Source organism: Saccharospirillum sp. MSK14-1, from assembly GCF_003054965.1.
Taxonomy (GTDB): domain Bacteria; phylum Pseudomonadota; class Gammaproteobacteria; order Pseudomonadales; family Natronospirillaceae; genus Saccharospirillum.
Genome location: NZ_MIES01000033.1, coordinates 1548160 through 1604047, shown reverse-complemented (window position 1 = coordinate 1604047; position 55888 = coordinate 1548160). Strand labels below are relative to the sequence as shown.

General features: G+C 54.9%; 63 protein-coding genes and 4 tRNA genes (2 of these 67 running past the window's edge). 44 read left to right on the top strand and 23 right to left on the bottom strand.

Features of this window, described 5'->3' with window-relative positions:
* Together BGP77_RS16645 and nudC are read left to right on the top strand one after the other, a co-directional pair.
* Positions 1 to 785, top strand: the end of a protein-coding gene (locus tag BGP77_RS16645) for a GNAT family N-acetyltransferase (RefSeq protein ID WP_108165823.1). 1864 nt of this gene lie to the left of the window's left edge; the window shows 785 of its 2649 coding nt (coding positions 1865–2649); its start codon lies off the left edge, out of view; its stop codon occupies positions 783 to 785.
* Positions 786 to 796: 11 nt separating this feature from the next.
* Positions 797 to 1627 carry an NAD(+) diphosphatase gene (gene nudC, locus BGP77_RS16640; RefSeq protein WP_108165822.1) on the top strand — a complete coding sequence of 277 codons (831 nt, stop codon included), beginning with the start codon at positions 797 to 799 and terminating at the stop codon, positions 1625 to 1627.
* Here the strand turns inward: nudC and ccoM are convergent.
* The 14 genes from ccoM to ccoN form a co-directional block, all read right to left on the bottom strand.
* Positions 1582 to 1728: a cytochrome c oxidase subunit CcoM gene (gene ccoM, locus BGP77_RS18150; RefSeq protein ID WP_199224294.1), complete on the bottom strand. Its 147-nt coding sequence runs from the start codon at positions 1726 to 1728 to the stop codon at positions 1582 to 1584. The genes nudC and ccoM overlap by 46 nt on opposite strands.
* A 107-nt stretch (positions 1729 to 1835) precedes the next feature.
* Positions 1836 to 2576: a fumarate/nitrate reduction transcriptional regulator Fnr gene (fnr, locus tag BGP77_RS16635; protein WP_108165821.1), complete on the bottom strand. Its 741-nt coding sequence runs from the start codon at positions 2574 to 2576 to the stop codon at positions 1836 to 1838.
* Positions 2577 to 2690: 114 nt separating this feature from the next.
* The gene (gene ttcA, locus BGP77_RS16630; protein WP_199224293.1) at positions 2691 to 3587 is read right to left on the bottom strand and encodes a tRNA 2-thiocytidine(32) synthetase TtcA; all 897 of its coding nucleotides are present in this window, start codon (positions 3585 to 3587) and stop codon (positions 2691 to 2693) included.
* 74 nt (positions 3588 to 3661) lie between these two features.
* On the bottom strand, positions 3662 to 4129 hold the full coding sequence (locus tag BGP77_RS16625; RefSeq protein ID WP_108165820.1) for a hypothetical protein: 468 nt from the start codon (positions 4127 to 4129) through the stop codon (positions 3662 to 3664).
* 79 nt (positions 4130 to 4208) lie between these two features.
* On the bottom strand, positions 4209 to 4817 hold the full coding sequence (locus BGP77_RS16620) for a gamma-glutamylcyclotransferase family protein (protein WP_108165819.1): 609 nt from the start codon (positions 4815 to 4817) through the stop codon (positions 4209 to 4211).
* A 3-nt stretch (positions 4818 to 4820) separates the two neighbouring features.
* On the bottom strand, positions 4821 to 5471 hold the full coding sequence (locus BGP77_RS16615) for a sulfite exporter TauE/SafE family protein (protein ID WP_108165818.1): 651 nt from the start codon (positions 5469 to 5471) through the stop codon (positions 4821 to 4823).
* Positions 5461 to 5643, bottom strand: a complete 183-nt coding sequence (ccoS, locus tag BGP77_RS16610; RefSeq protein ID WP_108165817.1) for a cbb3-type cytochrome oxidase assembly protein CcoS — start codon at positions 5641 to 5643, stop codon at positions 5461 to 5463. The genes BGP77_RS16615 and ccoS overlap by 11 nt, the downstream gene beginning before the upstream one ends.
* 4 nt (positions 5644 to 5647) lie before the next feature.
* Positions 5648 to 8044: a heavy metal translocating P-type ATPase gene (locus tag BGP77_RS16605; protein ID WP_108165816.1), complete on the bottom strand. Its 2397-nt coding sequence runs from the start codon at positions 8042 to 8044 to the stop codon at positions 5648 to 5650.
* Positions 8044 to 8550 carry a FixH family protein gene (locus BGP77_RS16600; RefSeq protein ID WP_158269414.1) on the bottom strand — a complete coding sequence of 169 codons (507 nt, stop codon included), beginning with the start codon at positions 8548 to 8550 and terminating at the stop codon, positions 8044 to 8046. The genes BGP77_RS16605 and BGP77_RS16600 overlap by 1 nt, the downstream gene beginning before the upstream one ends.
* Before the next feature lie 24 nt (positions 8551 to 8574).
* Entirely contained in the window at positions 8575 to 9984 is a 1410-nt protein-coding gene (gene ccoG / locus BGP77_RS16595; RefSeq protein WP_108165814.1) for a cytochrome c oxidase accessory protein CcoG, read from the bottom strand.
* Between the two features lie 98 nt (positions 9985 to 10082).
* Positions 10083 to 11000 (bottom strand): cytochrome-c oxidase, cbb3-type subunit III, encoded by a 918-nt coding sequence (ccoP, locus tag BGP77_RS16590; RefSeq protein WP_108165813.1) that lies wholly within the window; start codon positions 10998 to 11000, stop codon positions 10083 to 10085.
* Positions 10993 to 11181 carry a cbb3-type cytochrome oxidase subunit 3 gene (locus tag BGP77_RS16585; protein WP_370446848.1) on the bottom strand — a complete coding sequence of 63 codons (189 nt, stop codon included), beginning with the start codon at positions 11179 to 11181 and terminating at the stop codon, positions 10993 to 10995. The genes ccoP and BGP77_RS16585 overlap by 8 nt, the downstream gene beginning before the upstream one ends.
* A gap of 6 nt (positions 11182 to 11187) precedes the next feature.
* Positions 11188 to 11793, bottom strand: a complete 606-nt coding sequence (gene ccoO, locus BGP77_RS16580; RefSeq protein ID WP_108165812.1) for a cytochrome-c oxidase, cbb3-type subunit II — start codon at positions 11791 to 11793, stop codon at positions 11188 to 11190.
* A gap of 15 nt (positions 11794 to 11808) precedes the next feature.
* Positions 11809 to 13245 carry a cytochrome-c oxidase, cbb3-type subunit I gene (ccoN, locus tag BGP77_RS16575; RefSeq protein ID WP_108165811.1) on the bottom strand — a complete coding sequence of 479 codons (1437 nt, stop codon included), beginning with the start codon at positions 13243 to 13245 and terminating at the stop codon, positions 11809 to 11811.
* A 352-nt stretch (positions 13246 to 13597) separates the two neighbouring features.
* On the opposite strand from ccoN, the gene BGP77_RS16570 reads away from it, so the two are divergent.
* The 16 genes from BGP77_RS16570 (at position 13598) to nadA (ending at position 25831) form a co-directional block, all read left to right on the top strand.
* Positions 13598 to 13864: an acylphosphatase gene (locus BGP77_RS16570; RefSeq protein WP_233252381.1), complete on the top strand. Its 267-nt coding sequence runs from the start codon at positions 13598 to 13600 to the stop codon at positions 13862 to 13864.
* 110 nt (positions 13865 to 13974) lie between these two features.
* Positions 13975 to 15747 carry an aspartate--tRNA ligase gene (gene aspS / locus BGP77_RS16565; protein WP_108165809.1) on the top strand — a complete coding sequence of 591 codons (1773 nt, stop codon included), beginning with the start codon at positions 13975 to 13977 and terminating at the stop codon, positions 15745 to 15747.
* Between the two features lie 39 nt (positions 15748 to 15786).
* A complete protein-coding gene (locus BGP77_RS16560) occupies positions 15787 to 16518 on the top strand; it encodes a YebC/PmpR family DNA-binding transcriptional regulator (protein ID WP_108165808.1) in 732 nt (243 codons plus the stop codon).
* Between the two features lie 19 nt (positions 16519 to 16537).
* Positions 16538 to 17062, top strand: coding sequence for a crossover junction endodeoxyribonuclease RuvC (gene ruvC / locus BGP77_RS16555; RefSeq protein ID WP_108165807.1), 525 nt, complete (start codon positions 16538 to 16540; stop codon positions 17060 to 17062).
* Positions 17063 to 17091: 29 nt separating this feature from the next.
* On the top strand, positions 17092 to 17697 hold the full coding sequence (gene ruvA / locus BGP77_RS16550) for a Holliday junction branch migration protein RuvA (protein ID WP_108165806.1): 606 nt from the start codon (positions 17092 to 17094) through the stop codon (positions 17695 to 17697).
* Positions 17698 to 17725: 28 nt separating this feature from the next.
* On the top strand, positions 17726 to 18733 hold the full coding sequence (gene ruvB, locus BGP77_RS16545; RefSeq protein ID WP_108165805.1) for a Holliday junction branch migration DNA helicase RuvB: 1008 nt from the start codon (positions 17726 to 17728) through the stop codon (positions 18731 to 18733).
* Positions 18734 to 18861: 128 nt separating this feature from the next.
* Positions 18862 to 19572: a protein TolQ gene (tolQ, locus tag BGP77_RS16540; protein WP_233252380.1), complete on the top strand. Its 711-nt coding sequence runs from the start codon at positions 18862 to 18864 to the stop codon at positions 19570 to 19572.
* Complete coding sequence (gene tolR / locus BGP77_RS16535; RefSeq protein ID WP_108165803.1) at positions 19569 to 20000, top strand: protein TolR; 432 nt, start codon at positions 19569 to 19571, stop codon at positions 19998 to 20000. Before tolQ ends, tolR begins: the two co-directional genes overlap by 4 nt.
* Positions 19990 to 20847 (top strand): cell envelope integrity protein TolA, encoded by an 858-nt coding sequence (gene tolA, locus BGP77_RS16530; protein WP_108165802.1) that lies wholly within the window; start codon positions 19990 to 19992, stop codon positions 20845 to 20847. The genes tolR and tolA overlap by 11 nt, the downstream gene beginning before the upstream one ends.
* A gap of 47 nt (positions 20848 to 20894) precedes the next feature.
* Positions 20895 to 22154 carry a Tol-Pal system beta propeller repeat protein TolB gene (tolB, locus tag BGP77_RS16525; protein WP_158269413.1) on the top strand — a complete coding sequence of 420 codons (1260 nt, stop codon included), beginning with the start codon at positions 20895 to 20897 and terminating at the stop codon, positions 22152 to 22154.
* An 87-nt stretch (positions 22155 to 22241) separates the two neighbouring features.
* Positions 22242 to 22766 carry a peptidoglycan-associated lipoprotein Pal gene (pal, locus tag BGP77_RS16520; protein WP_108165800.1) on the top strand — a complete coding sequence of 175 codons (525 nt, stop codon included), beginning with the start codon at positions 22242 to 22244 and terminating at the stop codon, positions 22764 to 22766.
* 6 nt (positions 22767 to 22772) lie between these two features.
* Entirely contained in the window at positions 22773 to 23561 is a 789-nt protein-coding gene (gene ybgF, locus BGP77_RS16515; RefSeq protein WP_108165799.1) for a tol-pal system protein YbgF, read from the top strand.
* Positions 23562 to 23612: 51 nt separating this feature from the next.
* Positions 23613 to 24287, top strand: a complete 675-nt coding sequence (gene queC, locus BGP77_RS16510; protein WP_108165798.1) for a 7-cyano-7-deazaguanine synthase QueC — start codon at positions 23613 to 23615, stop codon at positions 24285 to 24287.
* Positions 24288 to 24399: 112 nt separating this feature from the next.
* Positions 24400 to 24475, top strand: a tRNA-Lys gene (locus BGP77_RS16505).
* Between the two features lie 79 nt (positions 24476 to 24554).
* Positions 24555 to 24630, top strand: a tRNA-Lys gene (locus BGP77_RS16500).
* Between the two features lie 214 nt (positions 24631 to 24844).
* Positions 24845 to 25831: a quinolinate synthase NadA gene (nadA, locus tag BGP77_RS16495; protein ID WP_233252404.1), complete on the top strand. Its 987-nt coding sequence runs from the start codon at positions 24845 to 24847 to the stop codon at positions 25829 to 25831.
* A gap of 11 nt (positions 25832 to 25842) precedes the next feature.
* On the opposite strand, the gene BGP77_RS16490 is transcribed toward nadA, so the two are convergent.
* Positions 25843 to 27216, bottom strand: a complete 1374-nt coding sequence (locus BGP77_RS16490) for a M48 family metallopeptidase (RefSeq protein ID WP_158269412.1) — start codon at positions 27214 to 27216, stop codon at positions 25843 to 25845.
* A 73-nt stretch (positions 27217 to 27289) separates the two neighbouring features.
* Here BGP77_RS16490 and BGP77_RS16485 point away from each other — a divergent pair, with 73 nt between their 5' ends.
* Both BGP77_RS16485 and BGP77_RS16480 read left to right on the top strand, forming a co-directional pair.
* Positions 27290 to 27538 (top strand): sulfurtransferase TusA family protein, encoded by a 249-nt coding sequence (locus tag BGP77_RS16485; RefSeq protein WP_199224292.1) that lies wholly within the window; start codon positions 27290 to 27292, stop codon positions 27536 to 27538.
* Complete coding sequence (locus BGP77_RS16480) at positions 27531 to 28652, top strand: AI-2E family transporter (RefSeq protein WP_370446847.1); 1122 nt, start codon at positions 27531 to 27533, stop codon at positions 28650 to 28652. The genes BGP77_RS16485 and BGP77_RS16480 overlap by 8 nt, the downstream gene beginning before the upstream one ends.
* Here BGP77_RS16480 and BGP77_RS16475 read toward each other — a convergent pair.
* Positions 28649 to 29134, bottom strand: coding sequence for a peroxiredoxin (locus BGP77_RS16475; RefSeq protein ID WP_233252379.1), 486 nt, complete (start codon positions 29132 to 29134; stop codon positions 28649 to 28651). The genes BGP77_RS16480 and BGP77_RS16475 overlap by 4 nt on opposite strands.
* A 211-nt stretch (positions 29135 to 29345) precedes the next feature.
* Between BGP77_RS16475 and dapA the strand changes: the two genes are divergently transcribed.
* The 5 genes from dapA to BGP77_RS16450 are packed head-to-tail and all read left to right on the top strand — an operon-like array spanning position 29346 to position 33165.
* On the top strand, positions 29346 to 30221 hold the full coding sequence (dapA, locus tag BGP77_RS16470; RefSeq protein WP_108165795.1) for a 4-hydroxy-tetrahydrodipicolinate synthase: 876 nt from the start codon (positions 29346 to 29348) through the stop codon (positions 30219 to 30221).
* The gene (locus BGP77_RS16465) at positions 30214 to 30807 is read left to right on the top strand and encodes a hypothetical protein (protein WP_158269411.1); all 594 of its coding nucleotides are present in this window, start codon (positions 30214 to 30216) and stop codon (positions 30805 to 30807) included. The genes dapA and BGP77_RS16465 overlap by 8 nt, the downstream gene beginning before the upstream one ends.
* Before the next feature lies 1 nt (position 30808).
* Positions 30809 to 31573, top strand: a complete 765-nt coding sequence (locus BGP77_RS16460; protein ID WP_108165793.1) for an MBL fold metallo-hydrolase — start codon at positions 30809 to 30811, stop codon at positions 31571 to 31573.
* Between the two features lie 16 nt (positions 31574 to 31589).
* Positions 31590 to 32303: a phosphoribosylaminoimidazolesuccinocarboxamide synthase gene (purC, locus tag BGP77_RS16455; RefSeq protein WP_108165792.1), complete on the top strand. Its 714-nt coding sequence runs from the start codon at positions 31590 to 31592 to the stop codon at positions 32301 to 32303.
* Positions 32304 to 32358: 55 nt separating this feature from the next.
* Positions 32359 to 33165: a hypothetical protein gene (locus BGP77_RS16450; protein WP_108165791.1), complete on the top strand. Its 807-nt coding sequence runs from the start codon at positions 32359 to 32361 to the stop codon at positions 33163 to 33165.
* Positions 33166 to 33340: 175 nt separating this feature from the next.
* Here the strand turns inward: BGP77_RS16450 and BGP77_RS16445 are convergent, their stop codons facing one another.
* Complete coding sequence (locus BGP77_RS16445; RefSeq protein ID WP_108165790.1) at positions 33341 to 33967, bottom strand: TetR family transcriptional regulator; 627 nt, start codon at positions 33965 to 33967, stop codon at positions 33341 to 33343.
* A 119-nt stretch (positions 33968 to 34086) separates the two neighbouring features.
* On the opposite strand from BGP77_RS16445, the gene BGP77_RS16440 reads away from it, so the two are divergent.
* Positions 34087 to 35505, top strand: coding sequence for an NAD(P)H-hydrate dehydratase (locus BGP77_RS16440; protein WP_108165789.1), 1419 nt, complete (start codon positions 34087 to 34089; stop codon positions 35503 to 35505).
* On the opposite strand, the gene BGP77_RS16435 is transcribed toward BGP77_RS16440, so the two are convergent.
* A complete protein-coding gene (locus tag BGP77_RS16435; RefSeq protein ID WP_108165788.1) occupies positions 35496 to 36899 on the bottom strand; it encodes a hypothetical protein in 1404 nt (467 codons plus the stop codon). The genes BGP77_RS16440 and BGP77_RS16435 overlap by 10 nt on opposite strands.
* 152 nt (positions 36900 to 37051) lie before the next feature.
* Here BGP77_RS16435 and BGP77_RS16430 point away from each other — a divergent pair, with 152 nt between their 5' ends.
* From BGP77_RS16430 to BGP77_RS16420, 3 genes are all read left to right on the top strand, one after another.
* Positions 37052 to 38506, top strand: a complete 1455-nt coding sequence (locus BGP77_RS16430; protein WP_108165787.1) for a hypothetical protein — start codon at positions 37052 to 37054, stop codon at positions 38504 to 38506.
* A gap of 177 nt (positions 38507 to 38683) precedes the next feature.
* Positions 38684 to 38995 carry an FKBP-type peptidyl-prolyl cis-trans isomerase N-terminal domain-containing protein gene (locus tag BGP77_RS16425; RefSeq protein WP_108165786.1) on the top strand — a complete coding sequence of 104 codons (312 nt, stop codon included), beginning with the start codon at positions 38684 to 38686 and terminating at the stop codon, positions 38993 to 38995.
* 1 nt (position 38996) lies between these two features.
* A complete protein-coding gene (locus tag BGP77_RS16420) occupies positions 38997 to 39719 on the top strand; it encodes an FKBP-type peptidyl-prolyl cis-trans isomerase (protein WP_108165785.1) in 723 nt (240 codons plus the stop codon).
* 143 nt (positions 39720 to 39862) lie between these two features.
* Here the strand turns inward: BGP77_RS16420 and BGP77_RS16415 are convergent.
* Together BGP77_RS16415 and BGP77_RS16410 are read right to left on the bottom strand one after the other, a co-directional pair.
* Positions 39863 to 39938, bottom strand: a tRNA-Asn gene (locus BGP77_RS16415).
* 11 nt (positions 39939 to 39949) lie between these two features.
* Positions 39950 to 40025: transfer RNA gene (locus BGP77_RS16410), tRNA-Asn, on the bottom strand.
* Between the two features lie 235 nt (positions 40026 to 40260).
* Between BGP77_RS16410 and BGP77_RS16405 the strand changes: the two genes are divergently transcribed.
* The 4 genes from BGP77_RS16405 to tusA all read left to right on the top strand — a co-directional run bounded on the left by BGP77_RS16405 (position 40261) and on the right by tusA (position 43323).
* Complete coding sequence (locus BGP77_RS16405) at positions 40261 to 40803, top strand: energy transducer TonB (RefSeq protein ID WP_108165784.1); 543 nt, start codon at positions 40261 to 40263, stop codon at positions 40801 to 40803.
* Between the two features lie 248 nt (positions 40804 to 41051).
* Positions 41052 to 42017 carry a YheT family hydrolase gene (locus BGP77_RS16400; RefSeq protein ID WP_199224291.1) on the top strand — a complete coding sequence of 322 codons (966 nt, stop codon included), beginning with the start codon at positions 41052 to 41054 and terminating at the stop codon, positions 42015 to 42017.
* Positions 42017 to 43084 carry a 23S rRNA (cytidine(2498)-2'-O)-methyltransferase RlmM gene (gene rlmM / locus BGP77_RS16395; protein WP_108165783.1) on the top strand — a complete coding sequence of 356 codons (1068 nt, stop codon included), beginning with the start codon at positions 42017 to 42019 and terminating at the stop codon, positions 43082 to 43084. The genes BGP77_RS16400 and rlmM overlap by 1 nt, the downstream gene beginning before the upstream one ends.
* Entirely contained in the window at positions 43081 to 43323 is a 243-nt protein-coding gene (tusA, locus tag BGP77_RS16390) for a sulfurtransferase TusA (protein WP_108165782.1), read from the top strand. Before rlmM ends, tusA begins: the two co-directional genes overlap by 4 nt.
* Here the strand turns inward: tusA and BGP77_RS16385 are convergent.
* On the bottom strand, positions 43296 to 44708 hold the full coding sequence (locus tag BGP77_RS16385; protein WP_108165781.1) for an MATE family efflux transporter: 1413 nt from the start codon (positions 44706 to 44708) through the stop codon (positions 43296 to 43298). The two genes, tusA and BGP77_RS16385, sit on opposite strands and share 28 nt — an antisense overlap.
* 118 nt (positions 44709 to 44826) lie before the next feature.
* Here BGP77_RS16385 and BGP77_RS16380 point away from each other — a divergent pair, with 118 nt between their 5' ends.
* Complete coding sequence (locus BGP77_RS16380) at positions 44827 to 45384, top strand: elongation factor P hydroxylase (protein ID WP_108165780.1); 558 nt, start codon at positions 44827 to 44829, stop codon at positions 45382 to 45384.
* Between the two features lie 4 nt (positions 45385 to 45388).
* Here the strand turns inward: BGP77_RS16380 and BGP77_RS16375 are convergent, their stop codons facing one another.
* The gene (locus tag BGP77_RS16375; protein WP_108165779.1) at positions 45389 to 47998 is read right to left on the bottom strand and encodes an EAL domain-containing protein; all 2610 of its coding nucleotides are present in this window, start codon (positions 47996 to 47998) and stop codon (positions 45389 to 45391) included.
* A 480-nt stretch (positions 47999 to 48478) separates the two neighbouring features.
* Here BGP77_RS16375 and rhlB point away from each other — a divergent pair, with 480 nt between their 5' ends.
* The 4 genes from rhlB to BGP77_RS16355 all read left to right on the top strand — a co-directional run bounded on the left by rhlB (position 48479) and on the right by BGP77_RS16355 (position 52249).
* Positions 48479 to 49858 carry an ATP-dependent RNA helicase RhlB gene (rhlB, locus tag BGP77_RS16370; protein WP_108165778.1) on the top strand — a complete coding sequence of 460 codons (1380 nt, stop codon included), beginning with the start codon at positions 48479 to 48481 and terminating at the stop codon, positions 49856 to 49858.
* A 3-nt stretch (positions 49859 to 49861) separates the two neighbouring features.
* Positions 49862 to 51001 carry a 4-phosphoerythronate dehydrogenase gene (locus BGP77_RS16365; protein WP_108165777.1) on the top strand — a complete coding sequence of 380 codons (1140 nt, stop codon included), beginning with the start codon at positions 49862 to 49864 and terminating at the stop codon, positions 50999 to 51001.
* Positions 51002 to 51129: 128 nt separating this feature from the next.
* On the top strand, positions 51130 to 51801 hold the full coding sequence (locus BGP77_RS16360) for a hypothetical protein (protein WP_108165776.1): 672 nt from the start codon (positions 51130 to 51132) through the stop codon (positions 51799 to 51801).
* A 67-nt stretch (positions 51802 to 51868) separates the two neighbouring features.
* The gene (locus tag BGP77_RS16355) at positions 51869 to 52249 is read left to right on the top strand and encodes a VOC family protein (protein WP_108165775.1); all 381 of its coding nucleotides are present in this window, start codon (positions 51869 to 51871) and stop codon (positions 52247 to 52249) included.
* 79 nt (positions 52250 to 52328) lie between these two features.
* On the opposite strand, the gene BGP77_RS16350 is transcribed toward BGP77_RS16355, so the two are convergent.
* Positions 52329 to 52487, bottom strand: coding sequence for a YqaE/Pmp3 family membrane protein (locus BGP77_RS16350; protein WP_108165774.1), 159 nt, complete (start codon positions 52485 to 52487; stop codon positions 52329 to 52331).
* A gap of 266 nt (positions 52488 to 52753) precedes the next feature.
* On the opposite strand from BGP77_RS16350, the gene BGP77_RS16345 reads away from it, so the two are divergent.
* The 6 genes from BGP77_RS16345 to nudK all read left to right on the top strand — a co-directional run.
* Complete coding sequence (locus BGP77_RS16345; RefSeq protein WP_108165773.1) at positions 52754 to 53164, top strand: hypothetical protein; 411 nt, start codon at positions 52754 to 52756, stop codon at positions 53162 to 53164.
* 126 nt (positions 53165 to 53290) lie between these two features.
* Positions 53291 to 53515, top strand: a complete 225-nt coding sequence (locus tag BGP77_RS16340; protein ID WP_146171277.1) for a hypothetical protein — start codon at positions 53291 to 53293, stop codon at positions 53513 to 53515.
* 23 nt (positions 53516 to 53538) lie between these two features.
* Entirely contained in the window at positions 53539 to 54099 is a 561-nt protein-coding gene (locus tag BGP77_RS16335) for a cysteine hydrolase family protein (protein WP_199224290.1), read from the top strand.
* Between the two features lie 212 nt (positions 54100 to 54311).
* Positions 54312 to 55178, top strand: coding sequence for an aldo/keto reductase (locus BGP77_RS16330; RefSeq protein ID WP_199224289.1), 867 nt, complete (start codon positions 54312 to 54314; stop codon positions 55176 to 55178).
* A 273-nt stretch (positions 55179 to 55451) separates the two neighbouring features.
* Positions 55452 to 55772 (top strand): DUF2834 domain-containing protein, encoded by a 321-nt coding sequence (locus tag BGP77_RS16325; RefSeq protein ID WP_108165770.1) that lies wholly within the window; start codon positions 55452 to 55454, stop codon positions 55770 to 55772.
* Positions 55773 to 55819: 47 nt separating this feature from the next.
* Positions 55820 to 55888, top strand: partial view of a GDP-mannose pyrophosphatase NudK gene (gene nudK / locus BGP77_RS16320; protein ID WP_108165769.1) — the 5' portion only. Its footprint extends 510 nt past the window's final position; the window shows 69 of its 579 coding nt (coding positions 1–69); its start codon is at positions 55820 to 55822; its stop codon lies off the right edge, out of view.

Below are 55888 nucleotides of genomic sequence, written 5' to 3'. Positions count from 1 at the left end.
ATCGCCAGGTCGCCTTGCCGCCGTTGAATGCCAGTCTGGCCCGACAAATGATTTTGCGGTCGCATGGTTATCAAGTGCTGGCGGAACGCTCCGATCATCTGGAAAAAGATTTGGCGCGTCTGACGCGTGCGCTGAAAACCTTGTCGCAGATGGTGATTGACCTGCCTGAACTGGCAGGGTTGGAAGTGAATATCTTGCTGCAACCGGGTGAAGAGTTGTTGGTGCTGGGCGTTGCCGCGTGTCGTGGTCCGGCGCAGCGGCCAGCGCTGAATCCGTATCCGAGTGAGTTGGTGGAGCGTCTGCGGCTGAAAGACGAGCGCTCGGTATTGATTCGTCCCATTCGCGGTGAAGACGAACCACTGTTGAAAACCTTCTACGCGGGTTTTGATCGAGAAGCACTGCGGCTGCGCTTTTTTGGCAGCCGATTGCACTTTGAACATCGAGAGCTGGCGACTCTGTGTCAGATCGACTATCGGCGAGAAATGGTCTTTGTGGCGTTATCCGAAGGGGCCATTGTCGGAGAGATGCGGCTTTGGACGGATGTGAACACCAACGAACTGGAGTTCGCCATCATGGTATTGCCGGCATTTCAGGGCACGGGCTTGGCGGGTCAACTGATGCGTAAAACGCTGGAATATGGCCGTGATCAGGGCGTTACTAAGATTGTGGCTGACGTCTTGGTTGAGAACCAGCCTATGCTGGGTTTGGGACGACACTATGGTTTTAGTATTGAACCCGACGAAGACGGTGTCGTTCGGTTAGTCTTGCCGCTGGAAACAGAATAAGGAGTGCGATTGTGTTGTATGAATTGGGCCAGCATCGGATTGAACTACCTGGCTCGGCACCCGCACCCAGTGCCGACGACCGGTTGTTGTTGTGGCAAGGCGGTGAATTGGTCAGCCCGGACGAGAACTGGGTGCAACGACGCAGTGACTGGCCCTCAGCGCAGCTCATTCATGAAGAATTTGTGGGGTTGCTGGATGGGCATCCTTATTACACCGCGCAACTGGACCATGCCGGTGACTGGCCTCGGCTGGGCTTAAGAGACATTGGTCTGCGCAGTGAAACCGCCTTTATGTTGGCAGCACGTGCACGTGGCTTGCTGGATTGGCGCCGGCAGCATCGGTTTTGCGGCCAGTGCGGCCAGCCGACGATGCGCTTGCCGGGTGAATCGGCCATGGTCTGCGAACCGTGCCAGTTGCGCTTTTACCCACGTGTTAGCCCCTGCGTCATCGTGTTAATTACGCGCGGGCCCGAAGTGCTGTTAGCCCAGGGCGTGCGTCACCGCAGTTCGGGCTGGTACAGCACGTTGGCCGGTTTTGTTGAGACCGGTGAATCGTTGGAACAGGCCGTGCATCGTGAAATACGCGAGGAAGTCGGCGTGGAAGTGACCCATCTGCGCTATCAAGGCAGTCAGACTTGGCCGTTTCCACACCAACTGATGCTCGGTTTCTGGGCCGATTATGCGGGCGGTGAAATCACACCAGAACCGGGCGAAATCGCCGACGCTCAGTGGTTCCACGTCGACCACTTACCGCAGTTCCCACCGGGTTTTTCCATCGCTGGTTACATGATTGAAGCTTACCGGCGTTCCTGGGCGTCTTCCGACGGACCATTCTCCGGATGAGTGCGTAAATCTTTACGGACCACCCAGGCAATGCCGCCGAAAAAGGCGAACATCAGACCGACAGTCAGTAAGCCAGCAATCACTACAGTGTCTACATACATGGTTGGAGTCCCCTTGGACTGGAGGATGTGCTCAGTCTAGGGGAGCTTGGGCGAGGTCAATTGATATGGATCAAGGCCGCGCTGGCGGCCAGTTGATCCATATCAATTCAGGCGCTGATGCCCAGTTCGAGGCGCTCGCAATCGGCCAGAGAAGCCATTTGTGTCAGCGCTGTCAGGTCGACGATTTCGATATCGCGGGCGCTGCTGCTGTCGGCCAGGATGCCCTGGCGCTGAAAGCGAGTGAACACGCGACTGACGGTTTCGACGGCCATGCCCAGGTAGTTGGCGATGTCGCTGCGGGCCATGGTCAGACGAAACTGAGTGCCGGAATAGCCACGGCGCCGGAAGCGAGCGGCCAGATTCAGCAGGAAGGAGGCAATGCGCTCTTCCGCGCTTTTCTTGCTCAGCAGCAACATCATCTGCTGGTCTTCACGCAGTTCGCGGCCCATCAGACGCAGCAATTGGCGTCGCAATTCCGGCAGTTGACCGGAAAGCGCATCAAGGCGGTCCACCGGAATTTCGCAGACATTGGTGGTTTCCAAGGCGCGTGCCGAAGCGGGATAAACCGGCGAGTCGTAAGCATCCAGACCCACCAGCTCACTGGCCAGGTGGAAGCCGGTGATTTGTTCATCGCCTTCCTGGGTCAGGGTATAGGTTTTAACGGTGCCAGTACGTACGGCAAAGACCGAGTCGAAAGGTTCTCCCTGCGCGAACAGCAATTCCCCTTTTTTGATCGGCCGGCCACGACGAATGATCGCATCCAGCTTGTCCATTTCACTGGTTTTCAGTGACAAAGGCAGGCACAACGGATGCAGACTGCAATTGCTGCAGTGAGTGGTCAGCGACATCGCTTATCTCCCGTCCAAGGGTTTGATCTCCGGCTTCCTCCAACCAAGGTAGAACGCCGGCAATCGGTTGTTCGCCATCTTAGCCGAAACCGCCGTGCTGTACAGGGTTGAGACTCAATCGTCGGTTGACGGATCCCAGGTATTCACACGGGTTTGTGCCATTGGGCTGTACTCGCTGCCCTCATTAACCGGCGCCAGCGGGATACCGGTCGCCCGCAAAGACAGAAAATCGAACTGTTCACGGTCTGCCAATTGGGACGGTGCGATGTTCTGGATGGACCGGAAAATGTTCTCCACACGCCCTGGATGCTGTTTTTCCCAGTCGCGCAACATGGCTTTGATCGATTGGCGCTGCAGGTTGTCCTGTGAGCCGCACAGGTTGCAGGGAATGATGGGGAACTCGCGTTCGATGGCGTATTGCTCAATATCGTCTTCGCGGCAGTAAGCCAGTGGCCGGATCAGAACATTGGTACCACTGTCGGACAGCAGTTTCGGTGGCATGGCTTTGAGTTTGCCGCCATGAAACATGTTCAAAAACAGCGTTTCGAGAATGTCATCGCGATGATGACCCAGGGCCACTTTGGTGGCGCCAATCTGGTCGGCAAAGGCGTAGAGCGTGCTGCGACGCAGGCGCGAACAGATACCACAGGTGGTTTTCCCCTCCGGCACCATTTCCTGGACCACGCTGTAGGTGTCGCGTTCGAGGATGTGATAAGGCACGCCCAGGTTTTTCAGGTATTGCGGCAGAATGTGCTCTGGGAAACCGGGTTGTTTTTGATCCAGGTTGACCGCCACCAGCTTGAAGTCGACTGGGGCGCTGCGCTGCAGGCTGATCAGGATGTCCAGCAGGGTGTAGGAATCTTTACCACCGGACAGGCAAACCATAATGGTGTCGCCGTCTTCGATCATGTTGAAGTCGGCGATGGCGCGGCCGGTTTCCCGGCGCAGGCGTTTTTGCAGCTTGTTGAATTCGGTGCGCGATTTTTTCTCAGCGATGGTCACGGCAGTCATGGGCAATCGGGTGGCTCGGGGTCGGGCGCGTGTTCTACCACCTCAGGCGCTGCGGAACAAGTTTTGCGGCCCAATCAGGCCGCTCGGGTCGATAGATCGGACGCGTAAGTGCGCCGAAACAGCGAGTCATCGACACGCCGACCACGATGGCAGGCCTGGCGCCACAATTCGATGGCTTGGTCGGTGCTCAGTTGATCGACGGAACCACCCGCGTGGAAGCGAGCATTCAGTGCCGCCAAAGCGGTGGCGTAGCCCCAGTTCAGGCACAGCTCTTGGTGTGGATCGGTGAGGAAACGGCGTTGGCTGGCCAGCCCGCGAACCTGACAGGCCAGTTCTGGCCATTGCGCAATGTACTCATCCCAGACGCGTTTATGCTGCCAGGCCGTCATTCCAAAGGGGCCGAAGCGATAAAGGCGGCTGTGTTGGCACTGTGCGCTGGCTACCGCTTCAAGCCAGGCGGGTAAACCCGGGTCGCTCAGTTGAGCCTGGTGCAAGGCAGGCTCGATCACGGCGCTTCGTAGATCCAGACAATAGGGAGTCATAGCGGACACCTCCTGAGGTTCGTGGTCAGCCTGCAAAATCAGGACTGAACTCGACCTGAACTGTCTATCTATGACTGGGTTAACGGCCGGAGCTTGGAAGGCTGTAGCGTGTGCGCTGCTGAAACAACTCGGGCAATTCTTCGTGCAGCAAGGCGTCAATACGCGGTGGCAGAGAGTCGTCGTTCATGGCACGAGGGTATTGCGGCGCGAGACGATCGTCGCTCAGATGCTGCCAGGGGCCGGTGGAGTGCAGAAAGCGACGAGCAAAATCATCGCCATAGCCCAGGCAGCCGTTGAGGATGACATCCACATAGGTTTGCATGATCGGGCGATGGGGCTGCGGTGTTTCACTGGAATAGCCGACGTAGGCCCACAGGGGGACCTCGGTTGGCAACGTTTGTTGCGCGAGCGAACGAACATTGGACCAGTCGACACGATGCCGGTCGTAGCCTTGTTCACGCTTGTCAAAGCGCGCCAGATTGTCATCGTCGACGATAAATATAACACCATTGCAGCAACTGTCCGGGTTCAGATGCGCACCGACGGCAGTTGCGCCGTAGTCCGGTACTGGGACCGACCAGCGGCGTTCAATACCCTCAATTTCAACCGCCAGTGCAGGTCCGCCGATACCGGTGCGCCGTCGGCTGTCGGCACAAATCAAACTGCCATATCCGAAAATGGCCTGCATCGATTACATCCCCCCGAGCATGTGCGTGGCATTAAAGATGAGCCAGCCTGCGAAACACAGTAAGACGGCTCCGATAACCGTTCGTGTAACCGGGCGTCGCAACCACCCATTCAACTGCTGACTGAAGGCGCCCGTGGCGAGCATAGCGGGCAATGTACCCAGACCAAAAGCCAGCATCAATGCGGCGCTGCCGATGGCATTCGCTTGGGTCGCGGCGTAGCCAAGGGCGGTATAAACCAACCCGCAAGGCAGCAGCCCCCAGATCATTCCGACCGGAAAGGCTTGCAGCGGATGACGCAATGGCAACCAGCGCCGAGCCAAAGGCTGTAAGCCGCGCCAGAGAGGCAGGGCCAGTTTTTCCAGCTGAGTAATCCAGGGTTTGATGTTCAGGTAGTAAAGCGCAATCAGCACCAGCAGTAAGGCGGCGATTAACCGTAAAACAGGGGTAACCGAAGGCGGCAGCCAATGCAGACCGGCTCCGATCAATAAACCGAGCAGCGCATAGGTGGCAATGCGCCCGAGGTTGTAAAACAGCAAGGTGCCTTGGCCCTGGCTGTGCAGCCCCAGCGCCACGGTAATGCCGCCGCACATGCCCAGGCAGTGGCCGGCGGAAATTAATCCAATCAGGGCGGCGGAGATGAGGTCAGCGGTCACGAGGCGGCTTGTGATCGTCGGGAATCATGTCGTCGTCATCGTCGAAGAGGATGCGTTGCGCGGGGCTGTCGAGGTCGTCGTATTGCCCGGAGCGAACCGTCCACCAGAACAGGCCACCACCGATCAGCAGCAGCAAACCGGTGATGGGTAACAGCAACAGCAGAATATCCATGGGGTTAACTCAGTCGTCTCAGTCGCAATGCATTGAGTACGACCAGCAAAGAACTGGCCGACATGCCGATGGCCGCTTGCCAGGGGGTGACCCAGCCAAACGCTGCCAGCGGTAAGGCGACGCCATTGTACACCAGAGCCCACAGCAAATTCTGGCGAATGATGCGCCGGGTTTTACGCGCGGCTCTGACGGCTGAGGCCAAGACAGTGAGTTGATCGTTGAGTAAGAGCGCGTCTGACGATTGTTTGGCAAGGTCGGTTCCTGACGCCAGTGCAATTGAAACCGGAGCGCCTGCCAAGACCGGCGCATCGTTAATACCATCGCCCACCATGGCCAGTTGTAAGCCATGTTTCTGTTGCTGGTTCAACCAGTTCAGTTTATCTGCAGGGCTGAGTCCTGCGTGGTAATCGCCATTCAGCGACAGCGCCGCTAAACGGATGTCCGGCGTTGGATTGGGGTCGCCAGTGAGGACGTGGCAGCGCAGACCCAGTTCTGTGAGTTGTTGCAGAGCGGGCGCGGCCGTAGCGCGCAGTTCATCGGCCAGCTGGAATTGCGCCAGCGCTGTGCCGTTGTAGCTGAGCCACAATAAACCAGGGCGTTCGATGTCATCGTGACGTTCGGTCAGTGCGAAAGCGGCATTACCCAGGCGGTATTCGCCATCGTTATCGCAGCCAGACACGCCTTGTGACGGATGCAGGATGCGTTTGCTCAACGCCGGTAAGGGTGTGCCCATCGCGGCATCGCGGAAGGCACGGGCAAGCGGATGATCGCTGTCGGCTTCGAGTGCCGCGGCGAGGGCGATCAATTCGGTGGCATCGAATTGAGTGGTCGGCAGCACCTCGGTGTGAATCAGTCGGAAGCGACCTTCGGTCAGGGTGCCGGTTTTGTCGAAAGCCAGGTCGGTGATATCGGCCAGGCGTTCCAGGGTGTGACCGCGGGTCACAATCAGGCCTTCGGCCGCCAGGCTCTGAGTTGCCTGTGCCAGCACCGTCGGCGTTGCCAGGCTGAGTGCGCAAGGGCAGGTGACGACCAGAACACTGATGACAATCCAGAAAGCTCGATCGGGATCAATCCACAGCCAGACCAGACCAATAAAGGTGGTGATGACTAAGGTGGTCCAGACAAAATGTCGGGCGCCGCGATCGGCCAGTTCGGCTAAGCGCGGCTTTTCGCTCGCGGCTTGTTCCAGCAGTTGGCTCAATGCCGAGGCGGAGCTGTCAGCGCCCAGTCGTGTTACTTCAATTTCCACGGCCTGACTGAGGTTGGTGGTACCTGCCAGTACGGAATCGCCGCTGGATTTGGCTTGAGGGGCAACTTCACCGGTTAAACGTGCCTCATCGAATTCGCTCTCGCCGTCTACGACTCGACCATCGACGGGGCAGAGTTCGCCCGCCCGCACTTGAATGCGATCACCGTGCGCCAGATCGCGCACCGCGGTCTGCACAAAATCTTCACCGTCGCGTACCCGGCAGGTCGGCGGCAGTTGTCGCGCTAAGGCGTTGCTGGAGGCATGAACGGAGGTGCGAGCGCGGAATTCCAAAAACCGACCCAACACCAGAAAAAAGGTGAACATGGAGACGGATTCGAAATAGACCTCACCCTGGCGGCTCAGGGTGGCCCAGACGCTGGCACCAAAGGCACCACCGATGGCCAGCGATACTGAGACATCCATGCTCAGGCTGCGCGCACGGATGGATCGCCAGGCCGCTGTGAAAAACGGGCCAGCACCAATGGACACGACCGGCAGCGTTATAAACAGCGAGGTCCAGCGCAGCCAGTGCACGTAGGTGGCTTCGATGCTGCCACTGTAGAGCGCGACGGCATTCATCATCGCTTGCATCATGCCAATGCCAGCAACCCCCAGACGCAGCAAATAGCGGCGGCCGGTGCGTTGACGTAATGCTTCTTCCGCGTCGGCCTGGTAGGGCTGAGCGCGATACCCGAGTGAATGCAGGGCAATAAAGAGGTTGGAAAGGGCCGCTTCGTCACGTTGCCAACGCAACAACAGACGATGGGTGGTTTGATTAAAGCGAGCTTCAATAACGCCATCTTGCTGATGCAGTCGCTTTTCAATCAGCCAACTGCAAGCAGCGCAGCTGACACCGTCGATCATCAAGGTGGCTTCGCATTGGCCGGAATCGAGTGGGCGTACGAAATCGGCTTGAACGTCGTCGCGGTCGTAGAGCGCCAGTTGTTCGCGGTCGCGCTGATTGACAGGCGGGGCTGCGGGCGTCTGGTCCGGATCGTGAAAACGGTAGTATTCGCCCAGACCGCTGTCGAGAATGGTCTGAGCGGCGGCGAGACAGCCAACGCAGCAAAATGTCTTGGCGTCGCCGCCTACCTCGAGCTGGAAGCGCTCATCGAAAGCCGGCAGACCGCAATGAAAGCAGGCCTGCGTCATTAGAGTTTCGGGCTTAGCCTGATGATGCTGCGATCGGGCATGGTGACTTCACCGTGCAGGCGCCAGCTTGCCTCTTCGCCATCGGCCGGTTCCAGAATCAGTTGACGCCGTTCCGTGATCGCTTCTGGCAAGACACCCAGATAGCGACCATCGGCCTGACGTGTTAACTGAACGCTGACATCCCAGGCTTCCCGGGTTGGGAATACATAGGTGAGTTGAAGCGCTTCTGGCATGGCATCCAGGTTGCCCTCCAGGCGCAGCTGAACGCGTTCATCCAGGGTTTGCAGCTGCGCACTGAGATTGTGCTCCAACGCCCACTCGGCCTGAGTAGTACGTTCGATAATACCCAGACCGTCTTCGTAGTAATTGTCGAGAATCGCGCCATCGTTGGTTTTGATGGCAAAGGGAATCAACCAGGCCCAGAAACTGACCACCGCAATGATGGGCGCCAGGATGAACCAGATCCAGAATTCGCGGTACCAGGGTTTGCGGGTACTCGTGTTCACGTCAATGATCTCCTAAACCGTTTATCAGAATCGAGCCGGGCCAAAGAAGCGACTTTCTGTTTCGACACTTTGTTCCGGGTCATCAACAGCGACGGCGGTGAAATGAATTTCGTTGTTGGGCAAGGGGAGTTGACCTGGCTCGATCAACAGACGCACCGGCAATTCTACTGAGCCGCCAGCCGTGACATGGATGACATCCGGTGCCAGCAGTTGTAAACCGTCCAGTCCTTCAACACTGAGGCGATAACCCTGATCGCGCTCGGTCATGTTCATCAGATTGATCCGGTAAGAGTTCTCCACCAAACCCATCGGCGTTATACGATGCAATGCGCCTCGGCCGCGTTCAATCGATAAATCCATTGGCACTCGAGTGGCAATCACCCAGCTGAATAAACCGATCATCACCGCCAACGCCAGAGCATAACCGATCAGGCGGGGCCGCAAGATGTGACTGGGTTTGCCTTCCAGACTGTTTTCGGTGGTGTAGCGAATCAGGCCCGGGTCGTAACCCATTTTGTCCATGACGGAATCGCAGGCATCGATGCAGGCGGCACAGCCGATGCACTCGTATTGAAGGCCATCGCGGATATCGATGCCGGTGGGGCAGACCTGAACGCATAACTCACAATCGATGCAATCGCCCAGTCCCGCATCGGCAGGCGAGATACCGCGCTTACGTGCCCCTCGGGGTTCGCCGCGCTTTTCATCGTAGCTGACGATCAGGGTGTCCTGGTCGAACATCACCGCCTGGAAGCGGGCGTAGGGGCACATATAGATGCACACTTGCTCGCGCAACCAGCCCGCGTTGCCATAGGTGGCCAGTGTGAAAAAAGCGATCCAGAAAATGGCCCAGCCGCTGGCGTGGAAATTCACCAATTGCGGCAGCAAGTCTTTGACCGGTACGAAGTAGCCAACAAAGGTAATGGCAGTTGCCAAAGCGACGGCTAGCCACAACAGATGCTTGGCCGTCTTACGGGCAAATTTCTGCGCGGTCATCGGTTGATCATCGAGTTTGATCCGGGCATTGCGTTTGCCCTCGGTTTTTTCCTCGATGAACATGAAGATCCATGTCCAGGCGCTCTGTGGGCAGGTGTAGCCACACCAGACCCGACCGGCATAGACGGTGACCAAAAACAGCGCAAACGCACAGATGATTAATGCCCAGGACAGCAGCATAAAGTCCTGTGGCCAGAAGGTGATGCCGAAGATATGGAACTGACGAGCGGGCAGGTCAAACAACACCGCCTGTCGGCCGTTCCAATCCAGCCAGAGAGTGCCGAAATACAACGCAAACAGGGCAGCGCCGCCGTAGACTCGCAAGTTGCGATAAAAGCCTTTGATGCGGCGGACGTAAATCTTTTCCCTATCTTGGTACAGGTCGACGGTCGTTACGGCGTCGTCCGTGACGTCTTTGACCTCTATTTTATCGGTCATGTTTTTTGGGGGATCAGGATTGGTTTGGGAAGAGCAGGCACGCCCGACCTTTCCAAGCCAGTCCGGGGCGCGTGGTCACGCGCCCCGTTGGTCTGCAATTACTGCGGATCTTGCGCTTGTTCCTGACTCAGGCTGTAGACGTAGCCGGCCAGAATGTGCACGCGTTCTTCACCGAGAACACCACTCCAGGCGGGCATCCGTCCGGAACGACCTTGTTCAAGGGTGTGTTGAACCGAAGCGCGCAATGTTTCACCTGGGATGTGGTAAAGCCAGATGTTATCGGTCAGGTTGGGAGCGCCCAGAGCCTGATTACCGGTACCATCCTGGCTGTGGCAGGCAACGCAGCTGGCGTTGAACAGCGCTTGGCCCTGACTGGCCAGACTGGTGTTGACGTCGTCCTGGCCAGACAGCTGCATAACGTACTCCGTCACGGCACGTACACCAGCAGCGCCGAGCGCATCGCCCCAGGCGGGCATCTGCCCACTGCGACCAGCCATCAGCGTGGTTTTAATGGTGTCGCCAGAGCCGCCGTACAACCAATCGTCGTCGGTCAGGTTCGGGAAACCGTAACTGCCGGTTGCGGCCTGGCCATGACACAGTGCGCAGTTGTCTTCAAACAGACGGGCGCCCACACGCATCGCTTGAGGGTTATCTTTCAGCTCTTCGACCGGAATGGACGCCAGACGCTGATAGATTTCGCCGTAACGACGTTCGTGTTCAACCTGGTCTTCGGTCAGCTGACCGACCGATGACCAGCCCAACAGACCTTTCCAATTGCCTACTGGCATGGCGATGAGGTAACCCACGGCAAAGATGATGGTCGCCCAGAACAGGTTCAGCCACCATTTAGGCAGAGGGTTGTTGTATTCCTCAATGCCGTCGAATTGATGTCCCGTCGTCTGCGCACCTTCACCACCTGGGTCCGGCATGCGACGAGTAAAGTGAATCAATGCGACGATGCCCACCAAAAAGATGGTGGTGATTGCAATAATGTAGAAACTCCAAAAGCTACTCATCGTCATTCCTCTTCTTGTCCGAGGCAGCGTCCATCTGTTCGTCGCGATCGGCGAACGGCAAATTGGCCGCATCGTCAAAACGTGCTTTGCGCTTGCTGGAGTAGGCCCAGTACACCACGCCAAAGAAGGCAATCATGGTGAATACGGTGGCCAGGCCGCGCAGCGTATTTATATCCATCATCGTCCCCTAACGTCCGGTTACGACCGTACCGAGGTGCTGCAGGTAAGCAACGAGTGCATCGATCTCGGTGGTTCCGGCGACCGCTTCCTGAGCGCCAGCGATCTGTTCATCGGTATAAGGCACACCGACAGCACGCAAGGCGCGCATCTTGGTGGCGGTATCTTCGCCATCGAGGGTGCGCTCAAACAACCAGGGGAACGCCGGCATGTTGGACTCAGGAACAACAGAGCGAGGGTTATAGAGGTGAGCTTTGTGCCACTCATCACTGTAACGTTCGCCGACGCGAGCCAGGTCCGGACCGGTACGCTTAGAGCCCCACAGGAAGGGGTGCTCGTAAACCATTTCACCGGCCTGAGAGTACGGGCCATAACGCTCAACTTCAGCACGCAGCGGACGCACCATCTGGGTATGGCAGACGTGGCAGCCTTCGCGGATATAAATATCGCGGCCTTCTAATTGCACAGCGGTGTAGGGCTCAAGGCCTTCGACCGGTTCAGTAGTGTCATTGATAAAGAAGAGCGGCACGATTTCGACCAGACCGCCAAAGCTGATGGCAATGACGACCAGAAAGGCCATCAAGCCAACGTTCTTTTCAACCTTTTCGTGTTGCATCGTAATTCCTACCTATCAAGCGGCCTGGGGTGCGGGTTCAGCCTGAGTGGCCTGGTCATTGCGCACGGTGCGCCAGACGTTGTAGGCCATGATCAACATGCCGGACAGGAAGACGAGGCCTCCGATCAAACGCACCACGTAGCCTCCCCAGCTGGCATCCACACCTTGGATAAAGCTGTACATCAGTGAACCGTCGGTGTTGACCGCACGCCACATCATGCCCTGCATGATGCCGTTGACCCACATGGCAGCGATGTACAGAACAGTACCAATGGTCGCGAGCCAGAAGTGCACATTGATCAGTGAGATGCTGTACATCTGAGTCTGACCAAAGAGGCGTGGAATGGTGTGATACATCGCACCGATGGAAATCATCGCCACCCAGCCCAAAGCGCCGGAGTGAACGTGACCAATGGTCCAGTCGGTGTTATGTGACAAGGCGTTGACCATCTTGATGGCCATCATTGGCCCTTCGAAAGTGGCCATGCCGTAGAACGACAGAGACACCACCAGGAAGCGCAGAATTGGGTCAGTCCGCAGTTTGTGCCAGGCACCACTGAGCGTCATCATGCCGTTGATCATGCCACCCCAGGATGGGACCAGCAGAATAACCGACATCACCATGCCCAGGTTCTGAGCCCAGTCCGGCAGAGCTGAATAATGCAGATGGTGACCACCGGCCCACATGTAGATGGCGATCAACGCCCAGAAGTGAACGATGGACAGGCGGTAAGAATAAACCGGGCGCTCGGCTTGCTTAGGCACGTAGTAATACATCATGCCGAGGAAGCCCGCGGTCAGGAAGAAACCGACCGCATTGTGGCCGTACCACCATTGCACCATCGCATCCATCGTGCCCGGATAAACCGAATAGGCTTTAAACAAGCTGACTGGGATGGAAATGTTGTTGACGACGTGCAACACGGCGACGGTGATGATGAATGCTAAATAGAACCAGTTGCCCACGTAGATATGCGAGGTACGACGTCGATGAATGGTCCCGACGAAGACCGCAAGATAAGACAGCCAGACCATCGCGATCAGAATATCGATGGGCCATTCCAGCTCAGCGTATTCTTTGGCGGAGGTCATACCCAGTGGCAGGGTAATCACGGCAGCGACGATAACCGCCTGCCATCCCCAGAAGGTGAATTTGGCAAGACCTTCAAAGGCTAAACGAGCCTGAGTGGTACGCTGGACAACGTAATACGAGGTCGCAAACAAGGCGCAACCACCAAAGGCAAAAATAACCGCATTGGTGTGCAGTGGGCGCAGGCGACCAAAATGAAAATAAGGACCGAAATTCAATTCAGGGAAGGCTAACTGGGCAGCGATAATAACTCCGACCAGCATGCCGATAATTCCCCATACGACTGTCATGATGGAGAACTGTCGAACAACGGTATAGTTGTACGTTTCGTTCACCTCATTAACGGGGCTAGCATGGCTCATGGATCAGCTTCCGAGGGGCAAAGGGTTAGAAACAAAAGGCGGCGCAAGTATGCTCAGCCGCTTATGGTTTTGCAAATGACCCAGGTCAATTTCCAAGGTAATAACAAGGCGCACACGCCATTATTACCCGCGTTGGGACAGAGCCTAGCAAAGGAAATGATAGTTCGCTGATTGATTGGCGTGTTGGAAAAAACGCAGCGTTTCCGGAGGTTATTTCTGCCGTCATGTTTTATTAAAAATAATGATAATTATTATCAATAAGTATCTGGCTGAGATATCTTTGAATGCATTATGACCACCGCTAAACTGGCTGGCCTATCAAAGTCGGACTGAGAGGTTTGCGATGCAATGCATGAAGGCCTGGGTATATGGCAAAGTGCAGGGCGTGGGATATCGCCTTTTTTGTCGTCGTCGTGCCCGTGAGCTGGGTATCACGGGCCATGCGATTAATCTGCCGGATGGTCGAGTGGAAGTGATGCTGTGCGGCAGTGAGCAGGCACTGTCCGATATGGTCGATGCATTGCACGAAGGATCTCACTTTGCTCAGGTTGCCGGTGTTGATGTGGAACGCATCGAGTTGGATAAGAGCAACCTGCCGGGCGACTTTGTGACCGGCTAAATGCTGGGGCTGCGCTGTTTTGCCACAGATCACCGGTAGTTAAACGACTGACACCTAGGTATAATGCCGGCCCTTTGCGAACTCCCTAAGCACCAGATTCAGGAACTCCTATGCGAAGCCATTACTGCGGGGAACTCAACGCTTCCCTGATTGACGAAACCGTGACCATCAGCGGCTGGGTCCACCGTCGCCGCGACCACGGCGGCGTGATCTTCCTCGATGTGCGTGACCGCGCCGGCATCACCCAGGTGGTCTTCGACCCCGACGCACCGGACAGCTTCAACATTGCCGACCGGGTCCGTTCGGAATACGTCATCGAAGTGACTGGTCGAGTGCGCGCCCGTCCTGAAGGCACCATCAATCCGAATATGGCCACCGGCGAAATTGAATTGCTGGGCAAGGAAATTACCGTTCTGAACGCGGCCAAAACGCCGCCGTTCCCGCTGGACGAATACTCCGATGTCGGCGAAGACGTCCGCCTGCGTTACCGTTTTATGGACCTGCGTCGTCCGGAAATGCAGCAGAAACTGGTCTTGCGCTCGCGCATTACCTCCAGCATTCGTCGGCATCTGGAAGATCAGGGTTTTCTGGATATCGAAACACCGATTCTGACTCGCGCGACTCCGGAAGGTGCGCGTGACTATCTGGTGCCCAGCCGGACTCACCCGGGCGAATTCTTTGCATTGCCGCAATCGCCGCAGCTGTTTAAGCAGTTGCTGATGGTGTCTGGTTTCGATCGCTATTATCAGATCGCCAAGTGTTTCCGTGATGAAGACTTGCGCGCTGACCGTCAGCCGGAATTCACTCAGATCGACATCGAAACCTCCTTCACCGATGAAGCGGGCATCATGTCGCTGACCGAGACCATGATCAGCAACCTGTTTAAGGATGTGCTGGACGTCGAATTTGGTACCTTCCCGCGCATGCCTTACGCCGAGGCGATGGAAAAATACGGCAGTGATAAGCCGGACTTGCGCATTCCGCTGGAGCTGACCACCGTCAGTGACTTAATGACCGAGGTCGATTTCAAAGTCTTCTCGGGCCCGGCGACAGATCCGAAAGGCCGGGTTGCTGCATTGAAAGTACCTGGTGGCAGTGAGCTGACTCGTAAGCAGATTGACGATTACACCAAGTATGTCGGCATCTATGGCGCTAAAGGTCTGGCTTATATCAAGGTCAACGACAAGAGCAACCTGCCGGACGGTCTGCAATCGCCCATCGTGAAATTCATGCCTGAAAACGTTCTGGCACAGTTGATTGAGCGTCTGGATGCCAACGACGGTGACCTGATTTTCTTCGGCGCGGATAAAGCCACCATCGTGAACGATGCGCTCGGTGCCTTGCGCTGCAAGATCGGCGAAGACATGAATCTGTATACCCAGGACTGGGCGCCGTTATGGGTCGTCGACTTCCCGATGTTTGAAGAAACGGGTGAAGGTCGCTTGGCTGCGCTGCACCATCCGTTTACGGCACCGTCGTGCAGTCCGGAAGCGCTGAAAGCTAACCCGGAAACCGCTCTGTCGCGTGCTTACGACATGGTTCTAAACGGCGTCGAACTGGGTGGCGGTTCCATCCGTATTCACGACGAAGCCATGCAGCATGCGGTCTTTGAAGTGCTCGGCATCAGCGAAGAGGAACAGGAAGAGAAGTTTGGCTTCCTGCTGTCGGCACTGCGCTACGGTGCGCCGCCGCACGGTGGTCTGGCTTTCGGTCTGGATCGTCTGGTTATGTTGATGACCGGTGCGGAATCCATCCGTGAAGTGATCGCCTTCCCGAAAACTCAGACGGCTGCTTGCCTGCTGACACAAGCCCCGGGCGACGTCAGCCAGGAACAATTGCGCGATCTGAACCTTCGCATTCGCAAGCCGGTGGCCGAATCCTGATTCGCGCCGCCCAAGGAAAGAGCACGAGGTAACAAAGCTATGGCAGGTCATAGTAAGTGGGCCAACATCAAGCACCGCAAGGCGGCTCAGGACGCCAAGCGTGGCAAGGTCTTCACTAAAATCATCCGTGAGCTGGTAGTTGCTGCGAAAAACGGCGGTCCCAATCCGGAAGACAACCCGACGTTGCGCTCGGTCATGGACAAAGCCCTGACCGCCAACATGAAAAAAGACACCATCGAAAAAGCCATTGCCCGCGGTGCGGGTAATGCCGATGGTGACGACTACGAGGCCATGACCTACGAAGGTTACGGCGCCAGCGGCGTGGCAATTTATGTGCGTTGTTTGTCCGATAACCGCAACCGCACCGTCTCGGAAGTGCGTCATGCCTTCACCAAATGCGGCGGAAATCTGGGTACCGATGGTTCCGTTGCGTATTTGTTCAGCAATGCGGGTCAGCTGTTTATCGAAAGCGGCGACGAAGACGCCATCATGGAAGTGGCGCTGGAAGCCGGTGCTGAAGATGTCATCAGTAACGACGATGGCAGCTTCGAAATCCGGACCAGTCCGGAAGACTTTCTCGATGTTAAGAACGCTCTGGTTGAGGCCGGTTACGAAGTGGAAGGCGAAGTCACCATGATTCCGTCTACTGAGACCGAGCTGGATGTCGAGACCGCCGAGAAAGTACAGCGCTTGATCGATATGCTCGAAGACCTGGATGACGTGCAGAACGTCTACACCAACGCAGCCTTTCCTGAGGAAGCGGAAGCCTAGTGATGGTGGCGGTGCGCCCATGACATTGATACTGGGAATTGACCCGGGCTCGCGTAAAACCGGGTTTGGCATTATCAATGTGGTGGGCAGCCGACAGGATTACGTCACCTCTGGCGTGATTCGCTTGGAATCCTTCGACACGTTCGCAGAAAGACTCGACAACCTGTTCCGCTTTTTGCGTGAAGTCATCGAACAGTATTCCCCGGCCGAAGCGGCCATTGAACAAGTTTTTATGGGTCGTAGCGCTGCCTCAGCATTAAAGCTGGGCCAGGCGCGTGGCGTCGCCATTCTTGCGGCGACGCAATCCGGTCTGGCGGTCAGTGAATACGCTGCTCGTAAGGTTAAGCAGGCCGTGGTCGGTAATGGTGGCGCGGACAAAGTCCAGATCCAGCATATGGTGCAACGCATGCTGAAATTGCCCGGGTTGCCGCAGGAAGATGCCGCCGATGCCTTGGCCATCGCGTTGTGCCACGCTCACACCAGCGCCGGTTTGGTCCGGGTTGCTGGCAGTCGCCATTCGCGGCGCGGTCGCTGGCTCGACTGATCTCCAATAACACGATAAGGAAGCACGCCATGATTGGTCGTCTGCAAGGTACTTTGCTGGAAAATCGGGCACCGGAACTGCTGGTCGATGTAGGTGGCGTGGGATATGACGTTCAGGCACCGTTGTCGACCGCCTTCAAATTGCCTGCTGTCGGTGAAACGGTGGTGCTGCACACGCATTTAGCCATTCGTGAAGATGCGCATGTGTTGTTCGGTTTCGGCACACGTGAAGAGCGCAGCCTGTTCCGCGCACTGATCAAGACCAGTGGTGTTGGGCCCAAGCTCGCACTGGCGATTCTCAGTGGCATGGAACCGGATCACTTTGTGCGCTCGGTGCAGCAGAAAGACCCGAGCATGTTGGTGAAGGTGCCTGGCGTGGGTAAGAAAACGGCAGAGCGCCTGATTGTGGAGATGCATGATCGCATCGCCGACCTCGGTGGTGCCGAGCGATTGCTCGCCATGCCGATGGTGCCTGAAGCCACACCGCGACCCGCCAGTGCTGAAGAAGATGCTGAAAGCGCTTTGATCGCTCTGGGTTACAAACCGCAGCAAGCTGCGCGTGCGATCGCGCAAGTGGCCCAAGCCGGTATGGATTCCGAAACCTTGATCCGCGCTGCGCTCAAGCAGATGATGTAACCCACTTTCTGGCTGAACCGACTGACCGATGATCGAAACCGACCGCTTTATCGCGCCTGAGCCACAAGACATTCGCGAAGAACAGTTTGACCGCGCGATCCGGCCGCTGTCATTGGCTGAGTACATCGGTCAGGCGGTGGTGCGTGAGAAGATGGAAATCTTCATCAGCGCCGCCCGCAAGCGCGAAGAGCCCCTTGATCATACTTTGGTATTCGGGCCGCCCGGCCTGGGTAAAACAACGCTGGCCAATATTATCGCCAATGAGATGGGCGTTAATATTAAGACCACCTCGGGCCCGGTGTTGGAAAAGGCCGGTGATCTGGCTGCGATGCTGACCAATCTGGAATCCGGTGACGTTCTTTTTATTGATGAGATTCATCGCCTGTCGCCGCAGGTAGAGGAAGTACTGTACCCGGCGATGGAAGATTATCAGCTCGACATCATGATCGGCGAAGGGCCGGCGGCACGTTCCATCAAACTCGATTTGCCGCCGTTCACATTAGTGGGGGCCACTACACGAGCGGGTTTGCTGACCTCTCCTTTGCGTGATCGTTTCGGCATCGTCGAGCGACTGGAGTTTTATTCGGTCGCTGAGCTGACCGAGATCGTGCTGCGCTCTGCCAATAAGTTAGGTGTGGAGATAGATCGCGATGGCGCTGGCGAAGTGGCGCATCGCTCGCGCGGCACGCCCCGTATTGCCAATCGTTTGCTGCGACGTGTGCGCGACTATGCCGAAGTGAAACACGAAGGCAGTGTGAATCAGACCATCGCCGATGGCGCGCTGAACTTGCTCAACGTTGATAAGGCGGGTTTCGATCACCTCGACCGTCGGATGCTGATGACGTTAATTGAGAAGTTCGGCGGAGGCCCGGTCGGAGTCGAGAGTTTAGCCGCAGCCTTGAGTGAAGAGCGCGACACCCTTGAAGATGTGGTCGAGCCTTATTTGATTCAGCAGGGCTTTTTGACCCGGACGCCTCGTGGTCGAATGGTCACTGATTTAGCCTATCAGCACTTCGATCTGCCCCAGCCCAAATAAACACTTCAACGTCGATCACGGCCCTGTGCAAAGGGATTGAAAACCGTGATTGGCGAAATCGCGCTGTCTAGTATTTGCCAAAAAACTTCTTTAGTCTGGCCCGCTGAAAGTCTCTGAGGATGACGGTAGTGGGCAGTCAATTATCAATATGGGAATTGGTCAGCGAAGCGACACTGTTAGTGCAGTTTGTCATGCTGACGTTGTTAGTAGCCTCGGTTGCAACCTGGGTGTTTATCTTCGAGCGCCGTAAGGTGCTGACGACCGCCTATCATCGATTTGCCAGTTTTGAAGAACGTTTCTGGTCCGGCATGGACCTGTCTCAGTTGTATCGCCAGATCAACGCTAACCCGGATGCCGACAACGGCGGTGAACATATTTTCCGAGCCGGGTTTAAAGAATTCAGTCGTTTGCGCCAGCAGCAGGTCACTGACGCCGATGCCATCATGGCTGGTTGTCAGCGTGCGATGCGTGTGGCCGTCAGCAAAGAGATGGAAAAGCTTGATCAGCATCTGCCGTTTTTGGCGACCGTCGGTTCAACCAGTCCGTATGTGGGTTTGTTTGGTACCGTCTGGGGCATCATGAATTCCTTCCGCGGTTTGGCGTCGGTCACGCAGGTAACCTTGTCGACCGTCGCACCGGGTATTTCTGAAGCCTTGATTGCAACCGCCATGGGCTTGTTCGCAGCCATTCCGGCGGTGATTGCCTACAACCGGTTCTCTGCTCGCTCAGATAAATTGGTTGCCAATTATGAAACCTTTGCTGAAGAGTTTGCGGCCATCCTGCATCGTCAGGCGCATTTGCTGGCGGGGCAGGGTCGCAAACAGGAAGTCGCTGAATGAGCCTGGTTCGTAAGCGGCGAAAGCCGATGTCCGAGATCAACGTGGTGCCTTATATCGACGTCATGTTGGTCTTATTGATCATCTTTATGGTGACCGCACCGATGATGATGCAGGGCGTTGAAGTTGATGTGCCGCAAGTTGAATCTGGGCCGTTGGAGCGCGATGAGAATCAGGAATATTTGATTGTTGCGGTGGATGCTCAAGGTCAGGTTTTTGTCGAACGTGGTGAAGAGGAACCTGAGCCCGTTGAGCCGAGTGGTGTGGGTCAGTACGTTGCCCGGGTGCTGGGCCAGCAACCGACGTTGCAGGTCTACATCCGGGGTGACACGAGCATCTCGTATGGTCGAGTAATGCAAGTTATGTCGAATCTACAGACCGCAGGTATTGAATCGGTGGGCCTGATTACCGAGGCGCCGAATGAAGAGTGAGTGGCGCTTCAGTCGTCGCCATTTGGCGTTGCCGGCCGTGCAAGCTGTTGGTTTGCATGTGTTGCTGGCGGCGTTGTTTTTGGTTGGCTTCAGCGTGACTCACCCTTCACCGGATCGGTTTGAGTTGCCACCGACCTTGACCGCTAATTTGATGCTGGAACCGCAGCCGCAACCGGTCCGTGAGCAACCGCCAACAGCGCAACCAGCGCCGGAGCCAGCGCCACAACCCAAGCCAGAACCGCGACCACAGCCGCAGCCAGAGCCGTCGCCTCCGGCACCCAAACCGGAGCCTCAGCCCGAACCTGAGCCAGCGCCACAACCACAACCAACGCCAGAGCCCGCGCCTCAGCAACCTAAAGCGCAACCGGAGCCAGAGCCAACGCCACCGGCGGAAACGGCAGCGCCCCAGAATCCCGCGCCGCCGGTGAACAGTGAAGACGCGTTCAGCGATTTATTGGCCGGTTTGGACAGCGAAGACTCTCAGTTGGAGCGTCAGCAGGAAGAGCTGGCGGCTGCGCAGGCGCAACGCGAGCGCGATGCAGAGGTAACGTCGACCTATACTGATCGCATTTATCAGCAGATTACACGAGCTTGGTCGCGGCCCATGGAATTGCAAATAATGGATCTGACTGGGCGGGAAACCGTTGTCCAGGTGTCCTTATTGCCAACCGGTGAATTGCTCTCAGCTGAAATTGTTTCCAGCAGCGGCATCGCTGCGCTGGATCAATCGGCGATCAGAGCGGTTCAGCGCGTGCGTCGCTATCAAGTACCGGACGATATCAACGTGTTTAATCGTAACTTTCGAACCTTTCGTTTTCGTTTTAAACCAGAGGACCTGATGCAGTGAGAGTTCAACGACGTCTGGCCATTCTGGCTGTTGCATGGATGTCTGCCTTGGCCGCAATACTGGTTCAGGCAGAAGATTTAGAAATCGTCGTGACCCGTGGTTACGACGCCCGTACCAAAGTATCCGTTGTGCCGTTTTTCTGGGGGGGATCTGAAGCATTACCCGAGCAAGTTGATGGCATTATTCGAGCGAATTTGGGGCGAACAGGCCGTTTTGATCTGTTGCCTGCCAGGGAGATGCTCAGTCAACCGACCTCTCAGGAAGGTGTGTTTTATCGCGACTGGCGATTGCTGGAGCAGGAATACCTGGTCATCGGTCGAATGGAGCCTGTTGCTGGTGGGCGAATCCGAGTGAGCTTTTCCTTGTTTGATATAGTGCAAGGTCGACGGATGGTGGGTGGCAGTCAGACAGTGGCAGTTTCTCAGTTAAGGGACTTGGGCCACTCAATATCCGATCTTATTCATGAACGTATTACCGGTATTAAAGGTATCTTCTCTACCAAGATTGCTTTTGTAACTCGCCAGCCAACCAGTGTGGGTAATTTCGAATACCGGCTGCAAGTGGCCGATGCGGACGGTCAACGCGCCCGTACTGTTTACCAGTCCGATGAACCTATTATTTCTCCATCTTGGTCTGGTGATGGCCGGCGCATCGCATTTGCCAATAAAGTGGGCGATCGTTGGAAGGTGTTTGTTCAGGAACTGGCATCGGGTCAGTCGGATACCTTGTCCGGCCGGCGCGGTTATACCAGCTCGCCAGCATTTTCACCTGATGGTCGATATTTGGCTTATGTATCCAGTACGGAGGGAAATCCAGAATTATATCTGTACGATTTTTCCAGTGGACGAAGTACCCGATTAACGAGGAATAGTTATATAGATACTGAGCCGAGTTTTTCTCCGGACTCTCAGTCTTTGATCTATACCTCGGAAAGAGGAGGTAGACCACAAATTTATCAAATGGACCTTGCCACTAAGCGTATAGAGCGCTTAACCTTTGAAGGCAGTCAAAACCTGAAAGCCCAATTCAGCAGCGACGGGCAATACCTAGTCTTTATTCACCAAACAGAAGGCAGGTTCCACGTTGCAGCAATGGATCTGGCATCACGTAACGTAAGAGTGCTGACAGAAACCAACCTGGATGAGTCTCCCAGTATTGCGCCTAACGGCACGATGCTGGTTTATGCGACTAAGAGAGGGGGTGAGGGGGTTTTGGCCTGGGTGTCCCTGGATGGGCAGGTCACAAGCCAGATGCCGTCGATATACGGAGACGTAATTGAACCGGCCTGGTCTCCCTACTTGAACTAGGGTCATTTGCAGGGCAATATGCCATTAAGGGCAAATTGGTCTGTAAATAACCAATAAAACGACATATAACCGATGGGATAAAGGAAAATGGCTAAATCCAAACTGATTCAAGCTGCTGCTATTACTTTTGCTGTATTCCTGGCTGGCTGCGCCACGACAGAAGATACAGGTTCTTCCGGCGAAGCCACCAGCACAACGGGTACTGGCACAACAGACGAAGAGCTGACTCTCGATACTGACACCACTGAAGGCGAACAAAGCGTCACCAGCGAGTTCCAAGCTCTGCTGGATCAGACCATCGTTTACTTCGACTTCGACAAGTCTGAAATCCGCACCGAGTTCCGCACTGTGCTGAACGCGCATGCTATGAACCTGGTTGCTAACCCGAACATGAGCATTGTCCTGGAAGGTCATGCTGATGAGCGTGGTACTCGTGAATACAACTTGGCACTGGGTGAGCGTCGCGCGCAAGCCGTTGCTGACTACCTGATGCTGAAAGGTGCCGCTGCCAGCCAGATCGACACCGTTAGCTATGGCGAAGAGCGTCCGGTTGCTCTGGGTAGCACCGAAGCTGACTACGCTGAAAACCGTCGTGTAGAGATTGTTTACTAATCGGCCATGCTGAATAAACAAGCTCTTATCTATAGTGCTGCCCTTTTGGGCAGCACTTTTGTTTTTGTAGGATCGCTTTCTGCTGAACCTGCGATTGTCGAATCTCAACCCGACGGTGCTTCATCAAGTTTGGGTACCTTGGGCGGTCCAGATAGTTCAGCGCGCACAAACCCCAACGGCCCTTCGGCAGCCTTTGTTGAAAACCTGATGTTTCAGGTTCAAGACTTGCAACAGCAGGTGGCTGAGCAACGCGGCCTGATTGAAGAGCTCACCTATCAGCTTGATGTGATGCGCGAAGAGCAGCGTGAACGTTACATTGACCTGGACCAGCGCATACTGGCGCTGCAGCAGAATCCGGGCAATGGTTCTTCGTCTGTCGAGACGGCGCCCGCCGAATCGATCGACTTCGAAGCGGTCAGTGATGAAGATATTCTGGCAGAATACAATGCGGCCCGAGATCACATCAGGGCGCGTGAGTTTCCAGAAGCCATTGCCGCCTTGCAAGCGTTTGCTGATGCCCATCCCGATCATTCTTTGACTCCCAATGCCTGGTATTGGCTTGGAGAAGTGCAGTTGGCCAGTCGTAACGTTGATGAAGCCCGGACGGCGTTTCAAACCGTTATTGATCAGTTTCCAACGAATGCCAAGGTCCCTGACTCGCTCTATAAGTTAGGTATTATTGCTCAGCAGGGCGGTAATTCTGATCAGGCACGTCAACTGTTTCAGCGTGTGATTGTGGACTATCCCGATAGCCAGAGTGCACAGCTGGCGCAGGCGAGACTCAATTCTAATTAAGCAATGGCAGCCTGCCGGCTGCCATTTCATGATCACTCACGAGATACACCCATGACCAAAAAAGCCGTGGTTCTTCTGTCCGGAGGCCTCGATTCGACGACAGTATTGGCTCAGGCCAAAGCGGACGGGTACGAGCTTTATGCGCTCAGCTTCGATTATGGACAGCGGCACGATGCCGAATTGGATGCCGCTAAGCGCATCGCTCAAGCAATGGATGTGGTAGAACACAAAGTCATTCCCATTGATCTGGCAAGTTTGGGTGGATCGGCCTTGACCGACCATAGCCTTGAGGTTCCCACGGAGGAAACAGACGGCATCCCGGTGACCTATGTTCCAGCCCGAAACACGGTTTTTCTGTCCATCGCACTGGGGTGGGCTGAGGTATTGGAAGCACAAAACCTCTTTATCGGTGTTAGCGCTGTCGACTACTCTGGCTACCCAGACTGCCGCCCTGAGTACATCGAAGCATATGAGCGCCTTGCCAATCTGGCGACTCGGATGGGCGTTGAAGGTCGAATGATTACCATCCACACGCCGCTCATCAATCTGAGTAAGGCTCAAACCGTGGCGCTGGGTAGTCGTCTAGGTGTGGACTATGGTTTGACGATTAGTTGTTATCAGGCCAACGAATCCGGTGAGGCATGCGGTCAGTGCGACTCTTGTCGACTGCGCCAAAAAGGCTTTGCAGAGGCAGGTTTGCCGGACCCGACGCGATATCAGGCCTGAAGGCTTCAGGACTGTGTTGGCAAAGCCCTTTTAGATCAAAGGCTTGGCATCAAAAAAAGACAAGCCCGGGGTTGCGTCCGGGATAAAAATACATATTATATGCGCCTCCTTTGGGTCGTTAGCTCAGTTGGTAGAGCAGTTGGCTTTTAACCAATTGGTCGCAGGTTCGAATCCTGCACGACCCACCACCTTTACTCTGTTCACGGTCCTGAGGCGGAGTAGCGAGCAAAACGACTCAGGTTGAAGGATGATCAGGCCAGCTACCAAGGGTCGTTAGCTCAGTTGGTAGAGCAGTTGGCTTTTAACCAATTGGTCGCAGGTTCGAATCCTGCACGACCCACCATATTCCAAAAAAGGAGAGTTTAGCTCTCCTTTTTTTATGCCTATGCAATCCCCTATTGTGCCATCTGCTAACCGTCCCCATCATGAGGGCCATAGGGCTCCGCTATGTTTCGGAGTACAATGACAGGCTGTAAAGAGGCCGTTGAGTAACCATGACCGATTCTGCTGTGTTGTCCGATCTGACCATTAATTTTGATGTTCCCATTGCTGAGCGCATGACCAGTCTTAGCAGTGCGGAAGTCAGTGCATTGAACGAAGAAATTATCGAGTTGATGCGCGCTCAAAAAGCCGTTTTGGTGGCCCATTACTATACCGATCCATTGGTGCAGGCTTTGGCAGAAGCGTCAGGCGGTTTTATTGGTGACTCTCTGGAAATGGCGCGTTTCGGTCGCGATGTGGACGCTCAAACGGTGCTTGTTGCAGGCGTTCGTTTTATGGGCGAAACCACCAAGATCTTAAGTCCGGATAAGCGCGTGTTGATGCCAACACTGGAGGCCACCTGCTCACTCGATCTGGGTTGCCCGCCGGACGAATTTGCAGCTTTCTGTGATCAGCATCCAGATCGCACGGTTGTGGTCTACGCGAATACCTCTGCTGCGGTCAAAGCGCGAGCTGATTGGGTGGTGACTTCCAGTATTGCGTTGGATGTCGTGGATCATCTTGACCGCCAGGGTAAAAAAATTCTGTGGGCGCCAGATCAACATCTGGGGCGGTATATCCAGCGCGAAACCGGTGCTGACATGTTGTTGTGGAACGGTTCCTGTATTGTCCATGAAGAATTTCGGGCGAAAGGCCTGACAGACTTGAAAGCCTTGTATCCCGAAGCGGCGATTCTGGTGCACCCGGAATCGCCAGAGGCGGTTGTCGAGTTAGCGGATGTGGTGGGGTCAACTACTCAACTGTTGAATGCATCAGAGCAACTGCCCAACCAACAGTTTATTGTCGCCACTGATAGAGGCATCTTTTACAAGATGCAGCAACGCTCGCCGAATAAAACCTTTATTGAGGCTCCGACAGCCGGGCAGGGTGGTAATTGCCGTTCCTGTGCGCACTGTCCTTGGATGGCAATGAACGATCTGGAGCGGATCAAGTCCGTGCTACTAAATCCGACCGAAGAGATTCAGGTGGATGCCGACTTAATTGAGCGAGCGCGGCTTCCTTTGGATCGGATGTTGAACTTCTCGTCCCAGCGCGCGGCTTAATCACCGCGCTTTCAACTGGGCAGCAGGTTCCGCTGGCGTTCAAAGTCCGTCAACCGTTGGCGCAGACGTGCCAGCTGACTGGTGTTAGCGGGTTGTTCGATGGCCTGACGTAACAGATTAAACGCAGCCCCTTCTTCCCCGTTGTGCCACAACCAAAGTGCTCTGGCTTCAGTTTCGCGTTCCGGCTGGCATCGTGCAGCCAGTTGCTGTGAGAGCGCTAAAACATCGATGTAAGTTGCATCGATCTTATCGAGGTAGGTGCGTGCTTCGCGGCAAGCGCCATGACCTTGCTGCTGCGCTGTGTTATGAGCCAGCCAGTACCAGCCTGGATCAAAGTCTGGGAATAGCTGGGTCAGTGTTGCCAGTTGTTCCCGGATTTGCGCGCGCTCAAACTGATCTTCTTGATGCAGTATCCAACCCAATATCAAATCAGGGCTTGCTTGATCGATCAATTCATCAGGCAGCGCAGAACTGTCCGGCTGCGATGAAAGCAGGGACTGATAGCGGTTCGGCCAATGTGCGAAATCATCATTCGGTAGCTGAGTGTGCGCTATATGCCAACGCAGCACGTCGTATTGATGATCGGGTGAGTTTTCCATCGTCCCATTATCCATCGACTCCAGTCGCGCAACACGGGATGTGGGCAGCGGATGCGACTGCCAGTAATCAGAGGCCGATGACTGGTAGGTAATTTGATTCTGCATGCGCCGAAATACCTGTGCACCGGCTTGGGCGTTATAACCAATTTCAGCCAGGGTTTTGCTGGATAAGTCATCCGCTTCCGTTTCCATACTGCGACTGAAGGCCAGGCTTTGCTGGATGGCGCTGGCTTGTGCGCCAGTGAAGGTGGCTGCCCCTAGTTCTGAGTTACTGCTCATCAAGGCGATTCCAAGCAACGCGCCGCTGATAGCCAGCCAGCTTTGTTGACGATTAGCATTTTGCAGTCGGCTGAAATGACGCAGTCGAAGGTGTGCAAGTTCATGGCCCATCACCGATATAAACTCGGCTTCGGTTTCAGCCGTACGCCACAGCCCCAGGTTAAAGCCCATCACATTACCGGGCAGGGCAAAAGCATTAAAGCTGCGTTCGTCAATCGTTAAAGTAGAGACTTTGTGCAGAGGAATATTGGATGCTTGCCTTAACCGTTCAGCGCGCTCATTCAGCCAATACTCAACCCAGACATCATTGATGACCTGACCCTGTCGCTGTAATCTGCGCTGCAGATAACCGGCGACCGCCGCTTCTTGGTCACGTGTCCAACCCAGTGATTGGTCACCAAAGCCTTCGGCATTGAGTTGGCTGGGGCCGGTGCTTGTGAAGACCAGTGCCAGCGCGGTGACTAAGGCTGAGCAACGACGTCGTAAGTGGCCTTTGCAAAATCGCACAATGACTCCATTGAGTTGGGTGGTTGCGCCTATCATAAGGGGGCGGACTGCCGCTGACACCAGGAGGGTGTAATTGAGTTGTAAAACCAAAGCGACACACTGTCTGGATGTGCGAGGTTTGCGTTGTCCGTTGCCACTGCTGCGCACCAAGCAGCAGTTGTTAAAGCTTCTGCCGGGTGAGGTACTGGAAGTCTGGGCGACCGATGCAGGGTCCTGGCGCGATATTCCTGCTTATTTAAGCCAAAGTAACCATCGTTTGCTGGATCGGCAAGAGGCCGCAGACGGCGAATTTCATTATTGCATTGAACGGGGAGTTGACTGACTTGAAGCTGTATCGGGTTATACAAGGATTTTTCCAGCGTTATTTCTCCGATGAAGAAGCCGTCATCCTCTTCATTTTCTTAGTGCTTTTTGGGCTGCTTGTCTACGCACTGGGCCAGGCTTTGGCGCCGGTTTTTACGGCGGTTATTCTGGCGTATCTGTTGTCGCCCATTGTCGATCGGCTGAACGATTTACGCGTTCCGCACCTGCTGTCGGTCATTCTGGTTTGTTTATTGTTTTTTGGCGTTTTGTTTGTAGCAACGCTGATCATTGTGCCGTCGCTGGTGCGTCAGGTAACCAGTTTGGTCACCGAGCTTCCCGCCATGCTTCGGCTTTTCCAGGACCAAATTCAAGGGTTGCCGGCACGCTATCCGGAATTGATTTCCAGTGACCTGGCTCAGCAGTGGTTGCGTGGTTTGGATTTGCGCGGCATTGGTCAGCAGTTATCCAGTTGGCTGCCACGTATGCTGACGATCTCGTTGAACACGTTACCTAACGTTGTCGGCGTACTGATTTATTTGATCGTCGTTCCGTTGATGGTGTTTTTCATGCTTAAAGACCGGACGAAGCTGTGGAACAGTGTTAAGTCACGGTTGCTGCCAGCCCGTCGTGGTCTGATGACGCAAATTGCGCTGGAAATGAACCAGCAGATTGCGAATTACTTGCGCGGCAAGGCGATTGAAATTCTTATAGTGGGCCTGGTTTCTTTTGTCACTTTTGAATTGTTCGGGCTCCAGTATTCAGCGCTGTTGGCAACACTGGTCGGTTTGTCCGTTCTTATTCCGTACATCGGTGCCACTGTGGTGACAATACCGGTCTTCTTAATCGGCGCGTTTCAATGGGGTTTCACGAACGAGCTTTATTACGTCATGTTGGCGTATCTGATCATTCAGATGCTCGACGGTAATGTGTTGGTACCGCTGCTGTTTTCAGAAGCCGTTAATTTGAACCCGGTATCGATCATTATTGCAGTGCTGGTCTTTGGTGGGTTGTGGGGCTTCTGGGGTGTCTTTTTCGCCATACCGCTGGCGACCTTCGTTAAGGCCATTTTTAATGCCTGGCCACAACACCCCACCAGCCCCGAGCCGGAGTCCGGCTCTTCTACTGACGGCTAACCGGTTCGGCGCGAATTGTATCCCGCGTTCAGTTCATCCAGTAGTCGATGAACGTGTTCGCGGGCGTCGACATCGCGCCACGCTCGTATTAACTGACCATCTTCGTCAATCAAAAACGTCGATCGAACCAGACTGTGAATCTTCCGACCGAACATTTCCTTTTCACGAAGAACACCGAACATTCGGCACAGTGCTTCGTTGCTATCGGAAATCAGTTCGAAAGGCAGACTTTGGTCGCGTTTGAATTGCTCCTGGCTGCTTAGGTCATCGCGACTGACACCGAAAACCAAAATACCTTGGCTGCGAAAACGCTGATAATTAGCGCCAAAATTTTGGGTCTCGATGGTACAGGCTGGGGTGTGGTTTTTAGGGTAGAAGTAGAGCAACACCTTATAACCGCGTAAGGCGCGCAAATGGACGTTCTTATTGTTTGTCGCGGGAACGACAAAATCGGGCACGATCTGGCCCACTTCAAGCATCATGGCAGTAGCCTCCCTGAATCCCTCCAGAGTTGAATCTCTCAGTATGGTCGATATTTGAGCAAACGCCAGTGGCTCAGCCTTGTGTCAAAGCAAGGCGCCCAGTACCATTGCGCCGGTAATCAGGCTCGCTTGTCGGGCGTCCTTTAGTCGACGATTCAATCGTTTCGAACCACCCATCCGATTCCGGAAACAGCGGGGAGACGCAACATTCATGATCACTGGCAGTATTGTGGCCTTGGTGACACCCATGAACACAGACGGTTCTGTGTCCTGGGAACATCTGGAGCAGCTGATCGAGTTCCATATCGATAATGGTACAGCGGCTATTGGCGCCGTTGGTACAACCGGCGAAGCCTCTACGCTGGACATGAAGGAACACGAGGAAGTGATCCGCTTCACCGTCGATAAATGCGCGGGTCGTATCCCTGTGATTGCGGGAACCGGTGGTAATTCGACGCGAGAAGCCATGCATCTTACTCAGGCTGCGAAAATGGCCGGTGCCGACGCCTGTTTGCTGGTGACCCCCTATTACAACAAGCCGACGCAAGAAGGCTTGTATCAGCACTACCGCACCATCGCTGAAAACGTCGATGTGCCACAGATTCTATACAACGTACCAGGCCGTACTGCCTGTGATATGCAGCCCGAAACGGCACTGCGTCTGGCCGAAGTGCCTAATATCATCGGCATCAAAGAAGCGACCGGTAACCTGGAACGAGCCCGTTTTCTGGTTGAGAACGCACCGAAAGACTTCGCTATTTATAGCGGTGATGACGCGACCGCCATGGAACTTATGTTGTTGGGTGGTCACGGTGATATTTCAGTGACGGCCAATGTTTCACCTAAGGCGATGTCCAGTTTGTGTGCGGCCGCCATTGCCGGTGACCGTGAGCTGGCGACGCGCCTGAATGATTTGCTGATGCCGTTGCACACCAAGCTGTTTGTCGAGTCGAACCCGATTCCGGCTAAGTGGGCTTTGCATACGATGGGTCTGATCCCCGATGGCATTCGTCTGCCACTTACCTGGCTGTCCCAAGGTCATCACGACACGGTTCGTCAGGCACTGATGGAAGCGGGTGTTGTCTAAGGTGTATAAATACATATCGCTCTGTCTGACTGTCTTGGTGGTAGCCGGTTGCGGCAGCCGCACGGTCAATGTCACCTATCAACCGTCCGCTCAACCCCGTCAGGGAGATTGGTTTCCTGTCCCGGCGGAATCTGAGCGGACCGTTACGAACGCTGAGCGCATCTTGGCACGGCCGCCAGTCATATTGGCTGAGGCCGGGCCGATCAATGATTTGAATACGCCGCTGACCGTGACTGAAACCACCGACAGCTTTGGTAACGTCAGTCTGGCCGTTAATCGCGGTGCAAGCCTGACCTGGGAGTTACTGGATAGCAGTGTCACTCGGCTTGGCTGGCCAGTCTCTGACCGCAACCGTTCCGAATATCGTCTGCAGCTGAGAGATTCCGATGTTGCCGCTGCCGAGGGTTTCTTTGCGCGGGTTGGTCGCTTTTTTGACGATGAGGCTCAACCGGTTCATCTGATCCTGGTCCCCCGGATTGGTGAGACCACGATTTCTGCCGAGTTCGAAGATGGCACTGTTTTGCCGCAGGATGAAAATCAGCGGCTGATGGCACAAATACGGGAACAAATGCGTCAGGGAGGCTGAAATGCGTTTCACCTCTTTGGGCAGCGGCAGCAAGGGTAATGCCACCCTGATTGAGTCAGGGGATACCCGGATTTTAGTCGACTGTGGGTTTGGCCTGCGCGATGTTGAATCAAGATTGAAACGTCGGGGTGTCGACCCACAGTCGTTGACCGCGATATTGGTTACGCACGAGCATGGCGATCACCTGAAAGGGGCGCCAATGCTGGCCAATCGTTACCGGCTCCCACTCTACACGACGCCCGGCACGTCCCGATCTTTTAAAACAGCGGTAGCAACCTATCAGCCGATCAATGTCCATCAGTCCTTTCGTTTGGGTGATATCGACATCGAGCCAGTGACGGTACCGCACGACGCGCGTGAGCCGAGTCAGTTTGTCTTTCAGGCGGGCGACTATCGTCTTGGGTTATTGACCGACCTGGGCAGCGTAACGCCCCTGGTGCGTGACCGATACCGTCATTGCCAGGCGCTATTACTCGAATGCAACCACGATCCGCGTATGCTCGCTGAAGGCCCGTATCCGCCCAGCCTGAAGCGGCGAGTGGGTGGCGACTGGGGTCATTTAAGCAATCAACAGGCGGCTGACTTACTCGCCAGTCTGGATTTGAATACCTTGAAACACCTGATGATCTCGCACATCAGTGAACAAAATAATCATCCCGACCTGGCTCGTGCTGCGCTCGATCCGGTGTTGGATGGCGCCGCCGCCGTTGTTCAGACACTCAGTCAGGACGAAGGTTGCGACTGGATTGATTTGGAAACCGTCTAACCACGAGGCTGAACCCATGAACAAGACGGGCGTGCTGTACGCAGGCAAGGCAAAAACTGTCCATACCACTGAAGACCCTGACCTCCTGGTACTGGAGTTCCGCAATGACACCTCGGCTTTTGATGGTGAGAAAGTGGAGCAACTGGAACGCAAAGGTCAGGTTAATAACGAGTTCAACGCCTTTATCATGCAGGCTCTGCAGCAGGCCGGAATTGACACCCATTTTGTCAAAGCGTTGTCGCCGACCGAATCCTTAGTGCGCAATATGCAGATGATTCCTGTGGAATGTGTGGTGCGTAACCGTGCCGCGGGCAGCCTCTGCCGTCGCCTGGGAATCACTGAAGGTGAGGTTCTCGATCCGCCGGTGTTCGAATTCTTCCTAAAAGACGATGCCCGTCATGATCCGATGATCAATGAGTCGCACATCGAAACCTTTGGCTGGGCCACCGCCGCAGAAGTCACCCGAATGAAAGCGTTGACCATGGCCGTTAATAACGTGCTGAAAAAACTCTTCGCCGACGGCAACTTACTGCTGGTTGATTACAAGCTGGAGTTTGGTCGATTTAATGGCGATATTGTCTTGGGCGATGAGTTTTCACCCGATGGTTGCCGCCTGTGGGATGCCCAAAGCCTGGAAAAAATGGATAAAGATCGCTTCCGGCAGGACCTGGGTCACGTTATTGAAAGCTATGAAGAGGTTGGGCGCCGTATTGGTGTGCAATTCAGCTGACAGAAACTACACTTATCGTCTGAGTTCCTAAAGCCGTAGTAAAAGGGGAAGAACTGTGAAAATTTGGATTGCGACCGCTGCCGTCACGCTGGCAGCACCCATGGCCTGGTCGGCGCCGCTGATCGATCTGACTGGTAGTGTTGGGTACAGCTTTAACGGTCTTGACGAAGGCACCTTGGCTAACAATTCGATGGACCTGACGAGCGACAGCGCAAATAGCCCGGCTGGTTTGGATCACGAAGTGGATGCTGGCCTCTATGCTGCTGCTAAAATTGGCCTGCCAGTATTGCCAGATATTGGGTTAAAGTATGAAAGCCTGGTCAGCAACGGCTCTAATACCATTACTGATACGATCAGTTACGGTGGGGAAAGCCAGTCTTACGCTGAAGATGTCGAGTCTGAGCTCGATATGAGTTATCTGGATGTATCATTGACCTACGGTGTACCGTTGCCAATGTCATCAATTGATTTTGGTTTGAACTTCCGAACCTTCATGGGAGGTTTTAAAGCGGAAGGTCAGACTAGCGGTCAAAAATTGGAAGCTAGCTTCAGTGACGGCCCAGTGATAGTTCCGATGTTGTATTTGGCGGGTTCATTCGCACCCCCCATCCCCTCAACTGATTTGACACTCAGTGGCGAGATCAAAACCTTGCCACTTGATACTAATGTTACTGACTGGAACCTGAAAGCTACGTGGTTTGCACCTCTTCCGACCAACGCTTTGGGTAAACTGGGTGTTGAAGGTGGTTACCGCAACTATGGCGTAACCATTAGTGATAATACTGCCGGTGCCGATACAGCTGATTTTGCATCAGAAATCAGCTACTCTGGTTTCTTCCTGGGCGCGACCGTCCAGTTCTAATCAACGGTTAGCGTTGATGGAAAAGCCTCCTTCGGGAGGCTTTTTTGTGTCTGCTGCATCCAAAGGCGATTGGGCGTCGTCAATTGAGGGAGTTCTGGCTGAAACGCCGGATTGCTTGATCAAGAGTTCCCTTCAAGGTTATTTTGCCGCCCCAGCTGAGCTGCGGCGGCTTTTTTTATGAATGGCTTGTTGACCAGATACGCTCGAAACTCCACAAAAGTTCTTCCCCGAATTGGCGTCTGAGCACTGCAAAATCCGGATGATCGGCCTGGTCGGCTAAAGCAGGCGGCCATTGCAGCAATTGCCACAAACCGAGCATGGCCGCGTAGGCGTGCAGCAGCTTGCGGCTGCTCGTACCGGCCGGCAGGTTCAGGTGATTATCCAGTTGGTGGCCGCTGTTGGATAGGCTTTGTGCCAGTTGTCGTTTAAATTCAACCAGCGTTGTCTGATCCAGATTCTGCTGCAAAGTGGCCTGTAACTGAGCCGATAACGGCATAAAGCTAGGCTCTGCATCTATGTAGGCCAGAACGCTGTCGGTGAGGTGTTTGGCGATGGGTGTTGTTGAGCTGGGTTGCTCAATGGTCGCTAATAATTGAACCAAGTGCTCACCCAACAAACCCAGAAAAATCGCTTCTTTGGTGTTGAAGTAAAGATAAACCGTGCCTTTGGCGACCTTCGCTGCTTGTGCGACTTCGGCGGCGGATGGGATTTGATAGTGGTTGTCGACAAAACAGCGCGCGGCGGCGGCTAACAAGGCTTGGCGGCGGGCGGCTTTTTGTTCGGGAGCGCGGGCGCGTTTCATGAATTACTCTGTGTTTGACGAATCAATAGTGTGCCCGAAATGCTGGCGTGTCTCATCTGTCGTGGCATCCTGGGGTTGAGCTGCGCTAGGCTTTGTCGACTGATTTGAAGGGTTGCGCAATGCAAGCGGTACTGACGGTTGCGGCGGTGAAAGCCGCAGAGCAAAGCTGGGCCGACCATCAGGGTGGGGAAACCTGGCCATTGATGCAAAAGGCAGGGCAATCGGTGGCGCGTCATGCGCGTCGTCATTGGCCACTGGCACGTCGCATTCTGGTCGTTTGCGGCCGAGGTAATAATGGCGGTGATGGTTACATTGCTGCCAGTGAATTAATCGCTGCTGGGCTGGATGTGGCTGTGATTGCCCCCGCCGGCCTGCCCGACGCGGATACGGATGCAGGCCGGGCACTGAACGTCTTTCGTCAAGCCAGCGGTTCGCTGGTGGATGATGTTGAATCGAACTGGGATTTAATCATCGATGCAGCCTTGGGAACTGGCCATCATGGGGCGTTGAGAGACCCTTGGCCGCGCCTGTTTGAACGGTTGCGCGCGTTGCAGAGCCCGGTTCTGGCCGTTGATTTGCCTTCTGGGTTGGAGGCAGCCACGGGGCAGGCCGATCAGACAACGCTGGCAGCCCAACGCACGCTCACCTTTATTGCTCATAAAGCCGGACTGCTGACGCATCAGGGGCCGGGGCTCAGTGGCCATGTGACCCTAGAACGACTGGGGGTTTCGAGTTCCGAGGCGGTTTTGGGGTATTTGCTCGATGAACCACCACCCTGGCCAGATCGGTCGGCCGACGCGCATAAAGGTGCCTTTGGTCAGGTCAGCGTTGTGGCCGGCGCACCGGGTTTTGGCGGTGCGGGTTTATTGGCTTCTCGAGCAGCGCTGGCGGCTGGTGCTGGCCGTGTGATTTGGCACTGTGACGAAAACTGTGTCAGCAGTGTACTGGCCGCTCAACCGGAGTTAATGACCGCGCCGATGAATGAGCCTGCTGAGGGGCAGATCGTGCTGGGGCCAGGTTTGGGGTTCGATGGTGAAGCGGATGCACTGTATCGACACTACCTTGGGCATGACTTCGGTGGTGTGCTCGATGCCGATGGCCTGACTTGGTTAGCACAGCACCTTGATTCTTGGTCGCTGCCCAACTGGGTTCTAACACCACACCCCGGCGAGGCGGCTCGTTTGCTGGGGTGCACGAGCGCTGACATTCAGGCGGATCGCTGTAAGGCTGCTTTGGCCTTGGCGGAACGCTATCAGGCGGTGGTGGTGCTCAAAGGCGCGGGCACGCTGGTTGCCTGGAATGATCAACTGCGCTTTGTACATCCCGGATCGGTTGCCATGGCGACGCCTGGGATGGGGGATACTCTGGCTGGATTCATCGCCGCCTTAATGGCGCAAGGTGAGTCACCTTGGCAGGCTGCGCAAACCGGCGCTTGGTGGCACGCCTATATGGGGAAACAATTGGCTCAACGGCGCAGGGTTGTGCTGGCGTCGGATGTGATTGATGCCATTGCACAGGGCGATCGGTTTCAGGGTTGATTGCTCCAGCTCATACCCGCTGATGAGCAATCCTGGGCGAGGCGGCTGCGTTGTGCGGCGAATGATTCACCGCTGACACTCAATGGATTGACGTAATAAAACACCCGTAATTCGATCGGTAATTCCGTGCAAACGCCTAACAATGAGCCTCCGTTTTGCGTGGTTGTGGAGCAACGTGCCGGAGAATGAATGGACTGGCTGGGACCCGAGGTGACCGGGACGCAGGTCCCATAAATACTGCTGCCATCGAGTGATTCTTCGCAAAAGTTGACCGAATTGATGTTCATCTTAAGCGGGTCGGTAGGACAGCTGCCAGCAGCGCCAAACGTCGGGTTGGCGAGAGGATTATTGCTGCCCACCTGTAACACCAAGCCCAATGTATTTCGGTTGTTCGCATCGTCGGTGATGGTGACCACCCAGTTGTGCGGGCCGGGGCGGGTAACGGCGGTGGTCAGATTGCTGCTGCTGAACCGCCGTACATTGCCATCAGGGTCGACCAGCTCCTGCACAAACGTCAGAGTGTTGCCCGGTAGCGTGGCGGTGGAGTACGAATCGGACGCATCCAACCTTATGGTCCGAGGCGCATTGAAGGTGGCGCCGGGACTGACATCCATATCAATGACGATCAGATTGCCACCACTGGGCGACGGGACGGGAAGGGCCATGGCGTCAGTGATGTTGGATGAATTTGCGGTGGGTGCGTCGCTGCTGGTGAACAGGTTGACGTAAGGCAGGCTGTCGACGAGGTCTCCATGGTTATCGGTGACTTCAAGCTCAGCCGCGGTGGTTGTGAAATGCAGGTGATCGTGTAGATCGTCTAACCAGTCCAAGGCCGGATCTGCCTGGTAGGGGGCGTTGAACGGGCTGCGCGGTGGGCTCCAGACAGTATCGAGCCATTCACCCAATTGTTCGGTCGCTTGTTGCTCCACTCCAGGCGTAAAACTGCTGATCAACGATCGGGCACACCCCGGTTGGCTGTTGATGCAGTTATCCAGGGTCTGACCCATGCTGAACTGCGACCAGGCTTCGAGCAGCGCCGTCGTCGTCGGGTTCATATTGACGATGACATTGCTGACATTGGCTGAATGCCGATACAAACTGGTTAATTCGATGAAGTTCCCGTTTTCCTCCGGCACCGCCGCACGAACCAGTTCCGATTGGGTGAGCGGCAGGCTGAGACGGTAATTACCGGCATTATTGGCCCGAGTGCAATCTGAGCCAATGCAGACATTGGCCCATTGGCCTGGACGACCAATCGCTACCGTGCCCGCTAGGTGATAGAGGCGTGCACCATCCCCGGAACCGCTGCCACTCTCATCCTGGCTGCAGGCGCACAAAGCGGCAGCAAGGCAGGCCAGGGCGGCCGGGCGGAGCAGCGGGATCAACGAGACCATGTTTAACCTCAACAACGGTTGTCTTATAGATCGGTCTGTTGGCGCTTAACTTGAGTTTGTGCATCGCACCGGAGGGCCCTTTTCAGCTACACTGTGAACCAGGCCCGGCCCCGGCCGGAATCGGGCTTAGGCTGTTCCCGAAGAGGTCCCTTGTGAACTGGATGATCATACCCGACGCGCCGTTGTGGTCGGCGCTGGTGATATTCGTGCTGGCTTTGGTGCTGCTGTACGCAGCGCGTCAGCCTGTACATCGACTGGTGCAGCGCATTTCCCGCCTGATTACCTCGGTGTTACGTCTTTATGGCCGGTCCCTGGCGGTCTTGGCTGAGCAGATTCGATTACGTAACCGGGAAGTCTTGCTGGAGCTTGGCCGCAGCCGGGAAGAACGTCGTCTGGAGCGCCATTTTCATCAGGTCAAACGTCTGGTTGAGCGTGACCTGGCGCGGTTCCCCGATTTACAGCAGGCCATCAGTCGTCATATTGCCCAGTTGGAAGACGATTACTATCGGACCGCTGAGACCCCACCCCCCGCGCCTGATTGGCTCGACGCCATCGATAAAGTGGTGCATTTGCGGGAAATTCAGGCCGGTAACCCGGTCGTGGCCAAGGTGCTGACCGATCTTGAGTCCAAATTGCATCGTCAGCACGAGCAGTCATTGGAAGATTTTCGCCGTGGCATGCAGCAGCGCCATCGCCTGCTGCACTCGATGATGCCGCATTGGCGCAAGCTGAATCATGAAGTTGAAGACGTGGGGCGTGGTATGCGAGGTCTGCTGAATCAGGCCGCGCACATCGATCAGCATTATCGACAGTATCGCTCATTACGCAGTCATTCGGATCGCATCGAAAAACTGCAGCGAATCTCTGTCATGGGTCAGTTTGTACTCGCCAGCCTGTTGCTGTCCGCCTGGGGTGTGGTTGGCTGGTTGAATGTCCGCCTGATCCGTCCAGCGTTTGAAAGCACCGCTTTGGATGAGCCTCTGTTGGCATCTGTTGGGTTAGCCGATTTATCGGCCTGGGCTGTGGTTTTGGTGATTGCTTTACTGGGGACTTTGTTGCTCGAGTCGTTGCAGATCACCCGCATATTCGCCACCTTCAGTTTTTTAGATGATCGGCGCCGACGTTGGTTGTTGTGGTCGGTCGTGTCGGTGTTGGTGATGTTAGCCGTCAGTCAGTCCGGTCTGATCTTTCTGCATGAACGCATGCAATCGGTACCGGAGCTTTACCATCGGTTAATTGCGTACCCGGTCGTGGTTTATGAAGCGCCTCAAATTGACCAGGGCGTACCCTTGTTGGCGCGCATGTTGTTAGGGCCGGTACTGACCTTCTTGCTCATGTTTGCCATCGTGCCGCTGGAGCGTTGGGTGGAGAATGGTCGCGTATTGTTGGGCGATGTTTTAGTGGCGTGTTTACGCTTGGTGTCTTTGCTGACGCGGTTGATCGCCAGTTTTGTCAGTCAGCTTCTGACCTTATTGTTGGCCGTTTATGACTTGGTCATCAGTCTGCCGCTGTGGCTTGAAAACCTGATTGGGCAGGTGCGTCGTAACCGGGCACAAAACAAATCTGATGCGACAGAACGTTCGCAAATGGGAGTCAATTCGCGGTAAACGCGGTGGAGTTGACGGCTTTCATCAGGTTACACTGGCGCGCGCTTTTCGTTGGCGGCGCCTTTTTTATTGCTAAACGAAAGCTGAACGCGAGGGCTTTTACACCCTCCTCAATACTGGAAGATCAGCAGCAGGCCTAATCATTAGCCGACGGTCTTCCCCGGACAGGATGTTTTTATGTCACTGACAAGCCTGAAGAATCCTCTTTTCGCGGGTGTCATCGCTGTAGCATTGACCGCGCCCGTTCTGGCAGAAGACTTAGACACCGATGAGGCGATGGCCTCCTATGGAATTGGTTATGGCTTTGCCAACGGCCTGGTTCAGCAAACACAGGGTGTTGAGCTGGATGCCGAAGCGCTCGAAGCCGGTTTGCGAGCCGCCATGGCAGGTGAAGAAAGCGAATTGAGCAACGCGCAAATTAATGCCGCGATTGAAGCCTTGCAACAACAGCTGCAAGCGCAGCAGTCGACTCCAGAAGAAGGAAACTAAGATGCAACTGACCGATGTACGCAAACATCTGGTAGCCGGTGTTGCTGTTGCGACACTCACTGGCTCCGTTCTGGCCGCAGACCTGGACACTGACGAAGCCGCCGCTTCCTATGGCATTGGCTTCGGTTTTGCCAGCAATCTGCTGCAGCAGACCCAGGGTCTGGAACTGGACGTTGATGCGCTGGTCGCGGGCGTTCAGGACGCAATGGAAGGCGAAGAAAGTGAGTTGACGGAAGAGCAGATCAACACGGCTGTTCAGGCGCTGCAGCAGAAGCAACAGGCCGCTATGGCTGAGATGCAGGCAGAGCAGCAAGCCGAAGTGGAAGCAACAAAAGCCGAAGGTGCTGAATTCCTGGCTGAAAATGCAGAGAAAGACGGTGTAACCGTGACCGACTCTGGTTTGCAGTACGAAGTGCTGTCTGAAACCGACAGTGGCGTGTCTCCGACGGCTGAAGATACCGTGGAAGTTCACTATCACGGCACTTTGATGGACGGCACCGTTTTTGACAGCTCGGTTGAGCGTGGCGAGCCGGTTGAGTTCCCGCTGGGTAATGTTATTGCCGGTTGGACCGAAGGCGTGCAGTTGATGACCGAAGGCGATAAGTACAAATTCTACATCCCGGCCGAACTGGCTTATGGCGATCGTAGCCCGAGCCGTGCTATCCCAGCCGGTTCCACGCTGATCTTCGAAGTCGAATTGCTCAACGTCGTTAGCGCTGAGTGAGTATTGATGTGCCAGCCCGGTTCGCCGGACTGCTGTATCGGCCGATAATGGCCTGATACCGCATCCATAAAAAAAGGGCGACCCATTGGGTCGCCCTTTTTTTATCGCTGATCGAATGAAGCATCATTCGACCGTCGAAAATCTGGCTCCTCGAGCAGGACTCGAACCTGCGACCAATAGATTAACAGTCTACTGCTCTACCAACTGAGCTATCGAGGAAGATAGCGTTGTGGCTCCTCGAGCAGGACTCGAACCTGCGACCAATAGATTAACAGTCTACTGCTCTACCAACTGAGCTATCGAGGAACAACGAACAACGGCGCGTATTCTAGAGGATGCTTCTTTAGTGTCAAGCGTTAGGCCTTTGTTTTTTTTAGAGTTTTTGGCTATGTGATTTGTCATTGGATCGTGCAAAAGAGCGACTGACCACCGTCATAGTCAGGCGCTCCGAAGAAAACGAGCGTCCCTACTAAAAATGGGCACGAAAACTGCTGAAGGAGGGTGTTGGGCTGCAAAGCGTCAAAAAAATAACGAGGAAACCATGATTACGCTGGAAATGATCGATACCGGTGTCAAAATTGCCGGCGGTGTGCTGATCAGTGCGCTGATATTTTGGCTCTACTTGCGTCGCCATCGCACTCTGGACCAGAAAATTGTCGAGGATGTGCGCAAGCGCCGTGAACTGCTGGAACGGGTAGCAGCCAATGTAGGGCGGGTTCATCACGTCTATCAGCAGTACCTAGGTCTGGCCACCGAGTTCACTCGCTATGGTCAGCAATGGCCGCGTACCCGCCGCGAAGAGATGGCTCGGGTCGGTCAGGAGTTGGTGGACGTTTTCCGTGAGCTGACGGAAGCCGAAAGCACCTTGTTGCTCTTGGGTGAAAAGAAGCTGGAACGCACGCTGCGCATTTACGGCTCTAAGATTGTTAACCTCCGCCGTCAGGTCCATGCTGAGAAACAGCAATTCAGTGGTGACGAAATGCACGTCATCGATGAAGTTAAAAAGGAGATATCACAGTTGCGTGAAAGCTTTTTTGACAACCTCAGCAGCCGCTATATGCCGCCGGCTCGTAAGTCTGCCTGATGGCTAAGAAACCTTGCCGCCGGTGCCAGCAAATACGCTATACCGGCTTTGTGCTGGCGTCCTTAATGCTGATCGGCTACGGATTGATGCGCGCACTCGGCAGTTGAGTGGCGCGCCTGCCTCGCTTTGCGTAGAATGCCCGGCCTCACGCCGCCCGGGACTCTTGACTCAATCGACATTGGGTCGCCGGACTGCTTATTCCGGTTGCGATTAAGAGTCCCGAGCGCTTTGGCAGAGGTTTTAAGGCTGTGACGCACGACGATCTCGAATATTCTTCTTATGTGGCTGGTCTGGGTTTGTCCAATGGCCATCTGCAATCCATTGTCCCTTCTGTGATGCGCCGCGTCAGCGTGCCGTATCAGCGCCAGCGGCTGGAGCTGGATGACGGCGATTTCCTGTTGATCGATGAGTTGCCCGCAAAGCAAGATGAGGCCCCTCTGGTCATTCTCAGTCATGGCCTGGAAGGCAACAGTCACCGGGCTTATATGCAAGGCATGGCGCGTCATTTTCACGATGCTGGCTGGCATGTCTACGCCTGGAATTTCCGCAGCTGCGGCGGCGAACTCAACCGGCTGCCGCGGTTCTATCACAGCGGAGCCATAGAGGATTTGCGTGCGGTTATCCGGCTGGGAATTGAACGCGGCTTTCAGCGTATCTTCCTGGTGGGTTTCAGCATGGGCGGTAACCAGACGGTATTGACCCTGGCAGAACCCGATCTGGAACCGGAAGTCATCGGTGGTGTGGGGTTCAGTGTCCCGCTTGATCTGGCCGCCTGTGCGGAGCAATTGGCCAAGCCAGCGCAAACCATTTATATGCGCCGGTTTCTGAAAGATTTGCGCGTTAAGGTTGCTGACAAGGCGGAACATTTTCCCCAGTTGGTCAGCCTCGATGGCTACGATCAAATGCGTACCTTTGAAGATTTCGATAACCGCTACACAGCTCCGTTGCATGGTTTTCACGATGCTCAGGATTACTGGCAGCGTTGTTCATCGCGAGCGGTGCTCAGCCGCCTGCAACGGCCGACGCTGGTCGTCAACGCTCTGAATGATCCCTTCCTGGCGGACGGTTGTTACATCCGGCCGTCCGATGCTTCGGCTCAGTTGCTGTTCGAAACGCCGCCACGCGGGGGGCATTGCGGCTTTATCCGCTGGCGCCTGAACCAGCCGCTTTGGTCCGAAAAGCGGGCGCGTGCTTTTGCCCAGGCGTTGATCTGATGGTCAGCCAAGCCTTATTACTGCTGTGTCGTCCGGGCTTCGAAAAAGAATGCTTGGCGGAAATTACCGCGGTGGCGGCCGAACTCGGCCACACTGGCTGGGCGCGTCTGGAGGCCGATTCTGGATTTATCCGCTTTGAGTGCGCCACGGCTGACGCACTCTATGCTGAGCTCTCCCCCTTGGTTTTCGCTCGTGAAGTCTGGCCCGTGTTGACCACGATCGACGCCTTGCCGGCGGCCGATCGCATCACGCCCATCATTGATGCGTTGCACTCAACCTTGGGTCGCGAATCCGCCACTTTGGGCCAGTTGTTTTGCGATACAGCCGAAGGTGATGCTTACCGCGCGACGGCGCGTTTTGCGGGTAAGTTCGTGCATCCATTGCGTCAGGCGTTGCGCAGCGAGAATGTGTTATTGCCTAAAGACAAGGCTGCGCGTCCCGCCTTGCATGCATTCTTTCCCGATTCAGGCCGTGTCTGGCTGGGTATTGATCGACCAGCGATGCGTCCGGCCTGGTCTATGGGCGTTGCGCGTCTGAAATTTCCCAGTACCGCACCGAGCCGGTCGACCCTCAAACTCGAAGAGGCGTTTCAGGTGTTTCTGGGCACTGACTGGCGTGAGCAGGTGGGTAACGATCACACGGCGGTCGACCTGGGCGCGGCGCCAGGCGGCTGGACCTGGCAGTTGGTGCGTCGGGGGTTGCACGTCGATGCCATCGACAATGGCCCGATGAATGATGACCTGATGGCCACTGGCCAGGTGACGCATCATCGTGCCGATGGTTTTCGCTGGCAGCCGGAGTACCCGGTCGATTGGCTGGTGTGTGATATGGTGGAACAGCCATCTCGGGTGGCTGAACGCATGCTCGACTGGTTAGAAAACGGCTGGGCGCGACAAGCCATCTTCAATCTGAAACTGCCGATGAAACAGCGCTGGGCCAGCTGGAGCGATATCCGCGCGCGTATAGAACAGCGCCTGAGTGGTCGACGCTATCAATTGCAGGCGCGTCAGCTGTATTTCGACCGCGAAGAAATCACCCTTTATCTGGCGTTGGAGGCCACAGCATGAGTGACCATCACAGTGATCATGAACTCGATACGCGCGGACTGCGTTGCCCGGAGCCTGTCATGATGCTGCACAAGCAGATCCGCGCGATGGCGGCCGGTGAAACCGTTTTAATCGAAGCCACCGATCCAGCCACTCAGCGTGATATCCCGCAGTTTTGTGAATTTCTGGGCCATCAATTGGTCGACCAGCAAATTGCCGGTGATGATTTTCGCTATTGGGTGCGCAAGAAAGCAGACTGAGTCTGAGCCCGACTGAACCAGAACAGTCGTGTCAGCAACAGTACGCCCGCAGAGCTCAACCCCACCGTTAAGCCAATCCAAAAACCGGCCGCGCCCATGGCGGGCAGTAATACGTCGGTGAACGTCAGCACATAGCCTAGGGGCAGACAGAAACCCCAGAACGACAACACCATGATGTACATCGGCAAGCGGGTGTCTCGATAGCCACGTAACGCGCTGATGCAGGTTACCTGCAGCACATCGGCAATCTGGAAGAGGGCCGCAAACGCCAGCAGCCGTGTGGTGACAGCCTGAACATCCGCCTCACCAGTATAGAGTGTGGCGATCCAGGGTGCGGTTGCGTATAGACCCGCCGCGTACAGCAGAGCGATTGCCAGCGCCAAAATCAGTGTTGAGCGGGCAACCAGGTGTGCCGTTTCAATTTGACGAGCGCCGATTAAAAAGCTGATCCGCAGCGTCAGTGCCATACCCATGCTCAATGGCACCATAAAGATCAGCGAAATGACGTTCAGAGCGATTTGGTGTCCCGCCACGACGACAGGGCCGAGTGGCACCAAGAACAACGCAATGACGGCAAACATGCTGACTTCGACAAAGATGGTAAAACCAATCGGAATGCCCAGCGTCAGCAAATATTTTAAGTCGGCCAGATTAGGCGCGGCCCAGTCCTGAATTAAATGAAAGGCGCGATAGGTTTTGCTGCGCTGCAGATAGAGCAGCAAAGCGATCAACGCGAGCCAGTTGGAAATCGCCGTCGCCCAGCCACAACCCACACCGCCAAAGGCAGGCAATCCCAGCTTGCCGTAAATAAAAATGTAGTTCAGCGGCAGGTTGACGGCCGCGCTGATGAGCGAGAACACCATAAAGACTTTGGTGTGCCCCAGGCCGTCGGTCAGTCCGCGTAAGGCGACCAGCGCGAGCATGGCGGGTACGCCCCAGACAAAGGCTTGTAGATAACCCAGTGTGATACCGGAGGTCACCGGTTCGAGTTGACGCCATTCCAAAAACGGCTGAACCCGGCCAAGCACAAACACCATGATGACGCTGGCGACCATCGCTACGTACAGGCCCTGCCAGGTGATCGGCATTATACGATCGATCGTTGCACTGCCTCGATGACCGGAAATAATCGGCTGAAGGGCGCTTAAGGCACCGGCGAAGAACAGAAACAGCGGCGTCCACAGACTGGCGCCAATGCCAACGCCGGACAAATCTTCGGCGCTGGCGTGGCCGGCCATTACCGTATCGATGACGCCATTGGCCATTAACGCCAATTGGGCGATCAGAATCGGGCCGCCGAGAATCGACAGGGTTTTCCATTCCGTCAGCGTGGTGCTGATCAGGCCAGCCCGAGTATCGGGCGAGGGTTGGTGATCCTGATCCAAGGCGACCTCCGCAGGTCCAATAAAAAAGGGAGGCTATTGTGCCTTTTTTTGGTGCATTGGCAATGACATCCAACCGCCTACTTGCCAGCGCTAACCCAGACGGTAGACTGCCGCCGCCATGAAACGACTTGCTGCAGAACATTGGGAACCCGACGTCGACCGCCTGTTGGCTTGCCTGAATCCCTGGCTGACTCGCCAGTGGCAGACGCAACTGGTGGCAGGCGTTGATGAACCCATTTATGTGCCGGCTGCTGAAGAGCGGTCGCTGCACTGCATTGTCTTTGCTCATGGCTACTTCAATTCGGCGTTGCATGAGTTGGCGCACTGGTGCGTGGCCGGGCCGGAGCGGCGGCTGTTGGACGATTATGGCTATTGGTATTGTCCGGATGGACGCAATGCCCAGCAGCAAGCGGCTTTTGAACAGGTTGAAGTCAAACCCCAGGCATTAGAGTGGTGGTTCGCACAGGCGTGTGGGCGGCGGTTTCGCACCAGCCGGGATAATCTGGGCGGCGAGGACTCCGACAGTCGTCCTTTCCGTGAAGCGGTACAGCGTCAAGCCCTAGGTTATCTGCACGATGGCTTGCCCGACCGCGCTCACCAAGTGGTGCAACAGCTGTCACACGGTTTTGGGCAACGCTGGCCGACCGCTGACGATTTTGCGGCGTTGCCCGCGTGAGGGATCAATGGCTGTCGTGACCGGCGGCCGAATTAATCACCGGGCCGGTCGATTCGCTTAACCAGGTTTGTAAGGCGTCCAATGGCATCGGCCGAGCCAGCCAGTATCCCTGAATAGCGCCGCAACCCAGCCGATCCAGATGCTGGACCGTTGCTTCGTTTTCCACGCCTTCGGCAACGATATCCAATCCCAATGCCTTTGCCAGTTGCACAATAGAGCGCACCAAAACCTCAGCCGAGGCGCTGGTCTGCAATTGCTGCACAAAGTGCTGGTCGACTTTCAGGCAATCGATGGGCAAGGCGTGTAAGTAAGACAGCGATGAATAGCCCGTACCAAAATCATCCAACGAAACCTGAATGCCTGCACGGCGTAACTGATCCAGATTGGCAACCGTGGGCGTCCAATCATCTATCAGCATCGATTCGGTAATTTCCACCGTTAAGGCGCTCGGGTCTAACTGATGATCGGCCAGCGTACTGATCAGGCGAGCGGGCAGGTTAGGCCGGGTCAGGTCGCCCGCACAGAGGTTGATGGAAACACACAACGGCCAACCCGCTGCTTGCAATTGAGCCGCCGCCCGACAGGCCGCTTGAATGACCCAATCGGTTAATGCGGGCATCAGGCCGGTGCGTTCGGCGATGGGAATGAAATCGCCGGGAGGGATGAACTGCCCATCGGCTTGTGGCCACCGTACCAGGGCTTCAACGCCATACACTTCGTTATTGCTTAAGCGCCGCTGAGGCTGGAAATGCAACATCAATTCATCACGGGCAATGGCCTGTTTTAAACGATACGCCAGGCGCAGGCGTTCCGGTTGGTACGGATCGGTATCGGCGCGGTATTCCAAAAAGAGACGGTTTTGCGCGATGGCCTGATCCACGGCGACCTGCGCTTTACGGATCAACGTACCCAATGTGCGGCCGTCTTCGGGCAATCGCGATGAACCCAGTCGGCATTGAACCGCGATATCCAGACCGGGTAACGCGATGGCTTCATTCAGCGCCGCTTCCGCAGCAGACGCCAGGTCGGCGAGCGTTCGTCCGTCCGGACCGTTCTCTAAAATCATCAGGAAATTGCGACCTTCCACCTGAGCGATACGGCGCGGATGGGGTTCGCCCGGGTTCAAAACGCGAGCGCCGAAGTGATGCAAGGGCAGTGACTCAATGCGCTGTGCCGCGCTGCGAGTCAATTGGTCGACGTTGGATTCACCGAGCGTATTGAGCAATTCACGCAGATTGTCGGGGCGGAAGATGACCAGCCGCAGCGGCTCATCCGAGTCGAGCCCGTCAATAAATTGCGCGACCTGGGCCTTGTTTGGCAAACCCGTGGTTGGGTCACGTAACGCCTGACGCGTGGTCTCTTCCTGATTACGAGCCAAGGCCCGCAGCGCGCGCCGTTCACGATCCAGTGCATCGCGCGCCGACGACTCGGCTTGTTTTAAACTGTCGGCAATCACCAGTGACAGCAATGCAACGGCCATCACCAGCCCTGCAGGTAGAGCGTATTGGGTGATCGGATCGACCGGAACCCAACCCGCGTTGCGGGCCATAAACAGCATGGCAGCAGCCAGGAATGGCAGCCAGGAGGTCAGGTAAAACAGCGCAATGCGTCGCTGGCGACGCAGTGCTACGGCACCGGTGGTCAGACTCAAGCCCAGTAACCAGATTAAATCGACCAACACAAAAACGCTGATCCAGCGATAACTTAACCAGGGGCTGAGCAGGATCGGTATTAAATTGATGATTAAAGTGACGTTTAACAGCCGGTGCATCAAACCCAGCTGGCGGGTGCGCAGCACACCCTGGGTAAACAGAATCAGACCGATAAAGCCAATAATGCCGAATTCCGGAGCCCAATTGACCAGATGCACGGAGATGGTCTGGCCGAGCAATAACCGGCTGTGACCATTGAGCAAGGCCACGCAAATGGACATGCCAAAGACGAACAACAAGTAAGGCGGATAGATGGCGCGCCGGGTACTGATCCACAAGAAGAGGTTGAACACCAACACAAAGAGAATGGCGCCGTAGAAGGTTCCCCAGATAAAGTTTTGGGTTGGCAGTTGGCGATAGAACTCGTTTTCGTCCCACAGGGTGATGGGTGCCTGAACGGAACCTTGGCTGCGTAACCGCGCCAGCAGGACGTACTGCCCATCGTTGTAATTAAAAGACATGGCCAGGTGTGGACGGAAGGTCGCTTCATTCTGGCTGGGATGCGGCTCGCGGTCGCCGTCGTAGAAGCGTTGGATGGGAGCGTCGTTCTTGATCAGCCAGGCGTCAATCCAATCGATGGTGGGGTAATCGAAGGACACCATGGCATGAAAACGCTGTGGCGCCGAGCCTCGGTTGTTCGCCACAATCGGCATGGCCACCCATAGACTGCTCGCGCTGTAGCCGATGTTAGGCGGCTGGCCGCTGGGAGGCTGGAATTCTCCGGCCTGATAATGTTGATAGGCTTGCTGCCAATCGGTATCCGCCGCCGGATCGATCCAGGTGTGGCTGTAATCAGCCATATTGACTCGATCGATATCAGGCTGCAGTTCCAATATAGGCTCTGCCGCCCGGACCGATGCAATCACCAGAATCATCCAGATCGGGATGAACCAGTACTTCACAATTGCAGTCTCCTTGGCGGGAACCTCCGGCTCCCTAAGTGAACCTGGCGGTCCCGCCAGGTGCTCCCTATCGGATGGTACGCTGTGTCCAATCCGAAAGGTAAGACTAGCGGCAGCCTCGCCAAGCAGCAAGGTCAGTCATCAAAGCGATGGTTTTGGCGTATTTCAAACGGACCGTTTGAGAAATTCGAGACTGGCCGAAAAATGCGCTACAATCGCCGCCCCCGGCAATTGGCGCGTGCTGAAATCAGGTTCGCGACTCGGTTCGGGTTGATCGAACGCCCTGGTTGGCGATCGAGTTCTTTCGTCGCTCCTTGGAGCAAAGCAGTAACGGTTCGTACCCTGGCGGCCTCAGAGCACCGGGTTCGAACAATGGCAGGCCCCCATATTGCCGGCATTGGTCCGGTCGGGATGGCTATCAAGTAATCGACGCCCCAGCCGTTGAATCGCTGGCAGGCGCAAGCAATTAAGTGTGACTCTGTGACCAATCAATCTCGTAAACCCCGTAAACCCCGTTGGCATATCTCGCAATTCAAAGTTCCTGAAGCTCCTGGCAAAGTCCGATTCCACGACCTCTTCCTGCCCATCGCCTTGATGCGCGCAATCCACGAGCTGAATTACGAATACTGCAGCCCGATTCAGGGCATGACATTGCCGTATACGCTGGCTGGCCACGACTGCATCGGTAAAGCCCAGACCGGTACCGGCAAAACCGCTGCTTTCCTGATTACCGTCATCACCGACCTGATGGAGCATCGCCTCCCCGATCAGTTCGCGGGCGAACCCCGAGCGCTGATTCTGGCGCCGACACGTGAATTGGCGCTGCAAATCGCTGAAGATGCCAAACTGCTGACCAAGCACAGCCGCCTGAAAGTGGCCGCTCTGGTGGGGGGCATGGATATGGATAAACAGCGTAAGCAGTTGCAGGAAAGCCGTCTGGACATTCTGGTTGCTACCCCAGGTCGTTTGCTCGACTTTATGAACCGTAAGGAAGTCTTCCTGGATCAGGTGGAAACCCTGGTGATTGATGAAGCCGACCGCATGCTCGACATGGGCTTTATTCCAGACATCAAATCCATCGTCCGCGCAACACCGCGTAACGAAGAGCGCCAGACGTTGATGTTCAGCGCCACCTTCTCTTACGACATCCTGAATCTGGCGGAGCGCTGGACCAAAGATGCGGTTCGCGTCGAAGTAGAACCTAAGGTGAAGACTGCAGAGCAAGTTGAGCAGCATGTGTATCTGGTGACCGCTGAAGACAAGTACAACCTGTTGCGTCACGCTTTGAAACAGCCCGGTGCAGACAAAGTGATGGTGTTTGCTAACCGCCGCGACATCGTACGTGACCTGAGTGATCGCCTGCGCAAAGATGGCATTCAGAATCAGGTATTGTCGGGTGAAGTACCCCAGGCCAAGCGAGTGAAAACGCTCGATAACTTCAAAGAAGGCAAGGTTCAGGTCCTGGTTGCCACTGATGTAGCCGGTCGCGGTATTCACGTTGACGGTGTTTCTCACGTGGTCAACTACACTCTGCCGGAAGACCCGGAAGATTACGTACACCGCATTGGCCGCACCGGCCGTGCCGGCGCCAAAGGCCAGTCGATCAGCTTCGCCTGTGAAGACGACTCCTTCCAGATTCCTGCGATTGAAGACTACATCAAACGCAAGATCGATCTGGAGCAGCCTCCAGAGCATTGGCTGCAAGACCTGCAAGCCTCTGACGATGCGGCAGCAACCGCTGAGGCCGAGCAGGCTGAGCAGAATGATGTCGTCTCTCAGTCAAATGTCGATGAAGACGAAGCCGCCTCTTATGGCCCGGGCAACGAAGCCCCAACTGAACGCCAGCCAGGCAACGTCTGAGTCATGGCCGCTGGCCTGCGCATTCTCGCGGATGAAAACATGCCACATGTCGAGCCCTGGTTCTCCGGGCTCGCGGTATCGTTAACGCGCCGGCCGGGCCGTACGCTCACCAAAGCTGACTTAATGGAAACGGACGTTCTCTTGGTCCGCTCCGTTACCCAAGTTAACGCCGAACTGCTGGAAGGCACACCCGTTCGTTTTGTGGGCAGTGCCACCATTGGCACCGACCACGTTGATACGGATTGGTTGGCTGAGCAGGGCATTACCTTTCACCACGCCCCAGGATGCAACGCGCAATCTGTCGTTGACTGGGTACTCTCTGTCTTCGCACGTTTGCATCTCGATCATGATCTCGGCTGGTGGCAGCAAACCATCGGCATCGTCGGCGCCGGCAATGTCGGCGGCTTACTCGCCAAGCGGCTGAACGCCTTGGGCGTGCGGACTCTGGTCAGTGATCCTCCACGGGCCGAACGCGAAGGCAGCAACGGCTTTACCGACCTAAACACCGTGCTAATGGCCGCCGACATCGTCTGTCTGCATGCACCACTGGTTCGCGATGGACAACACGCGACTCACGGCATGATTGGCGCCGAAGAGCTGGCGCAGTTAAAACCCGGCACCTGGCTTATTAACGCCGGGCGGGGTCCCGTGATTCAAGAGGCCCCACTGCAGCAGGCTCTTGATGACGATCGAATCAACGTCGTTCTGGATGTTTGGCCAGATGAGCCCAGAGTTAGCGAGCGCTTACTGAATGCTGTTGAACACGCCAGTCCGCACGTGGCCGGTTACAGCCAGGAAGGCAAATGGACCGGCACCCGCATGCTCGCCGAAGCCTTGCATCATTGGGCGGGTAAGCCTCTGCCCCAAGGCCCCGATTATCCCGAGGCACCAAAACTGGATGCTCAGTTCTTCAATACTGCCAACCCAGAACAGCTCGGCAGCGAACTGATTCAAGCCTTACACGACCCCGCCCGCGACACCGTCGCAATGCATCAAAGCGTCAAAGAAGGCGCTGTTCAGCCCACCGATTTTGATGCCTTACGTAAAGCCTATCCCAAGCGTCGCGAACTCGCCGCGGCACAACTCAGCCATGTACCCGTTGAGGCGGAAGCCTGGTTGCGTCAGCTGGGTTTTGAGTTTTAAGAGCCTGCGACCACAGCCAAAATATAACGGCCGCTCCCGTCGACAAGACCGCCTTACCGTGTAACATTGTTTCGGCCGTGACATTTACCGGATGAATTAAGTTGGCCTTTTATTGCAGGAGTCGCACCTTGCTAACGCTGAAGCGTCAGTCTCTAAATTTGCTCATCGCTGCAGGATTGTTACCAGCGTTGTTATTGGCAGGCTGTACGACGACCTATAAGTACGGCCTGGAAGTCGATGATTACCCCGAATATTTTCCCAACTGGAAAGCCGGATACGCTTTTAACGGTAACTACAGCTGGCACTCAGACTTTCGGGTCGATGATTCCGTTATTACTGTTGAACATGGCGTAATAGCAAGCTCATCGGATATCGAGCGTCTCTCGGTGGCTAATGGCAATTACTTGTTTTTCAGCATTGAATTTAACGGCCAGAATGTTGTTTCCGTCGCTGCTGAACTGGCCGATGAAGAAACAGAATTGGAGTTGGTTGGTGAGTATGTTTTCGAGTCCCGCTTTGTGGATGATCGGTGTACGCGGGATATGGAAAACAGGCTTTGGGTTGTTACCCCGATTAGCAATGGGCTGGTAAACCGGCATTGTGATTTTGGTTATGTCGCTTTGTTTGAAGTACCAAAACCCAGCTTTATTTCGTGGTTGGTGCCTAAAAAGTTCTGGCTTAAAAAAGAACTCAATCAATCCATACGGATAGAGACCACTGACAGGTATTATGAGTTTGATCATATTGTAGAGTGGCATCAGTCTTCGGCCTTATGGTATGAAATTCTGCTAATTACATGACCACAGAAAACAGCGAATAATCGGTCTGTTGTCACTACCGTACAGCTCAGCTAAGAGGGAAATCAGTATGCTCGCATACACCATGGTTGGTACTAAAGATCTGACAAAAGCCCGGAACTTTTATGACCCAGTATTTGCGGCCATGGACATGGAGCTTTGTTGGAACGATGAATTGTCGGTGTCCTATGGCAAGCTAGTGGATAAAGACTATCCCCGCTTCTTTGTTGGATATCCCTTTGATGGTGAGCAAGCCAATGTTGGAAATGGAACCATGACTGCTTTTCGGTGTCTCGATATTGCTGTGGTTGATCGAGCCTATAAAGCTGCTATGGAACAAGGTGGAAGCTCTGAGGGAGAGCCGGGATATCGACCACAATATGGTGATGGTTTCTACGCAGCCTATGTGCGCGATCCAGACGGTAATAAATTAGCCTTTGTTGTATTCTGATCCGGGCACCCACCTTAAATAAACTCTTGCTGTGGTGGGTACCCAGTGCTACTTCAGTTAAAAAAAACTGAGCAGGCGATTACCGGCTGGCAATAATCCAAACCGCATGGATAACACCTGGGAAATACCCCAAGATGGTGAGCAGGATGTTGATCCAGAATTGCGGACCGATACCGACTTGCAAGAATACACCGACGGGTGGTAGCAGGATTGAGAGAATCAGTCGAATAATATCCATGGTGCCTCCCTTATTGACTCTGTTGTGTGTTGAACGTCATTTATTAAACGATCCATAAAACCTAGGATGTAAATTTGATCGTAAGAGTCACTAAAACATATAAAGCTTTCCGGTTGCTATCAGCGAATCGGAATAACGCAACGGGTTTCACAAAAAATTAAGTTTTGGTGCCATCTGTTGTTCTGGCTTACCGCTAACGCTATGACAAAAACGGACACTTTCTTTTTCCTGCGACATAGCATTTAAAATTTCAACGAGCCGTCATTATGTACGAAATTTCTCAACAAGTATTATTGTTTCTCGCCGAAGATCATGGGCGACGTAATATACCAGGCTGGGTTGTCGTTCTATTGATTGTGATTGCGATCGGTACGATGCTCGCTGTGAGTGATCAATTAAAAAAACGAAAGCAACTGCACACGGATATTACCGACGATCTCGGTGCACAAAAGCAAGTGGCTTCCGTGAAGTCGATGACAACCTCTGGACCGGTCGAATACAGGGGGGTTCTTGCCCGAAAGAACCAGGGTTTTCATGCGCTCGTTCACCGTCGGAAAGAGGGGGACTGGCAGGTAGAGCTGGATGAGGTGTTTGAATCCCTCGGCGAGGCTGACTTAAATCTACGTGCCAGTACGCCTTTTGTTCTGTCCGATTTTCGAGATAAAGACGATGAGTAAGGTTAAAAAATGGAGGCACCTGTGCCTATAGCGAACTGCACTGTGTCGCCACTGTGCCCAAAGGGTGCCGGTGATCTTACGGAACTGTGGTCGGCGCAATCTGGAGTCGGTGCCGATGAGATGACGGTGAATATCATCACGGCCCAACAACAATGTGGTAAAAGTTATCCGATTATAGCGACGCTTTGTTTGCCATCAGTCTGGTCGACTGCCCTGGTTGATCAACTGCAAGTTGGTTTGGCGCAGGCTTTGGCGGTTTATTTCGATCAATCGTTGAGCGACATTCTGGTTATGACTCAAATTGTGCAGTCTGGCCATGTGGTGGAAGCTGGGCAAGTACAGTACTTTTAACACCATAACCTATGGAGAGTGCAGTGGTCTTTTCCTCGTCCAATCCCTTGCTGATGCTGATCGATTTGCAATACGCCATCGATGATCCTCGCTGGGGTGTCAGAAACAATCCACAAGCGGAAGAGCAAATCTCCAAGCTGCTGAATATTTGGAGAGAACAGCGCTTGCCAGTGTTGCATGTGAAGCATATGTCGACCGATCCCGGGTCACCGTATTTGCCGGGCACTGACGGCAATGATTTTAAAGCCTTCGCCGCACCGCTTGCTGCAGAATGGATCCTTGAAAAGGACACCAACAGCGCTTTTATTCGAACTGACTTAGATACCCAATTGCGCAAACAAGGCATTACTGAGGTCGTTATCGTCGGTGTTATCACCAATAACTCAGTGGAAGCCACCGCACGCATGGCCGGTAATTTGGGTTATCGAACGGTGGTTGTTTCAGATGCGACCTATACCTTCAATAAAGTCGATTATGCTGGCAATGAACACGCCGCCGAGGTGGTTCATAACATGGCGCTGGCCAATCTGAACCAGGAATATGCGTCGATATTAACTGCGGACGACATCATCTCCCTGCTGTAGGCGTTCGAACCGAGCCACCGGTTTGTGAAACAGGCTGAAATCTTAGAATTTGTAGGATTAGGCAGAAAATGCCGATTTCTGCCCAGAGTATTCTCCTGAAAAGCAACGATAATGGTCATCGAGCCGAACGACACTTTCGCTTTTAAAAGCGCTGTCTAAGTGCCTTTCGGGTAATACCACAATCACATTCCAGTGATATCAGGAGGTTTACCATGATTCACGAACAGACCTACACACTGTCTAACGGCGTTGAAATCCCCAAGCTGGGCCTTGGCACCTGGATGATTGACGATGACGCCTCTGTTGAAGCCGTTAAGGCGGCCATCGAACTGGGCTATCGCCATATCGATACCGCTCAGGCTTATCAAAACGAGCGCGGCGTTGGCGCGGGAATCAAAGCCAGTGGCGTGGATCGTAAAGAGATCTTTGTCACGACTAAACTGGCAGCAGAAATGAAGTCCTACCAGGAAGCCGTTGATGCCATCGACGAATCATTGCGTGTCATGGGCTTGGATTATGTTGATCTGATGATCATCCACAGCCCGCAACCCTGGATGCAGTACCGCGAAGACAAGCGTTCTTTTGATGCCGGCAACCGTGAAGCCTGGCGTGCATTAGAGGACGCTTATAAAGCCGGTAAAATCCGTGCGATTGGCTTGTCTAACTTCGAAGAAGAAGACATCGAAAACATCCTCGGAGGGTGCACCGTTAAACCGATGGTTCACCAGATTCTGGCGCACATCAGCAACACGCCCACTGCGATGATCGAATACTCCACCAGCAAAGGTATGTTGGTTGAAGCCTATTCTCCGGTGGGTCACGGCGAGTTGTTCAAGAACGAAGACATCATTGCCATGGCCGAGAAGTACGGCGTTTCGGTACCTCAACTGAGCATTCAGTACGACCTGCAACTGGGGCTGCTGCCGTTGCCGAAAACAGCGAACCCGGACCACATGAAAAGCAATGCCGATTTGGATTTCACCATTTCTGAAGACGATATGAACACCTTGAAGAATATGAAAACCATCGAGCATTATGGCGACGCCAGTGTCATGCCTGTTTTTGGTGGCAAGCTGTAATGAGCAATTAACTCGGCTATCAGGCGTTCTCGCCTGGCAGATAGCCAGCTTTAAGGCCCTGTTCGAGCTATAATGCGCGCCACCTTGGTGACGCACTAATAGCGTCGGCCAGGGCCTTTTGCGTTGCTGTAGCCCTGCACCCTGTGCTGCTCTCCCGCCTTAACTGCGATAACACCCCATCGAATTTCAGTAGTATGCTGCGCCTAATCCTTGCTGAGCTAACGCGCCCGTTGACTCAGCTATTGTGACTGCATTCTGATTAAGGCGAGTTTCATGAAAATGCTCTATGGCGTACTAGCTGTCTTGGGATTGGTCTTGCCCTATGGTGCCTTTTTACCCTGGTTACTGGACAACAGTTTGGACATTCCCAGGTTATTAACGGAAGCCTTCTCCAGCCGGATTGGCGCTTTTGCGTGGCTGGATGTGTTAATTGCAGCCATTGTTCTGCTGGTCTTTATCTGGACCGACGGCCGGCGGCAAGGAGTGCGGAATCTTTGGCTGCCGACGTTAGGCACTTGCACGGTGGGGGTGTCTTTTGGTCTGCCTTTGTTTTTACTGATGAGAACCGTGCATCGCGACAATCAGAACGCCTGAGGTTCACACATATCGAGTTTTAAATCGCGGTAAAAGGAGACAGCTTGATGAACCGAAGGATTAGAAATATCGAGAGTACCCTGTTGTCAGATAACTGGTACCGACTGCATAAGTAC

Bases quoted from the DNA above. Each gene is read 5' to 3' on its own strand.
- ccoM (WP_199224294.1), bottom strand. From the start codon at position 1,728: ATGTATGTAGACACTGTAGTGATTGCTGGCTTACTGACTGTCGGTCTG.
- fnr (WP_108165821.1), bottom strand. From the start codon at position 2,576: ATGTCGCTGACCACTCACTGCAGCAATTGCAGTCTGCATCCGTTGTGC.
- ttcA (WP_199224293.1), bottom strand. From the start codon at position 3,587: ATGACTGCCGTGACCATCGCTGAGAAAAAATCGCGCACCGAATTCAAC.
- BGP77_RS16625 (WP_108165820.1), bottom strand. From the start codon at position 4,129: ATGACTCCCTATTGTCTGGATCTACGAAGCGCCGTGATCGAGCCTGCC.
- BGP77_RS16620 (WP_108165819.1), bottom strand. From the start codon at position 4,817: ATGCAGGCCATTTTCGGATATGGCAGTTTGATTTGTGCCGACAGCCGA.
- ccoS (WP_108165817.1), bottom strand. From the start codon at position 5,643: ATGGATATTCTGCTGTTGCTGTTACCCATCACCGGTTTGCTGCTGCTG.
- BGP77_RS16605 (WP_108165816.1), bottom strand. From the start codon at position 8,044: ATGACGCAGGCCTGCTTTCATTGCGGTCTGCCGGCTTTCGATGAGCGC.
- ccoG (WP_108165814.1), bottom strand. From the start codon at position 9,984: ATGACCGATAAAATAGAGGTCAAAGACGTCACGGACGACGCCGTAACG.
- ccoP (WP_108165813.1), bottom strand. From the start codon at position 11,000: ATGAGTAGCTTTTGGAGTTTCTACATTATTGCAATCACCACCATCTTT.
- BGP77_RS16585 (WP_370446848.1), bottom strand. From the start codon at position 11,181: ATGATGGATATAAATACGCTGCGCGGCCTGGCCACCGTATTCACCATG.
- ccoO (WP_108165812.1), bottom strand. From the start codon at position 11,793: ATGCAACACGAAAAGGTTGAAAAGAACGTTGGCTTGATGGCCTTTCTG.
- ccoN (WP_108165811.1), bottom strand. From the start codon at position 13,245: ATGAGCCATGCTAGCCCCGTTAATGAGGTGAACGAAACGTACAACTAT.
- BGP77_RS16570 (WP_233252381.1), top strand. From the start codon at position 13,598: ATGAAGGCCTGGGTATATGGCAAAGTGCAGGGCGTGGGATATCGCCTT.
- aspS (WP_108165809.1), top strand. From the start codon at position 13,975: ATGCGAAGCCATTACTGCGGGGAACTCAACGCTTCCCTGATTGACGAA.
- BGP77_RS16560 (WP_108165808.1), top strand. From the start codon at position 15,787: ATGGCAGGTCATAGTAAGTGGGCCAACATCAAGCACCGCAAGGCGGCT.
- ruvC (WP_108165807.1), top strand. From the start codon at position 16,538: ATGACATTGATACTGGGAATTGACCCGGGCTCGCGTAAAACCGGGTTT.
- ruvA (WP_108165806.1), top strand. From the start codon at position 17,092: ATGATTGGTCGTCTGCAAGGTACTTTGCTGGAAAATCGGGCACCGGAA.
- ruvB (WP_108165805.1), top strand. From the start codon at position 17,726: ATGATCGAAACCGACCGCTTTATCGCGCCTGAGCCACAAGACATTCGC.
- tolR (WP_108165803.1), top strand. From the start codon at position 19,569: ATGAGCCTGGTTCGTAAGCGGCGAAAGCCGATGTCCGAGATCAACGTG.
- tolA (WP_108165802.1), top strand. From the start codon at position 19,990: ATGAAGAGTGAGTGGCGCTTCAGTCGTCGCCATTTGGCGTTGCCGGCC.
- pal (WP_108165800.1), top strand. From the start codon at position 22,242: ATGGCTAAATCCAAACTGATTCAAGCTGCTGCTATTACTTTTGCTGTA.
- ybgF (WP_108165799.1), top strand. From the start codon at position 22,773: ATGCTGAATAAACAAGCTCTTATCTATAGTGCTGCCCTTTTGGGCAGC.
- queC (WP_108165798.1), top strand. From the start codon at position 23,613: ATGACCAAAAAAGCCGTGGTTCTTCTGTCCGGAGGCCTCGATTCGACG.
- nadA (WP_233252404.1), top strand. From the start codon at position 24,845: ATGACCAGTCTTAGCAGTGCGGAAGTCAGTGCATTGAACGAAGAAATT.
- BGP77_RS16475 (WP_233252379.1), bottom strand. From the start codon at position 29,134: ATGATGCTTGAAGTGGGCCAGATCGTGCCCGATTTTGTCGTTCCCGCG.
- dapA (WP_108165795.1), top strand. From the start codon at position 29,346: ATGATCACTGGCAGTATTGTGGCCTTGGTGACACCCATGAACACAGAC.
- BGP77_RS16460 (WP_108165793.1), top strand. From the start codon at position 30,809: ATGCGTTTCACCTCTTTGGGCAGCGGCAGCAAGGGTAATGCCACCCTG.
- purC (WP_108165792.1), top strand. From the start codon at position 31,590: ATGAACAAGACGGGCGTGCTGTACGCAGGCAAGGCAAAAACTGTCCAT.
- BGP77_RS16445 (WP_108165790.1), bottom strand. From the start codon at position 33,967: ATGAAACGCGCCCGCGCTCCCGAACAAAAAGCCGCCCGCCGCCAAGCC.
- BGP77_RS16440 (WP_108165789.1), top strand. From the start codon at position 34,087: ATGCAAGCGGTACTGACGGTTGCGGCGGTGAAAGCCGCAGAGCAAAGC.
- BGP77_RS16435 (WP_108165788.1), bottom strand. From the start codon at position 36,899: ATGGTCTCGTTGATCCCGCTGCTCCGCCCGGCCGCCCTGGCCTGCCTT.
- BGP77_RS16425 (WP_108165786.1), top strand. From the start codon at position 38,684: ATGTCACTGACAAGCCTGAAGAATCCTCTTTTCGCGGGTGTCATCGCT.
- BGP77_RS16420 (WP_108165785.1), top strand. From the start codon at position 38,997: ATGCAACTGACCGATGTACGCAAACATCTGGTAGCCGGTGTTGCTGTT.
- BGP77_RS16405 (WP_108165784.1), top strand. From the start codon at position 40,261: ATGATTACGCTGGAAATGATCGATACCGGTGTCAAAATTGCCGGCGGT.
- rlmM (WP_108165783.1), top strand. From the start codon at position 42,017: ATGGTCAGCCAAGCCTTATTACTGCTGTGTCGTCCGGGCTTCGAAAAA.
- tusA (WP_108165782.1), top strand. From the start codon at position 43,081: ATGAGTGACCATCACAGTGATCATGAACTCGATACGCGCGGACTGCGT.
- BGP77_RS16380 (WP_108165780.1), top strand. From the start codon at position 44,827: ATGAAACGACTTGCTGCAGAACATTGGGAACCCGACGTCGACCGCCTG.
- BGP77_RS16365 (WP_108165777.1), top strand. From the start codon at position 49,862: ATGGCCGCTGGCCTGCGCATTCTCGCGGATGAAAACATGCCACATGTC.
- BGP77_RS16355 (WP_108165775.1), top strand. From the start codon at position 51,869: ATGCTCGCATACACCATGGTTGGTACTAAAGATCTGACAAAAGCCCGG.
- BGP77_RS16350 (WP_108165774.1), bottom strand. From the start codon at position 52,487: ATGGATATTATTCGACTGATTCTCTCAATCCTGCTACCACCCGTCGGT.
- BGP77_RS16345 (WP_108165773.1), top strand. From the start codon at position 52,754: ATGTACGAAATTTCTCAACAAGTATTATTGTTTCTCGCCGAAGATCAT.
- BGP77_RS16330 (WP_199224289.1), top strand. From the start codon at position 54,312: ATGATTCACGAACAGACCTACACACTGTCTAACGGCGTTGAAATCCCC.
- BGP77_RS16325 (WP_108165770.1), top strand. From the start codon at position 55,452: ATGAAAATGCTCTATGGCGTACTAGCTGTCTTGGGATTGGTCTTGCCC.